The 57529-nt window shown below is 61.7% G+C and carries 51 protein-coding genes, 1 pseudogene and 1 riboswitch (1 of these 53 running past the window's edge); of the genes and pseudogenes, 13 read left to right on the top strand and 39 right to left on the bottom strand.

What is annotated here, in order from left to right; all coding sequences use genetic code 11:
- The 9 genes from hflC to WIN67_RS02810 form a co-directional block, all read right to left on the bottom strand.
- Positions 1 to 489 carry the 5' portion of a protease modulator HflC gene (gene hflC, locus WIN67_RS02850; RefSeq protein ID WP_102862912.1) on the bottom strand. The gene continues 381 nt to the left of window position 1, outside the view, so only the first 489 of its 870 coding nucleotides appear in the window; it begins with the start codon at positions 487 to 489; the stop codon falls past the left edge of the window.
- A complete protein-coding gene (gene hflK / locus WIN67_RS02845) occupies positions 489 to 1667 on the bottom strand; it encodes an FtsH protease activity modulator HflK (protein WP_102862911.1) in 1179 nt (392 codons plus the stop codon). Before hflK ends, hflC begins: the two co-directional genes overlap by 1 nt.
- 96 nt (positions 1668 to 1763) lie before the next feature.
- Positions 1764 to 3065, bottom strand: a complete 1302-nt coding sequence (hflX, locus tag WIN67_RS02840; RefSeq protein WP_102862910.1) for a ribosome rescue GTPase HflX — start codon at positions 3063 to 3065, stop codon at positions 1764 to 1766.
- Between the two features lie 12 nt (positions 3066 to 3077).
- Positions 3078 to 3338 carry an RNA chaperone Hfq gene (gene hfq, locus WIN67_RS02835; RefSeq protein WP_007921378.1) on the bottom strand — a complete coding sequence of 87 codons (261 nt, stop codon included), beginning with the start codon at positions 3336 to 3338 and terminating at the stop codon, positions 3078 to 3080.
- Positions 3339 to 3430: 92 nt separating this feature from the next.
- Positions 3431 to 4402, bottom strand: a complete 972-nt coding sequence (miaA, locus tag WIN67_RS02830) for a tRNA (adenosine(37)-N6)-dimethylallyltransferase MiaA (protein ID WP_306399019.1) — start codon at positions 4400 to 4402, stop codon at positions 3431 to 3433.
- A complete protein-coding gene (mutL, locus tag WIN67_RS02825; RefSeq protein ID WP_102882012.1) occupies positions 4402 to 6312 on the bottom strand; it encodes a DNA mismatch repair endonuclease MutL in 1911 nt (636 codons plus the stop codon). The genes miaA and mutL overlap by 1 nt, the downstream gene beginning before the upstream one ends.
- Positions 6309 to 7736, bottom strand: a complete 1428-nt coding sequence (locus WIN67_RS02820; RefSeq protein WP_205413457.1) for an N-acetylmuramoyl-L-alanine amidase — start codon at positions 7734 to 7736, stop codon at positions 6309 to 6311. The genes mutL and WIN67_RS02820 overlap by 4 nt, the downstream gene beginning before the upstream one ends.
- Before the next feature lie 3 nt (positions 7737 to 7739).
- Positions 7740 to 8210: a tRNA (adenosine(37)-N6)-threonylcarbamoyltransferase complex ATPase subunit type 1 TsaE gene (tsaE, locus tag WIN67_RS02815; protein WP_102862906.1), complete on the bottom strand. Its 471-nt coding sequence runs from the start codon at positions 8208 to 8210 to the stop codon at positions 7740 to 7742.
- Positions 8198 to 9058, bottom strand: coding sequence for an NAD(P)H-hydrate dehydratase (locus tag WIN67_RS02810; RefSeq protein WP_339070603.1), 861 nt, complete (start codon positions 9056 to 9058; stop codon positions 8198 to 8200). Before WIN67_RS02810 ends, tsaE begins: the two co-directional genes overlap by 13 nt.
- A gap of 63 nt (positions 9059 to 9121) precedes the next feature.
- Between WIN67_RS02810 and queG the strand changes: the two genes are divergently transcribed.
- The gene (gene queG / locus WIN67_RS02805) at positions 9122 to 10201 is read left to right on the top strand and encodes a tRNA epoxyqueuosine(34) reductase QueG (protein WP_339070602.1); all 1080 of its coding nucleotides are present in this window, start codon (positions 9122 to 9124) and stop codon (positions 10199 to 10201) included.
- Here the strand turns inward: queG and WIN67_RS02800 are convergent.
- Positions 10183 to 10797: a trimeric intracellular cation channel family protein gene (locus WIN67_RS02800; protein ID WP_169893104.1), complete on the bottom strand. Its 615-nt coding sequence runs from the start codon at positions 10795 to 10797 to the stop codon at positions 10183 to 10185. The two genes, queG and WIN67_RS02800, sit on opposite strands and share 19 nt — an antisense overlap.
- Before the next feature lie 116 nt (positions 10798 to 10913).
- A complete protein-coding gene (gene orn / locus WIN67_RS02795; protein WP_011058931.1) occupies positions 10914 to 11456 on the bottom strand; it encodes an oligoribonuclease in 543 nt (180 codons plus the stop codon).
- A 107-nt stretch (positions 11457 to 11563) separates the two neighbouring features.
- Here orn and rsgA point away from each other — a divergent pair, with 107 nt between their 5' ends.
- Complete coding sequence (gene rsgA, locus WIN67_RS02790) at positions 11564 to 12595, top strand: small ribosomal subunit biogenesis GTPase RsgA (RefSeq protein WP_110595440.1); 1032 nt, start codon at positions 11564 to 11566, stop codon at positions 12593 to 12595.
- 52 nt (positions 12596 to 12647) lie between these two features.
- Here rsgA and motB read toward each other — a convergent pair whose 3' ends face one another.
- Together motB and motA are read right to left on the bottom strand one after the other, a co-directional pair.
- A complete protein-coding gene (motB, locus tag WIN67_RS02785; protein WP_110595439.1) occupies positions 12648 to 13754 on the bottom strand; it encodes a flagellar motor protein MotB in 1107 nt (368 codons plus the stop codon).
- A 3-nt stretch (positions 13755 to 13757) separates the two neighbouring features.
- Positions 13758 to 14609 (bottom strand): flagellar motor stator protein MotA, encoded by an 852-nt coding sequence (gene motA / locus WIN67_RS02780; protein ID WP_102862901.1) that lies wholly within the window; start codon positions 14607 to 14609, stop codon positions 13758 to 13760.
- Positions 14610 to 14775: 166 nt separating this feature from the next.
- Between motA and WIN67_RS02775 the strand changes: the two genes are divergently transcribed.
- From WIN67_RS02775 to asd, 3 genes are read left to right on the top strand one after another with little or no spacing between them, the layout of a single operon-like run.
- Positions 14776 to 16314: an HDOD domain-containing protein gene (locus WIN67_RS02775; protein WP_339070601.1), complete on the top strand. Its 1539-nt coding sequence runs from the start codon at positions 14776 to 14778 to the stop codon at positions 16312 to 16314.
- 43 nt (positions 16315 to 16357) lie between these two features.
- A complete protein-coding gene (gene rhdA, locus WIN67_RS02770) occupies positions 16358 to 17173 on the top strand; it encodes a thiosulfate sulfurtransferase (RefSeq protein WP_102882019.1) in 816 nt (271 codons plus the stop codon).
- Between the two features lie 18 nt (positions 17174 to 17191).
- Entirely contained in the window at positions 17192 to 18052 is an 861-nt protein-coding gene (gene asd / locus WIN67_RS02765; RefSeq protein WP_102862898.1) for an archaetidylserine decarboxylase, read from the top strand.
- A 72-nt stretch (positions 18053 to 18124) separates the two neighbouring features.
- Here the strand turns inward: asd and serB are convergent, their stop codons facing one another.
- Positions 18125 to 19339 carry a phosphoserine phosphatase SerB gene (gene serB / locus WIN67_RS02760; protein WP_102862897.1) on the bottom strand — a complete coding sequence of 405 codons (1215 nt, stop codon included), beginning with the start codon at positions 19337 to 19339 and terminating at the stop codon, positions 18125 to 18127.
- Positions 19340 to 19472: 133 nt separating this feature from the next.
- Between serB and WIN67_RS02755 the strand changes: the two genes are divergently transcribed.
- Positions 19473 to 20999, top strand: coding sequence for an AhpA/YtjB family protein (locus tag WIN67_RS02755; protein ID WP_339070600.1), 1527 nt, complete (start codon positions 19473 to 19475; stop codon positions 20997 to 20999).
- Between the two features lie 224 nt (positions 21000 to 21223).
- Here the strand turns inward: WIN67_RS02755 and WIN67_RS02750 are convergent, their stop codons facing one another.
- The 9 genes from WIN67_RS02750 to WIN67_RS02710 form a co-directional block, all read right to left on the bottom strand.
- On the bottom strand, positions 21224 to 21934 hold the full coding sequence (locus WIN67_RS02750; protein WP_102882020.1) for a PqiC family protein: 711 nt from the start codon (positions 21932 to 21934) through the stop codon (positions 21224 to 21226).
- A 179-nt stretch (positions 21935 to 22113) separates the two neighbouring features.
- The gene (gene parC, locus WIN67_RS02745) at positions 22114 to 24372 is read right to left on the bottom strand and encodes a DNA topoisomerase IV subunit A (RefSeq protein ID WP_102882021.1); all 2259 of its coding nucleotides are present in this window, start codon (positions 24370 to 24372) and stop codon (positions 22114 to 22116) included.
- A gap of 7 nt (positions 24373 to 24379) precedes the next feature.
- The gene (locus WIN67_RS02740) at positions 24380 to 24901 is read right to left on the bottom strand and encodes a retropepsin-like aspartic protease family protein (RefSeq protein ID WP_102862893.1); all 522 of its coding nucleotides are present in this window, start codon (positions 24899 to 24901) and stop codon (positions 24380 to 24382) included.
- Positions 24898 to 25881 carry an esterase-like activity of phytase family protein gene (locus tag WIN67_RS02735; protein WP_339070599.1) on the bottom strand — a complete coding sequence of 328 codons (984 nt, stop codon included), beginning with the start codon at positions 25879 to 25881 and terminating at the stop codon, positions 24898 to 24900. Before WIN67_RS02735 ends, WIN67_RS02740 begins: the two co-directional genes overlap by 4 nt.
- Complete coding sequence (parE, locus tag WIN67_RS02730) at positions 25881 to 27785, bottom strand: DNA topoisomerase IV subunit B (RefSeq protein ID WP_102882023.1); 1905 nt, start codon at positions 27783 to 27785, stop codon at positions 25881 to 25883. Before parE ends, WIN67_RS02735 begins: the two co-directional genes overlap by 1 nt.
- A gap of 42 nt (positions 27786 to 27827) precedes the next feature.
- Positions 27828 to 28436, bottom strand: coding sequence for a YqiA/YcfP family alpha/beta fold hydrolase (locus tag WIN67_RS02725; protein ID WP_102862890.1), 609 nt, complete (start codon positions 28434 to 28436; stop codon positions 27828 to 27830).
- Positions 28437 to 28503: 67 nt separating this feature from the next.
- Positions 28504 to 29319: a 3',5'-cyclic-AMP phosphodiesterase gene (gene cpdA / locus WIN67_RS02720; RefSeq protein WP_339070598.1), complete on the bottom strand. Its 816-nt coding sequence runs from the start codon at positions 29317 to 29319 to the stop codon at positions 28504 to 28506.
- Positions 29320 to 29418: 99 nt separating this feature from the next.
- Entirely contained in the window at positions 29419 to 29871 is a 453-nt protein-coding gene (locus tag WIN67_RS02715) for a DUF1249 domain-containing protein (RefSeq protein ID WP_011058915.1), read from the bottom strand.
- A complete protein-coding gene (locus tag WIN67_RS02710) occupies positions 29862 to 30479 on the bottom strand; it encodes an NUDIX domain-containing protein (protein WP_102862888.1) in 618 nt (205 codons plus the stop codon). The genes WIN67_RS02715 and WIN67_RS02710 overlap by 10 nt, the downstream gene beginning before the upstream one ends.
- A 225-nt stretch (positions 30480 to 30704) precedes the next feature.
- Between WIN67_RS02710 and WIN67_RS02705 the strand changes: the two genes are divergently transcribed.
- On the top strand, positions 30705 to 31448 hold the full coding sequence (locus WIN67_RS02705; protein WP_102882025.1) for an RsiV family protein: 744 nt from the start codon (positions 30705 to 30707) through the stop codon (positions 31446 to 31448).
- A gap of 16 nt (positions 31449 to 31464) precedes the next feature.
- Here the strand turns inward: WIN67_RS02705 and WIN67_RS02700 are convergent.
- Positions 31465 to 31721: pseudogene (locus WIN67_RS02700) on the bottom strand (putative hydroxymethylpyrimidine transporter CytX); the annotation flags it as partial.
- Positions 31722 to 31933: 212 nt separating this feature from the next.
- A complete protein-coding gene (gene thiC / locus WIN67_RS02695) occupies positions 31934 to 33823 on the bottom strand; it encodes a phosphomethylpyrimidine synthase ThiC (RefSeq protein WP_102862886.1) in 1890 nt (629 codons plus the stop codon).
- A gap of 163 nt (positions 33824 to 33986) precedes the next feature.
- Positions 33987 to 34091, bottom strand: a riboswitch (TPP riboswitch).
- Positions 34092 to 34287: 196 nt separating this feature from the next.
- Between thiC and WIN67_RS02690 the strand changes: the two genes are divergently transcribed.
- On the top strand, positions 34288 to 35718 hold the full coding sequence (locus WIN67_RS02690; protein ID WP_110595432.1) for a TolC family outer membrane protein: 1431 nt from the start codon (positions 34288 to 34290) through the stop codon (positions 35716 to 35718).
- A gap of 76 nt (positions 35719 to 35794) precedes the next feature.
- On the opposite strand, the gene waaA is transcribed toward WIN67_RS02690, so the two are convergent.
- On the bottom strand, positions 35795 to 37075 hold the full coding sequence (gene waaA / locus WIN67_RS02685) for a lipid IV(A) 3-deoxy-D-manno-octulosonic acid transferase (RefSeq protein ID WP_170001593.1): 1281 nt from the start codon (positions 37073 to 37075) through the stop codon (positions 35795 to 35797).
- Between the two features lie 22 nt (positions 37076 to 37097).
- Entirely contained in the window at positions 37098 to 37982 is an 885-nt protein-coding gene (locus tag WIN67_RS02680) for a LysR family transcriptional regulator (RefSeq protein WP_162884166.1), read from the bottom strand.
- 111 nt (positions 37983 to 38093) lie between these two features.
- Here WIN67_RS02680 and WIN67_RS02675 point away from each other — a divergent pair, with 111 nt between their 5' ends.
- From WIN67_RS02675 to WIN67_RS02660, 4 genes are all read left to right on the top strand, one after another.
- Positions 38094 to 38426: a DMT family transporter gene (locus WIN67_RS02675; RefSeq protein ID WP_011058907.1), complete on the top strand. Its 333-nt coding sequence runs from the start codon at positions 38094 to 38096 to the stop codon at positions 38424 to 38426.
- Between the two features lie 137 nt (positions 38427 to 38563).
- Positions 38564 to 39739: an NAD(P)/FAD-dependent oxidoreductase gene (locus WIN67_RS02670; protein ID WP_339070597.1), complete on the top strand. Its 1176-nt coding sequence runs from the start codon at positions 38564 to 38566 to the stop codon at positions 39737 to 39739.
- Positions 39736 to 40548, top strand: coding sequence for an aldo/keto reductase (locus tag WIN67_RS02665; RefSeq protein WP_102882029.1), 813 nt, complete (start codon positions 39736 to 39738; stop codon positions 40546 to 40548). The genes WIN67_RS02670 and WIN67_RS02665 overlap by 4 nt, the downstream gene beginning before the upstream one ends.
- 41 nt (positions 40549 to 40589) lie before the next feature.
- A complete protein-coding gene (locus tag WIN67_RS02660) occupies positions 40590 to 41561 on the top strand; it encodes a metal ABC transporter ATPase (RefSeq protein ID WP_102862880.1) in 972 nt (323 codons plus the stop codon).
- A 51-nt stretch (positions 41562 to 41612) separates the two neighbouring features.
- Here the strand turns inward: WIN67_RS02660 and hldE are convergent, their stop codons facing one another.
- From hldE to msbA, 4 genes are all read right to left on the bottom strand, one after another.
- Entirely contained in the window at positions 41613 to 43046 is a 1434-nt protein-coding gene (gene hldE / locus WIN67_RS02655; RefSeq protein ID WP_102863061.1) for a bifunctional D-glycero-beta-D-manno-heptose-7-phosphate kinase/D-glycero-beta-D-manno-heptose 1-phosphate adenylyltransferase HldE, read from the bottom strand.
- 102 nt (positions 43047 to 43148) lie between these two features.
- Positions 43149 to 43760, bottom strand: coding sequence for an adenylyl-sulfate kinase (gene cysC / locus WIN67_RS02650; RefSeq protein WP_110650965.1), 612 nt, complete (start codon positions 43758 to 43760; stop codon positions 43149 to 43151).
- Positions 43753 to 44457 (bottom strand): sulfotransferase family 2 domain-containing protein, encoded by a 705-nt coding sequence (locus tag WIN67_RS02645; protein WP_273923745.1) that lies wholly within the window; start codon positions 44455 to 44457, stop codon positions 43753 to 43755. Before WIN67_RS02645 ends, cysC begins: the two co-directional genes overlap by 8 nt.
- Before the next feature lie 190 nt (positions 44458 to 44647).
- Positions 44648 to 46453, bottom strand: a complete 1806-nt coding sequence (msbA, locus tag WIN67_RS02640; protein WP_102882032.1) for a lipid A export permease/ATP-binding protein MsbA — start codon at positions 46451 to 46453, stop codon at positions 44648 to 44650.
- A 156-nt stretch (positions 46454 to 46609) separates the two neighbouring features.
- Between msbA and WIN67_RS02635 the strand changes: the two genes are divergently transcribed.
- Positions 46610 to 48472, top strand: a complete 1863-nt coding sequence (locus WIN67_RS02635) for an O-antigen ligase family protein (protein WP_339070596.1) — start codon at positions 46610 to 46612, stop codon at positions 48470 to 48472.
- An 81-nt stretch (positions 48473 to 48553) separates the two neighbouring features.
- Here WIN67_RS02635 and WIN67_RS02630 read toward each other — a convergent pair whose 3' ends face one another.
- Genes WIN67_RS02630 through WIN67_RS02595 form a run of 8 tightly spaced genes read right to left on the bottom strand, consistent with a single transcriptional unit; the run spans position 48554 to position 57348 of the window.
- Positions 48554 to 49174 carry a CatB-related O-acetyltransferase gene (locus tag WIN67_RS02630; RefSeq protein WP_102862875.1) on the bottom strand — a complete coding sequence of 207 codons (621 nt, stop codon included), beginning with the start codon at positions 49172 to 49174 and terminating at the stop codon, positions 48554 to 48556.
- 14 nt (positions 49175 to 49188) lie between these two features.
- Entirely contained in the window at positions 49189 to 50073 is an 885-nt protein-coding gene (locus tag WIN67_RS02625; RefSeq protein ID WP_123391324.1) for a glycosyltransferase, read from the bottom strand.
- Complete coding sequence (locus WIN67_RS02620) at positions 50070 to 51224, bottom strand: glycosyltransferase (protein ID WP_339070595.1); 1155 nt, start codon at positions 51222 to 51224, stop codon at positions 50070 to 50072. The genes WIN67_RS02625 and WIN67_RS02620 overlap by 4 nt, the downstream gene beginning before the upstream one ends.
- The gene (locus WIN67_RS02615) at positions 51221 to 52105 is read right to left on the bottom strand and encodes a DUF6625 family protein (RefSeq protein WP_110595425.1); all 885 of its coding nucleotides are present in this window, start codon (positions 52103 to 52105) and stop codon (positions 51221 to 51223) included. The genes WIN67_RS02620 and WIN67_RS02615 overlap by 4 nt, the downstream gene beginning before the upstream one ends.
- 54 nt (positions 52106 to 52159) lie before the next feature.
- Complete coding sequence (locus WIN67_RS02610) at positions 52160 to 53572, bottom strand: PIG-L deacetylase family protein (protein WP_339070594.1); 1413 nt, start codon at positions 53570 to 53572, stop codon at positions 52160 to 52162.
- A gap of 8 nt (positions 53573 to 53580) precedes the next feature.
- Positions 53581 to 54477 (bottom strand): antimicrobial resistance protein Mig-14, encoded by an 897-nt coding sequence (locus WIN67_RS02605; protein ID WP_213664632.1) that lies wholly within the window; start codon positions 54475 to 54477, stop codon positions 53581 to 53583.
- Positions 54477 to 55607: a glycosyltransferase gene (locus tag WIN67_RS02600; protein WP_102862869.1), complete on the bottom strand. Its 1131-nt coding sequence runs from the start codon at positions 55605 to 55607 to the stop codon at positions 54477 to 54479. Before WIN67_RS02600 ends, WIN67_RS02605 begins: the two co-directional genes overlap by 1 nt.
- Complete coding sequence (locus WIN67_RS02595; protein WP_102862868.1) at positions 55591 to 57348, bottom strand: carbamoyltransferase family protein; 1758 nt, start codon at positions 57346 to 57348, stop codon at positions 55591 to 55593. The genes WIN67_RS02600 and WIN67_RS02595 overlap by 17 nt, the downstream gene beginning before the upstream one ends.
- Positions 57349 to 57529: the final 181 nt, after the last annotated feature.

Genomic DNA, 57529 nt, shown 5'->3' with positions numbered 1-57529 from the left:
CACTTCGATACCCAGCTCCTTTTCCGCCATCCTGTTCAGCGAAGCCGTGATATCCGCCATCAGCGCATCACGCTCACCGGAAACCACTTCATGCAGGGTGCGCTTACCAAACTGGTCACGCAGGCCCGATTCCAGACGACGGGAAAGACGCTCGTCGGCAATTTGCTTGAGACCGGAAGTCGCGGTGTAGAAGCGCTCGGCATCCTTCACTCGCCACTTGGCGTAGGCATCCACCATGACGGCTTTCTTTTCCAGGGTCAGGAAGCGCTGTGTCGGTGCATCCAGGGTCATCAGGCGCGCATCAAACTTACGAACCTGGTTCACATAGGGCACTTTCACATGCAGGCCAGGCTGGACATCAGCCTGGACCACGCGACCGAACTGCAGCAACACCGCGCGCTCGGTCTGAGCGACGATGTAGAAGCTGTTCCAGGCAACCACCGCCACGACAACGCCCACAATCAGGGCGATCAGCGATTTATTGCTCATCAGCGACTCTCCCTAGAACGCGTCTGCTGCTGTTGCTGCATGTGCTCCGCAGCGGCGCGCGCATTCGCTTCATTGCTGGTCGCAGACGCTGATCCCGTTGCCGGAACACCGCCGCTACGACCACTGTCGATCATCTTGTCCAGCGGCAGGTAGAGCAGGTTGTTCTGCCCGCCTTTGCTGCCGGTTACCAGAACTTTGCTGGTATTGCTGAAGACTTCCTGCATGGTGTCCAGGTACAGACGCTGACGAGTCACTTCAGGAGCCTTGCGGTACTCGGCAACCAGCTTGGTAAAGCGATCAGCCTCACCCTTGGCCCGCGATACCACTTCGTCGCGATAACCATTGGCATCTTCGAGGATGCGCTGAGCCTGACCACGAGCCTCCGGCACAACACCGTTGGCGTAGGTTTCAGCCTGGTTGCGCGAACGCTGTTCGTCTTCACGAGCTCGGATCACGTCATCGAAGGCTTCCTGCACTTCACGCGGTGCAGCTGCGCTCTGTACGTTCACCTGAGTCACGGTGATACCGGTGCGGTAGTTGTCGAGGAAGCGTTGCAACCGCTCCTTGATTTCACTGGCCATCAATTCACGACCTTCAGTCAACACCTGATCCATGGCGGTAGAACCCACCACATGGCGCAGGGCGCTGTCGGTTGCATGCTGCAGACTGATTTCCGGCTGATCAACGTTCAACACGAAGTCCTGCAGATTGCTGATCTTGTACTGCACGGTCAGCGGCACTTCGACGATGTTCTCGTCCTCGGTGAGCATCTGCCCCTGCTTGGTGTAGGCACGCTCACGCGTGACGTTTTCCATGTACTTGCGATCGATCGGCGGGAAGTAGATGTTCAGACCCGGGCCGACGGTTTCGTAGTATTTGCCGAAGCGCAGCACCACGGCCTGCTCCTGCTCATCGACTACATAAACCGCGCTGTACAGCCACACGGCCGCCAGCACGACAAGACCAATACCCAGCAAGCCGAAGCCACCGCCCTTGCCGGAGCTACCGCCGTCATCACCACGTTTCTTACCACCACCGAACAACCCATTCAGGCTTTCCTGCAGCTTACGGAAGGCCTCGTCGAGATCTGGTGGCCCCTTGCGATCGCCATTATTGCGGCGTTTACCACCCCAAGGGTCCTGATTATTCGAGTTGCCACCCGGCTCATTCCAAGCCATAGCGCTCTCCATCTGATAAAGCAAAGACGCACCCACGGCGCGCCGACCAATGCTACAGAATGCCTGCTACAGCGGCACAACCGCATGCCCAGGCTTTTATTGCAAAGTGTGTTGCTCGATGAATTCCGACGGTTGCAGACCTTCGCGACTGACCAGCCGATTCAACTCGGCCCGCGGCAGGCGAACGGCCAGCAAACTGACCCCTTCGTCGTCGTGATCTTCTTTCTGCACAGCGTTCAACTGGAAAAACTGTGCTCGCAGTCGAGCAAAACGCTGAGGCAAGCGCAAGGTGCCTACGAACAAATCTTCACCCAGCAGCTCCGCAATGGCCTGCTTGAGCAGATCAAGTCCCTGGCCATCACGGGCCGACAACCAGACACGCTGCGGCTTGCCATCGGGATCGCGCTGAATCTGCGGCTCCACACCCTCGAGCAAATCGAGTTTGTTATAGACCTCCAGGATCGGCAAGTCTTGAGCCCCGATCTCACCCAGAACCACCATCACCTGCTCGATCTGGGCCATGCGCTCGGGCTCGTGAGCATCGATCACATGAAGCAGCAAGTCGGAGTTGCTGGACTCTTCGAGGGTAGCCCGAAACGCCTCCACCAGCTTGTGCGGCAGGTGGCGAATGAAACCGACGGTATCAGCCAGCACAATCGGCCCCAGATCATCCAGCTCCAAGCGGCGCAAAGTCGGATCGAGGGTAGCGAACAGCTGGTCGGCGGCGAATACATCGGACGCGGTGACAGCATTGAACAACGTGGACTTGCCAGCGTTGGTGTAGCCCACCAGCGAAACTGAAGGAATGTCGGCACGCTTACGGCCTCGACGAGCCTGCTCGCGCTGGCTGCGAACCTTTTCCAGACGCGCCTTGATCTGCCGCAGACGCACTCGCAGCAGGCGCCGGTCGGTTTCCAACTGAGTCTCACCAGGACCACGCAGACCAATACCGCCTTTCTGCCGTTCAAGGTGAGTCCAGCCACGAACCAATCGCGTGCTCATGTGCTCAAGCTGTGCCAGTTCTACCTGGAGCTTGCCCTCATGAGTGCGTGCGCGCTGAGCGAAGATATCGAGAATCAGACCCGTGCGATCAATCACGCGACACTCGAATACACGTTCGAGGTTACGTTCCTGACTGGGCGTGAGGATGTGATTGAAAATCACCAGGTCTACCTGTTCGGCTTTGACCAGATCGCGCAATTCCTCGACCTTGCCGCTGCCAACCAGGTATTTGGCGGTTGGCCGATGACGCGGCACGCTAACAAACGCGACGGTCTCGGCGCCGGCCGATAATGCCAGCTCCTGAAACTCCTGCGGATCTTCGCGCGCCTCAGGGTCCTGACCATCCAAGTGAACGAGAATGGCCCGTTCACCACCACCGTGGCGCTCAAAGAACAAAGGAGACTCCTATCAGGCGTTACCTGGCTCAGCGTCACCCTGTTCGGATTCGGATGCGCTAGGCAGACGAATTGGGCGAACTGGAACCACTGTAGAGATAGCGTGTTTGTAAACCATTTGGCTGACGGTGTTTTTCAGCAGGATAACGAACTGGTCGAAGGACTCGATCGTGCCTTGCAGTTTGATCCCGTTAACCAGATAGATGGAAACCCCAACTTTCTCTTTACGCAATGTATTCAAGTAAGGGTCTTGTAGCGAATGCCCTTTTGACATGTGCCGCACTCCTTTAAGGATCAATAATAAAAATCGGAAAACAGATAGCTCAAACCGTCACACCCCCAAGGATAGACGGCAATTGCAAGGACTCAGCTCAATATGGAGATCGTCCCTAGGTATTTCAAGGCGCGTGGCAGATTGTCGCAATCCAGGCTGTCCAACCATTGCAGGTCAGCCCAACTGCGTAACCAGGTGAACTGCCGTTTCGCCAATTGGCGCGTGGCAATGATGCCCCGCTCCTGCATTTCGGCTGACGTCAGCTTGCCATCCAGATGATCCCAGACTTGGCGGTAACCCACTGCACGTATAGACGGCAACCCGGCATGCAGGTCACTTCTTGAGCGCAGAGCTACGACCTCGTCAATGAATCCCTGTTCCAACATTTGTGTGAATCTTTGTGCAATACGCTGGTGCAGCACCTGACGATTCGCCGGAGCGATGGCCAGATTGGCGACAGTATAGGGCAATTGACCGCGTCCCGATGCGCCTGCCTCAGCACTTTGCGCCAATTGACGCTGACGATGAGCGGTCATTGTCAGACCGCTGACCCGATAGACTTCCAGCGCTCGGGTCAGGCGTTGAGGATCATTGGGATGGATCCTCGCCGCAGACTCGGGGTCCACAACCGCCAGTTGATCATGCAGCGCCTGCCAACCAAGGCGTTGAGCCTCGTCTTCGAGTTCGGCGCGGACCTGCGGGTCTGCTGGCGGCATATCCGCCAGGCCTTCAAGCAGCGCCTTGTAATACAGCATGGTGCCGCCCACCAGCAGCGGGATTTTACCCCGGGCGGTGATATCGGCCATGGCCGCCAGGGCATCGGTGCGAAAATCTGCCGCCGAGTAGCTTTCGGCGGGGTCGAGAATATCGATCAGGCGATGGGGAAACTGCGCCAACAACTCCTTGGAGGGTTTGGCGGTGCCGATATCCATGCCGCGATACACCAGCGCCGAATCGACACTGATCAACTCGCAAGGCAGCACCTTGGTCAGCTCGATGGCCAGATCGGTCTTGCCCGCAGCGGTCGGGCCCATCAGGAAAATCGCTGGAGGAAGCTGAGTCATCAACGGCCGCGCAAAAAGAGTTTGTCCAGATCGTCCAGACCCAATTGGGTCCAGGTCGGTCGACCGTGGTTGCACTGGCCGCTGCGCTCGGTGTTTTCCATATCCCGCAACAGGCCATTCATTTCCGCCAGGGCCAGGCGCCGGTTGGCGCGAATCGCGCCGTGGCAGGCCATGGTGCCGAGCAGTTCATTGAGATGAGCCTGAATTCGGTCGCTGGTGCCGTATTCCATCAAATCAGCAAGCACATCATGCACCAGGCGATTGGCTTCAGCCTGCTTCAACAGCGCCGGAATCTGCCGGATCGCCAGAGACTCAGGTCCCAGGCGCTGCAACTCGAAGCCCAGACGCTGGAACCAGGCGACATGCTCTTCCGCGCAATCGGCTTCACGCTGGCTGACGGCAATCGATTCCGGCACCAGCAACGGCTGGCCACTCAAGCCTTCGCTGGCCATGGCCACCTTCAAACGCTCGTACATGATCCGCTCATGAGCAGCGTGCATATCCACCAGCACCAGGCCCAGAGCGTTTTCCGCAAGGATATAGATGCCCTTGAGCTGTGCCAGGGCATAGCCCAACGGCGGAATATCCTCCTGCCCCTCCGGCAGGGCTGTGGCCGCAGCCCCAGGCAAGGGCGCAAAGAACTCGCGATAGACTCCCTGGGACTCCGCAGCCGGCAGCACTGGCTGGGGCCGTGGTGTGTACTGATACTGATAGCCACTACCAGCACCAGAGCCCGGCGCATTGAAGCTCGGCTGGGACTGCGGCTGCTCCAGGGCCAGGTTCGCAGCCAGACGCATTTCACCCTGGGGTCCGAACTCACCGGCTTCGATACCGCTTGGCCGCACAATACCTGCTACCGCCGCCGGCGCTGCCAACTGGTCCTCGGGGCGCACATCGCCCAAAGCCCTGTGCAAGGTGCCATAAAGGAAGTCATGCACCATGCGTCCATCACGGAAGCGCACTTCATGCTTGGTCGGGTGCACATTGACGTCGACCACCGAGGGATCGACCTCGAAAAACAGCACAAAAGTCGGATGCCGGCCGTTGAACAGCACATCGCGATAGGCCTGACGCACCGCGTGGGCCACCAGCTTGTCCCGTACCGCACGACCGTTGACGTAGAAATACTGCAAGTCCGCCTGGCTGCGGGAGAAGGTTGGCAAGCCCACCCAGCCCCAAAGATGGAGACCGTTGCGCTCGACCTCAATGGGCAGCGCCTGCTCCAAAAAGCCCGAGCCACAGACCGCCGCCACGCGACGGGCGCGAGCTGCATCATCCTTGGCTTCATGCAGGCTGAGGATGCTCTTGCCGTTGTGGCGCAAATGGAAGGCCACGTCGAAACGCGCCAGAGCCAAACGCTTGATCACCTCCTGCAGGTGATCGAACTCGGTTTTCTCCGCCTTGAGAAACTTGCGTCGGGCTGGAGTATTGAAGAACAAGTCACGCACTTCCACCGAGGTGCCTACCGGGTGGGCCGCCGGCTGCACTCGCGGCGCCATGTCGCGGCCTTCGGTTTCGACCTGCCAGGCCTGATCGGCATCACGGGTACGGGACGTCAGGGTCAAGCGCGCCACGGAACTGATGGAGGCCAGGGCTTCACCGCGAAACCCCAGGCTCATCACCCGCTCGAGGTCTTCCAGGTCGCGGATCTTGCTGGTGGCGTGCCGCGCCAGCGCCAGAGGCAGATCGTCGGAGGAAATGCCACTGCCATCATCACGGACCCGCAGCAGCTTGACTCCAGCCTGCTCGACATCCACATCAATGCGCTTGGCGCCAGAGTCCAGGCTGTTTTCCAGCAGCTCCTTGATCACCGAAGCCGGGCGCTCAACCACCTCACCCGCGGCAATCTGGTTAGCCAGGCGCGGACTGAGCAGCTCGATGCGCGCGCCGCTGATTACCGAGTCACTCATTCCTTGGCCGCCAATTCAGTGCCGGGGATGGTCAGGACCTGCCCCACTTTCAATTCATCGCTTTTCAGATTGTTGGCACTGCGTAAGGCGGGCGCCGATACCTGGTAGCGCACCGCGATCATCGCCAGGGTTTCCCCCGGGTTGACCCGGTGATCGCGAGGCCCCTGGGCAATTTTCCCGGAATCTCGCAGCCAGGCGATATAGGTGCCCGGTGGCGGGTTCTGCTGGAAGAACTGCCGCACGCCGCTGCTGATGGAGCGAGCCAAGGCCTGCTGATGGCTGACAGTAGCCAGCTTCGAGGCTTCATTGGAGTTGGAGATAAAGCCGGTCTCCACCAGGATCGATGGAATATCCGGGGACTTGAGCACCATGAACCCAGCCTGTTCCACACGCTGCTTGTGCAGCGGTGTGACCCGGCCGATGTTGTTCAGGACTTTCTGCCCTACATTGAGGCTGGAGGTCAGGGATGCGGTCATCGACAGATCCAGCAGCACCCCGGCCAGCATCCGGTCCTTGTCATCCAGGCTGACGTTGCCGGCACCACCGATCAGGTCGGAGCGGTTTTCACTGTCCGCCAGCCAGCGGGCAGTTTCCGATGTGGCGCCGCGCTCGGACAGGGCGAATACCGAGGCGCCAAAGGCTGCGGTCGAAGGCGCGGCATCGGCGTGGATCGAAACGAACAGGTCAGCGCCCTTCTTCCGAGCGATCTCGGTACGACCGCGCAACGGAATGAAGTAGTCGCCAGTACGGGTCAGCTCGGCGCGGAACCCCTTGATGCCATTAATCTGGCGCTGCAGTTCACGGGCGATGGCCAGCACCACGTCTTTCTCATGCTGGCCACGGGAGCCGGAGGCACCCGGGTCTTCACCGCCGTGACCGGCGTCGATCACCACGATGATGTCGCGCTTGCCCGCCGGGGCCGGCGGCAGCTTGATCGCGGGCTCCGCAGGCGTGACTGGCACGGCGGGAACGGTGGCCACAGCAGGAGGCGGAGCAGCAGGCGGCGCGGCATCAGCCGGGTTGTCGAACAGGTCCACTACCAGGCGATTGCCATACTGGGCGTTGGGCGCCAGGGTAAAACTCTTGGGGGTGACGGCCTTTTTCAGGTCGATAACCACTCGCAGGTCACTGGGGGTACGCTGCGCCGAGCGCATGGCGGTGATCGGCGTATTGGCCGTGGCGACATTCAGCGGACCGCCGAGGGTCGCGCCATTGATATCGATCACCAGACGATCCGGGGCCGTCAGGGTAAAGACGCTGTGCTGAACCGGACCGGACAGGTCGAAGACCAGTCGCGTGTTATCCGGTGCCCGCCACAGGCGGACGCTGCGAACCTGTGTAGCGGCCACAGCATCGACGGCCAATGCCGTAAGCAACAGTCCTACGACAGCAACCAACGCGCGAATGCGCATACCTAACCCCATCAATTATTTGAATTCCAACGCCAAAGCGGCACACCAGGACTCGCCTCGCGAGCCTTGAGACAACAGATGCACAGAACGCCCATTGTTATGCGGGGTAATGGTAATGGTCAGGTCGGGCTTTGGCAAAAAGCCTGCACCACGCTGGGGCCACTCCAACAGACACAGTGCATCGCCTTCGAAGTAGTCGCGAATCCCCAGAAACTCCAGCTCCTCCGGGTCCACAAGACGATACAAGTCGAAGTGAAAAGCCCGCACCGGACCTATCTCGTAGGGCTCCACCAGGGTGAAGGTCGGACTTTTTACCGCCCCGTCATGCCCCAGGCCACGGATGATCCCCCGGGACAGGGTGGTTTTGCCCGCCCCCAGATCGCCCTCAAGAAAAATCACCCCCACACCCTGAGTGACGCGAGCAATGCGTGCACCAAATTCCACCATGGCCTGCTCGTCGGCCAGATAAAGGGTTAACTCAGACACGGTGATTGCTCCTCCAACAACTGACGAATGGCTGGAATCAGATCACTGGCCGCCAGCCCTCGGCCCAATTTGCCTTGCTGCTCGCCAGCGCGGGCGTGTAACCAGACCGCCAGGCAAGCCGCATCGAATGTCGACAGTCCCTGCGCCAGCAACGCACCGATCAATCCTGCGAGCACGTCCCCCTGCCCCGCCGTGGCCATCGCCGGATGCCCAGCATCACAGCGGGCCACTTGCCCCTCGGGGCTGGCGATCAGGCTGCCAGCACCCTTGAGCACGGCAACCGCCGAGTATTTTGCGCTCAAGGCTCGGGCCGCCGCCGGACGATCACCCTGAACCTCGGCGATGGAGATCCCCAGCAGACGAGCCGCCTCCCCGGGATGGGGGGTGATCACGCTGGCCGCCGGCAGTTGTAGACCGCCCAAGGCCAGGAGATTCAAGGCATCGGCATCCCATACCTGAGGCAAAGGCGCGTTGGCCGCTGCCGACAACAGGCTGCGCCCCCAGGCGCCCTGCCCCAGTCCGGGACCGACCACCAATACCGTGGCCCGCGCCAACAGCCCCATCAGTTGGTTGGCCGAATGAGTGCCCTGGGTCATGACTTCCGGCAGCCGCGCAGCGGCCGCCGCTACGTGCTCATTGCGAGTTGCCAGGGACACCAGCCCCGCACCACTGCGCAAGGCACTTTCCGCACTCAATAACGCGGCGCCAGCAAAGCCGCGGTCGCCACCGATCAGCAACAAATGACCGAATTGCCCCTTATGAGCGTCCAGAGGACGAGCCTCCAATCGCGGCAAATGAGCGTCAGTCAGCAACTGAACGTCGAGTAAAGGGTGTTTTGTCTGCGGCATGCGTCTTCGGGCTCCGATGTCTGGCAGAATTATACGCACCTCAGCTCCGGTTTCTCTCGCCTCATGCCCGCTATTACCCAGGATCTCCCCGCTCTCGCCCAATCGATCAAGGACTGGGGCCGCGAACTGGGCTTTCAACAAGTCGGTATCAGCGGCCTGGACCTGGCCGAGCATGAGCAGCATCTGGAACGCTGGCTCGCCGCCGGCTACCACGGCGAAATGGAATACATGGGCGCCCATGGCAGCAAACGCTCCCATCCCGATCAGTTGGTGCCCGGCACGCTGCGAGTGGTATCGCTGCGCATGGACTACCTGCCCGGCGACACCCAGATGGCCCAGCGCCTGGCCGAACCGTCCAAGGCTTATGTCTCGCGCTACGCCTTGGGCCGCGACTATCACAAGCTCATCCGCAAACGTGTGCAGCAGTTGGCCGAACGCATCCAGCAAGCCATCGGCCCCTTTGGCTACCGCGCGTTCGTCGACAGCGCACCGGTGCTTGAAAAAGCCATCGCCGAGCAGGCCGGGCTCGGCTGGATCGGCAAGAACACCCTGGTGCTCAACCGCAAGGCCGGCAGCTACTTCTTCCTCAGCGAGCTGTTCGTCGACCTGCCGCTGCCCGTGGACGAGCCCCACGCCACTGAACATTGCGGACGCTGCACCGCCTGCCTGGACATCTGCCCGACCAATGCCTTCGTCGGCCCCTATGTACTGGATGCCCGGCGCTGCATTTCCTACCTGACCATCGAGCTGAAAAACGCCATTCCCGAAGACCTGCGCCCACTGATCGGCAATCGGGTATTCGGCTGCGATGACTGCCAGATCGTCTGCCCCTGGAACCGCTTCGCCCGCCCCTCGGGAGAAGGCGACTTCAACCCCCGGCACAACCTGGACAATGCCGAACTGGCAGAACTGTTCATGTGGGACGAGGACAAGTTCCTCAGCAGCACCGAAGGTTCGCCCCTGCGCCGTGCCGGCTATGAGCGCTGGCTGCGCAACCTGGCGGTGGGCCTGGGCAACGCGCCCTCAAGCATTCCGGTGCTGGAAGCGCTCAAGGCCCGCCAGGACTATCCCTCGGAACTGGTCCGCGAACACGTGCAATGGGCCCTGGCGCAGCACGCCAACCGTCAATGCTCGTCGTTGTAGACGAACTTGGGCATTTCCCAGTGAAAACGGATCGCCAGCAGGCGCAATAGAAAGCCACCGAACAGCGTGACCAGGATCGACTGCTCGCTGGGCAGCTGCAAATAGATGCACAGCATGTAGCACCAGGCCGCGGCGAAGGACACGCTGGCGTACAGTTCACGGCGGAAGATCAGGGGAATGTCGTTGCAGAAGATATCCCGGAGGATGCCGCCAAAGACCCCGGTGATCACCCCGCTGACCGACGCCACCAGCATGCCGTGGCCCATTTCCAGGGCGGTCATGCAGCCGATCAGGGTAAAGGCCACCAGGCCCACGGCGTCGAGCACCAGAAACAGCGAACGCAGGTGACGCATCAGGGGCGCGATAAAGATCGTCACCAACGCCGCCACCGAGGTCAGTACCAGGTATTCCGGGTGCTTGACCCAGGTCAGCGGGTAATGCCCCAACAGCACATCACGCACCGAACCACCGCCGAGCGCAGTGACACAGGCGATCAGCACCACGCCAAACCAGTCCATGCCACGCCGGCCTGCAGACAAGGCGCCGGTCATGGCTTCGGCGGTAATGGCGATCAGATAAAGCATCAACAGCATGATGGCGGTCCTTACAGGAAGGCGCGCAGTCTACTCAGTTGAGGCGAGCACCAAAAGAGGGCGGGTACGGGCGCCGCTTGCAGCATGCGCCCGTTCGCCGGCAAGCCGGCTCCTGCAGGTCAGAATTTGATGAAGTGCTTGCGGTAGTGCTGCAGCTCGGCGATGGACTCGCGGATGTCGTCCAGGGCCAGATGGGTGCTGCCTTTCTTGAAGCTGTCGCGCACGTCAGGAGCCCAGCGGGCGGCCAGCTCCTTGAGGGTCGAAACGTCCAGGTTGCGGTAATGGAAGTAGCTTTCCAGAGCCTTCATGTGACGATAGAGGAAGCGCCGATCCTGGCAGATGCTGTTGCCACAGATGGGCGACTTGCCCTTGGGTACCCACTGCTCCAGAAAGGCAATGGTCTGGGCTTCGGCTTCGGCCATGCTGATGCGGCTTTCGCGAACCCGCTGGGTCAGGCCGGAACCACCGTGCTGGCGAGTGTTCCACTCGTCCATGCCGGCAAGGATCTCGTCGCTCTGGTGGATAGCGATGACCGGCCCTTCAGCCAAGGTGTTCAGATTGCTGTCAGTGACAATGGTCGCCATCTCGATGATGACGTCGGTGTCGGGGTTCAGACCGGTCATTTCCAGATCGATCCAAATCAGGTTCTGTGGGTTTTGCATGGGGGGCTCCTCGGCGTAGTTGCGCAGTTTAGCCTAGAGGGCCTGCCCGGCGTGCTAAACTCGCCGCCGTTTTACCTATCCGCCGTAATTATCAACACGGAACACCAATGGCCAAACGCCAGCTCAATCGTCGCCAAAACTGGCGCATCGAAAAGATTCAGGGTGAGCGCGCTGCCCGCGCCGCCAAACGCGAGTCCTCCGCCGTAGAGGCGCTGGAGGGTGGCGACCTCGGCCCGGAACAGACCGGCCTGGTCATTGCTCACTTCGGCGTGCAGGTCGAGGTCGAAGCCCGGGAAGGTGAGCTGGCCGGCCAGGTGTTCCGCTGCTACCTGCGAGCCAACCTGCCAGCGCTGGTGACTGGTGATCAGGTGGTCTGGCGCGCCGGCAATCAGGGCATCGGGGTGATCGTCGCGCAATTGCCGCGCAGCACCGAGCTGTGCCGACCGGACAGCCGTGGCCAGCTCAAGCCGGTGGCCGCCAACGTCGACATGATCGTGATCGTGTTTGCCCCCATGCCCGAGCCCCACGCCAATCTTATCGACCGCTACCTGGTTGCCGCCGAGCACGCCGGGATTCGGCCGCTGCTGCTGCTGAACAAGGCCGACCTGATCGACGAGCAGAACGCTCCGGCACTCAACGCCTTGCTGGCGGTCTATCGCCAACTGGGCTATCCGCTGCTGGAAGTCTCGGCCCACCACGGCGACGGCATGGAGCAACTGCAAGGCTTGCTGGACGGACGCATCAGCGTATTCGTGGGGCAATCGGGGGTGGGCAAGTCATCCTTGGTGAATAGCCTGCTGCCGGAAGTCGAAACCCGAGTCGGCCCGCTGTCGGAATACTCCGGACAGGGCACCCACACCACCACGACCGCGCGACTGTTCCACTTCCCGGGCGGCGGCGAGCTGATCGACTCCCCCGGCATCCGCGAATTTGGCCTGGGGCATGTCAGCCGCGCCGATGTAGAAGCTGGCTTCATCGAGTTCAACGACTTGCTGGGTACCTGCCGCTTCCGCGACTGCAAGCACGATCGCGAGCCGGGTTGTGCATTGCTCAAGGCTTTGGAAGACGGGCGCATCCAGCAGCAACGGATGAACAGCTACCGCTCGATCCTCGCCAGCCTGCCAGACAGCGGCTACTGAGCCGAGCACCGTAGAAACAACAAGGCCGCGATCTTCGCGGCCTTGTTGTTTGTCACCTGACGGTTCCCGGCGCAGCCGCTGGGGCCACAGGCGCAGAAGCCGGAGCAACCGGCTTGGGAGCCGGCGCCTGGCCGGCCGATCCCTGCTCATCCATCTTCAGTACGCCATCCTCGAAGATGTTCATGCGCTGGCGCACTTCATGAGCGGGCAACGGCTCGCTACCCGGCGGCAAGGCATTCGGGTCCGCTGCCGCACCCGGCACTTCACCTGGCGCCCCAGTACCCTGGTTGGGCGCAGGAGCGTCTGGATCCGTCTGCTCGCCTTCGATAGCGCGCTGGGCCTTCTTGGTCAGCACCACAATATCGATCCGCCGGTTGACCGGGTTGACCGGATTCTTGCGGTCGAACAGCGCAGAGGAGGCAAAGCCCACCACCCGCGCCACTTGCGGATCGGGATAACCGCCAGCCACCAGAGCCCGACGCGCAGCGTTGGCACGGTTGGCGGACAGTTCCCAGTTGCCGAATTCACCACTGCCGGCATAGGGCGTGGCATCGGTATGACCGCTGATGCTGATCTTGTTCGGCACCGCCTTGATGGTGTCGGCCATGGCCAGCAGGATGTCTTCGAAATACGGCTTCAGACGTGCGCTGCCAGAGTCGAACATCGGCCGGTTCTCGGCATCCATGATCTGGATCCGCAAGCCGTCCGGAGTGATTTCGAAGAGGATCTGGTCCTTGAACTTCTGCAGTTGGGGATTCTCTTCAACCTTGTTCTGCAACTCTTGTAGCAGCAGTTCGAGACGCTCGCGTTCCACCTGCTCGGCCATGCCCTCCACCTGATCGGCATCCACCGTGACCTTGTCCGGTTGCGGCTGGGACTTGATCTCGGGGTTTAGGGTGTTATCCGGCGCCAGTTCGGGAGAGCCACCCAGATCAATGATGTAGGGTGTGCCGCTTTCCGAGAAGCCGATCGGGTCCTTGAAGTAACCGGCGATGGCGATCTTCTGTTCCGGGGTTGCGGTGGACAAGAGCCACAGCACCAGGAAGAACGCCATCATCGCCGTGGCGAAGTCGGCGAAGGCGATTTTCCAAGCGCCCCCGTGATGCCCGCCAGCGAAGCGCTTGACGCGCTTGATGATAATCGGCTGATTATTTTCCATGACTTAGCGACCGCGAACCGCTTGTTCCAGCTCGGCGAAGCTAGGACGGTGCGCTGGGTACAGAACCTTGCGCCCGAACTCCACCGCCAGCGAAGGCGGCATGCCGGAAGCCGAAGCGACCAGGGACGCCTTGATGGCTTCGTAGACGTTCAGCTCTTCCTTCGCATCGTGCGCCAGGGAAGTGGCCAACGGACCAAAGAAACCATAGGCCGCGAGGATACCGAAGAAGGTCCCGACCAAGGCTGCACCTACGTGCAGGCCAATGGACGCCTGGTCGCCATCCCCCAGGGACGCCATGGTCACCACGATCCCCAATACCGCCGCCACGATACCGAAACCGGGCATGCCATCGGCGATCCCGGTGACTGCATGGGAGGGATGCTCAAGGTCTTCCTTGAGACTGAACAGTTCCATGTCGAACAACCCTTCCAGCTCGTGAGGAGCCATGTTGCCGGAGGACATGATGCGCAGGTAGTCACAGACAAAAGCGGTCATGCGCTCATCTTTGAGCACCGCAGGATACTTGGCGAAAATCGGACTGGCCGCAGCGTCCTCGATGTCACCCTCGATGGCCATCATGCCTTCGCGACGACTTTTGTTGAGGATCTCGTAGATCAGCCCCAGCACTTCTAGATAGAAGGTGTGAGTAAAGCGCGAACCGAACATACCCAACGACTTTTTGATGACATGCATCGTCATATAGCCTGGGTTGGCCTGGAGGAATGCGCCAAAGGCAGCACCACCAATGATCAAAACCTCGAAAGGCTGGATCAGTGCCGCGATTTTGCCGTGTGAAAGCACGTATCCGCCGAGCACGCTCGCGAATACGACGATGATGCCGATAATTTTAGCCATAGGTAGGAGAGTACTTACTGAGTCGGGTTCAAGGTCATATTCGGAAGTTCTTAAAACTCTTCTTCTACTTATCGGCAAAACTGCGCCAGACTATAGCCAGTTAAGGCGAAAAGCCAGTTTGGCCCGCTCTGGGCGTGTTCACAGCAGACGATGATTGCGCCCGACCATGTCTAATGAAACCAACGTCCCACATTCCCCGCCCACCTCTCTCGACGCCTGGGTAAAGCTCCTCAATGGCGTGCGCTTGCCCGTGCCGCAAGCCAGTCATGATCGAGTGTGCAAAGCCATCGCCAACAATCGCAGTTCGCTGCGGGACATTGCCGAACTGATGCAAAACAGCCCGGCGCTGGCCCTGAGCGTGATCCGCGAAGCCAACCGGCACTCCCACGGCAGCATGAGCGAACCGGCAGAAAACCTGGAGGTCGCGGTCAACCGCCTGGGACTCAAGCGCACCGAAGAACTGCTCGAACAACTGCCCACCCTGCCAGAGGAACAGATTCCGCAGGCTCTGCGTCAGTTGCAACTGATCAGCCAGCACGCCACCCAGCAAGCCAACGGTTTTTTCGCCGGCCGCCTGGCGCGACTGTGGCAGGACATTCACTGGGGCAGCCTGCTGTTTCTCTCGCCACTGTGGGCCATGGCCCTGGTCTACCCCAAGCTCGTGGAAGAGTGGGAACTGCGAGTCATCTATAAGCACGAGTCGGCTCGTCAGGTAGAAATGCAACTGTTCGGCGTTCGGCTGATGGAATTGTGCCAGGCCCTGGTCCATGCCTGGCACCTGCCAATCTGGGTGCGGCAGGGTTATCGCCTGCTGACCCAAGAGCAGCGTCAATTGGCCAAAGTCATGCTGATCGCCCGCGACAGCGAACATCCGCTGCGCCAGCAACAGCGCCTGGATGCCAATCCGGACCTGCAGCGCTGGCTGAACCAGCCAGCCAACTGCGTCCTGCTGGCCAACGGCCTGGCCCTGGCGGCGCAGCACTCCTGGAACAACGCTCATGGCCGACGCTGGCAAAACCTCACCGGCCTGTATCTACAAATGCCGGTCGCCCAGGTCCAGCAACAGCTACACCAGCAGGCCGCAACCAGCGCTCGCAATGACAGCCAACCCGATCTCTGGCACCCGGCCCAGGCCCTGATCTGGCCCTGGGATGTCCGGCGCCTGCACAACGGTGAACAGCCGGTACCGGCTCCGACAGCCGAGGAGTTGGCCAAATGGCGCAAGCTCTGCAGCGAACTTCTACTGGAACCCAGCCCCTTCACCAATGCCGTGCACCTCACCAGCTTTGCCCGAGATGCCCTGGTGGCCTGCGGCATGCGTCGAGTGCTGTTACTGATGGTTGACCGCAGCCAGAGCCACCTGCGGGTACAGCAACTCTACGGTTTGCCCAAGGAAACAGCAGGGCTGACACTGCAGGCCAAACAGAGCACGGTCCTGCAACGTCTGCTGGAAAAATCTGCCCAGGTGCGCCTGACGCCGACCAACAATGGGCAGTTCTCCGCCCACCTGCCAACCTCCTTGCGCCAGTTGTTTCGGGGCGAGCACCTGCTGATGCGCTCCCTGTCGTGCAACGGCCGGGTACTGATGCTGGCCGTGGCCGATCAGGGCGGCGTTCCGTTCTCGGAAATCAGCGTCCAGGCATTCGGCAAGACCGCTCAGTGCATCGAAAAAGCCTTGCATAGCTTTACCAACCGCAGCCAATGACGCTTGCGCTACAATCCTTCCCTTTGTGCCCTGGGGACCTGACATGTCTGACTTCTCTGGCTTGCCGCTGGTCATCGAACCGAGCGACTTGCTCGCCCGCCTCGACGCCCGCGAACTGATCCTGGTCGACCTGACCAGCGCTGCCCGCTATGCAACCGGGCATATTCCCGGGGCGCGCTTCGTCGACCCCAAGCGCACCCAGCTCGGCCAGCCCCCCGCCCCCGGACTGCTGCCGCCACAGAACGCCCTTGAAGCGCTCTTCGGCGAGCTCGGGCACAACCCGGACGCGGTCTACGTGGTCTATGACGACGAAGGCGGAGGCTGGGCCGGCCGCTTCATTTGGCTGCTGGACGTGATCGGCCACAGTCACTACCACTATCTGGACGGCGGCCTCACGGCCTGGCTGGCACAAAGCCTGCCAGTGACCACCGAAGCCCCAGCCCCGGCAGGCGGCCCAGTGCCCCTGATCCTGCATGACGAACCCACCGCCACCCGCGAATACCTGCAAAGCCGTCTCGGTGCAGCCGACCTGGCCATCTGGGACGCTCGCGGCCCGCTGGAATACTCCGGGGAGAAAGTCCTGGCCGCCAAGGGCGGACACATTCCCGGCGCGGTGAACTTCGAGTGGACCGCCGGCATGGACCAGGCGCGCCATCTGCGCATCCGCCGCGACATGCCGCAGATCCTCGCGGACCTGGGCATCAGCAAAGACAAAGAAGTGATCACCCACTGCCAGACCCACCACCGCTCGGGCTTCACCTATCTGGTGGCCAAGGCGCTGGGCTACCCACGGGTCAAGGGCTACGCCGGCTCCTGGGGCGAATGGGGCAATCATCCCGATACGCCCGTAGAGATTTAAGGTTTTTAAGGACACCCAATGAAAAAGCGTTTGTTCATCCTCAGTCAGTACCTGCTGCCTCATCACCTGCTGTCGCGCCTGGCCGGCTGCATTGCCGAGTGCCGTGTGCGCTGGTTCAAGAATGCGTTCACCAGCTGGTTCGCCAAGCAGTACCAAGTGAACATGTCCGAAGCCCAGGTGGAGGACGTGACGGCCTACGAACATTTCAATGCCTTCTTCACCCGCGCCCTGAAAGAGGGCGCACGCCCGCTGGACCCAACCCCAGGCGCAATCCTCAGCCCCGCCGACGGTGCCATCAGCCAACTGGGGCCGATCGAACACGGCCGGGTATTCCAGGCCAAGGGCCACAGCTACAGCGTGCTGGAACTGCTGGGTGGCGATCCGGCCCTGGCCGCGCCTTTCATGGGCGGCGACTTCGCCACCGTCTACCTGTCGCCCAAGGACTATCACCGAGTGCACATGCCCCTGGCCGGCACCCTACGGGAAATGGTCTACGTGCCCGGGCGGATCTTCTCGGTCAACCAGACCACCGCCGAGAACGTCCCGGAACTGTTCGCCCGCAACGAACGCGTGGTGTGCATTTTCGACACCGAGCGTGGCCCGATGGCGCTGGTCCTGGTCGGCGCAATGATCGTCGCTTCGATTGAAACCGTCTGGGCCGGCCTGGTAACGCCACCCAAACGCGAGCTCAAGACCGTGCGCTACGACGAAGCAGCCCGCGCGCCCATCCATCTGGAAAAAGGCGCAGAGATGGGTCGCTTCAAACTGGGCTCCACGGCCATCGTGCTGTTTGGCCCGGATCAGGTGCAGTGGGCTGAAGAACTGGCCGCCGGCTCGCCAGTGCGGATGGGCCAGGGTATGGGTCTGCCCAAGGCTTGAGACCTGAATGCCGGACACAAAAAACGCCGCTGATCAGCGGCGTTTTTTATGGGCGGGGATTTTTCCCGGGACTCAGAGCTGCCCGTCGCGATCGCGGAAACCCAGCAGATACAGCACGCCGTCCAGACCCAGGGTCGAGATCGCCTGCTTGGCCGATTGCTTGACCAGCGGTTTGGCACGGAACGCCACGCCCAAGCCGGCAATTCCCAGCATCGGCAAATCGTTGGCGCCGTCACCCACAGCGATGGTCTGCTCCAGGCGCAGGCCTTCCTTGTGGGCCAGCTCGCGCAGCAGATCGGCCTTGCGTTGAGCGTCGACAATCGGCTCGATGGCGACGCCGGTGACCTTGCCGTCCACCACCTCCAGTTCGTTGGCGAACACGTAATCGATACCCAGCTTGGCCTGCAACTGCTTGGCAAAGTAGGTGAAGCCGCCGGAGAGAATCGCGGTCTTGTAGCCCAGGCGCTTGAGCTCGGCAAACAGGGTTTCGGCGCCCTCGGTCAGACGCAGGGACGCGCCGATGGAATCCAGCACGCTGACGTCCAGCCCCTTGAGCAACGCCAGGCGCTCCTTGAAGCTGGCACGAAAATCCAGCTCGCCGGCCATGGCCCGCTCGGTGATTTCTGCCACCCGCTCACCCACGCCTGCCGCCTTGGCCAGCTCGTCGATGACCTCGGCTTCGATCAGCGTCGAGTCCATGTCAAACACCGCCAGGCGGCGGTTGCGGCGAAACAGCGAATCTTCCTGGAAGGCGATGTCGACGTTCAGCTCCTGGGCCACGCTGAGGAATTCGGCTCGCAGGGCTTGCGGATCGGCGGCTTCGCCACGCACCGAAAACTCGATGCAGCCTTTGCCCTGATCGGCTGGCATATCCAGGGGCATGCGCCCGGACAGGCGATCGATGTGATCGATGTTCAGACCGTACTTGGCGGTGATCGAACTCACTCGCTGCAACTGCTCGGCGGTGACCTTGCGCGTCAGCAGGGTGACGATGTGGCGTTGCTTGCCCTGCCCGTCGACCCACTGCTGGTAGTCCTCCTCGGACACCGGTGTGAAACGCACCTGCTGATCGAGCTTGTAGGCGGTGAACAGAATGTCCTTGAGCACCGACGAACTCTGCTCGTTGCTGGGAATTTCAACCAGGATGCCGAACGACAAGGTGTCGTGGATCACCGCCTGACCGATGTCGAGAATGTTCACACCACCCTGGGCCAGAACACCCGTAATGGCCGCAGTCAGACCGGGACGATCTTCGCCGGTGATGTTTATCAGGACAATTTCGCGCAAGGCGCACCCCCGAGGTGGAAAAAAAGCGCATTCTACCCACTTTCGGTGACCATCGGGCACAGCCAGCGCTTTGCCGGTCTAGGGCCTGTCGCTATACTGCGCGTCAACTTCACGGACAAAAGAGCCGAGCTCAGTGAACCGGCCCACGCCAGTTAAAACCGATAACTTCTTCCTGCTGATCTTCCGTGCACTGCGCCACCGCCGTGTGCCGATTGCATTGCGCATTGCCAGCCATAACGTGATCCTGGTCGCCCTGGCCCTGGTGATCTATGCCGGCGTGATGGGCCTGCAGTTCAAGCAAGCCATGCACGAACAAGCCGACGCCCTGGGTCAGAGCCTGACCACCCAGACCGCCACTTCGGCCACCGAGCTGCTGGTGTCCAATGACATCCTCAGCCTCAACGTCCTGCTCAACAACCTGACCAAGAACCCGCTGGTGGCCCATGCGGCGATCTACAGCGTCGACAACCGCATCCTCGCCGAAGCCGGGCAACGCCCCAAGAGCAGCCTGCTGGGTGAAACCGAGGGTGTCTACCAGACCAAGATCACCTTCCAGGACGTGACCGCCGGCAACCTGCGGATCAGCCTGGACATGGCGCAGTTCCAGCAGCCGATGACCATCAGCCTGCAGAGCATGGGCATTCTCAGCGCCATCCTGCTGGCCCTGGCCCTGGCCCTGAGCCTGCGTCTGGGTCGCCACATCTCCACCCCGCTGCTGCAACTGCGGGTCTGGCTGCGGGACCTGGATGAACACACCCCGGCGACCCAGCGCCAGGACGAAATTGGTGATCTGGCGCGCCAACTGCATGCTCGCCTGGTACCGGAAAAGCCCGAGCCAGAGCCGCAGCCAGAGCTCGAAGAGCAGGATGACGAGGAACACGAAGCCGCATTCGAAGTGCGTAACCTGCGTGACCCGAGCTTTGATGAAAGCACCCCGCTCGCCGGTCTGAAGCCTGCGCCACGGCATCTGGTCAGCGCCGAGGAGGACGAACTGGACGAAGAAGATCCGTTCGCCGACCTGCGTGATCACTCCTCGACTCCCGTCCCCAAACCTGCGCTGCAACCCCAGGTCCCGGCACAGCCTCAGCACAGCGCAGTACTCGCAGTTCAGTTGGGAGCCCAGGAGCAACTGCGCCGCCTGCCCCGCGCGCGGCTGATGGAACTGCTGGAGCGCTATCGCGATTGCCTCGACCAGGCGGCCTCGCTGTACCAGAGCGAACTGCACACCCTGAACGATGGCAGCACGCTGATGCTGTTCCATAGCGAAGACAGCGGCGACGACTACCTCACCAACGCCATTTGCTGCGGCGAGCTGTTGCGTGCTCTGGGCCATGCCCTGCAGATCGAAGTGGCGGACAGCGGCATCACCCTGCAACTGCAATTGGGCCTGACGCTGGGCGAAGGACTGTTCGGCCTGAGCCAGATCGACCTGCTGCTGACCGAAACCGCCCAGGACGCCCTGGCGCTATCCCAGCACAGCCGCAATCTGCTGCTGGTGGAGCGCCAGATCAATGACGACGCGCTGATCCGTCAGCGTGCGCGTATCCGCCCTATCGCCAGCCCGGAAGGAGCTTGCTGTGTCGAACGGCTGATGGAGCCCTATCCGTCAATGCTGGAACGGCAATTGGCGCGCATGCATGAGACACGGGCCAAGCTGTGAGGCTGGCACCGTGCAAGAAACAGCCCGCCAAGTGCGGGCTTTTTTGTGGCCTTCGTGTAGCCACTGACGCAGCCAGCAACAAGCCCCGAAGGAGCTTTAGCGCGAGGCATGACTGCGGCCTGCTCGCAGACTGCTGGGATGGTGCTGGCCATATGGAACACCTGCCACAGCCAGTAACGAAAAGACCCGCGGATTAGGCGGGCCTTGTCTTGCAGCGGCTCAACTCAGAATCTGAACACTTCCATATCTGTCCGGATTGGCGTGGCCATTGGGATCTTCGGCTGCTTCTCATGCTCGGCAGGCTTGGGCGCTGGTGCCGGCGGCGCCTTGCGTGGCACTTCTGCCACCGCCGGCTGATTGGCCAAGGGTTTGAGGGCGACCGACAATTGCTCGGCCAGACGCTGCAACAACACGCCCTGGGCCTGGACCTGAGACGCCGTGGTACCCGCATGCTGCTCCTGCAGGTGAACAATGCGGTTGTCCCGCACCTGACCACGACGATCGATCAGGCGCCACTGAGCATCCAGTACCGCCGGTTGCGACTTGCCGGAATCCAGGCGAGTGATCGACAGCAGTACCTGAACATCCGGAGTGAAGCCGCTGGTGGCCGGCGCCAGTACCACGCGCTGGCTGTCCAGATGGCCGGCCACCTGGCGCAGCAGCAACTGGTCGATGTCCGAAGACAAGCTACCGGCCCAACGACCATCGGTGGAGGCTTGCAGGCTGCCATCGTCCTGGCGTTGCAGGAGGGTTTCCCGTTGCAGGTAGTCAGCGATCAACACCGGCCCCAACAATACCGACATGCCGGCACTGGCCGGCTGAGCTGGACTTCCGCTGTCCAGCTGATACAGCGACACCGGCTGGTGTACGCTGCAACCCGCCAGGCCAAAAACGCCCGCGAGCAAGAAAACAAGAGGAAGGCGCAGAGCAGTCATCATCCCATCCAAGTGGCGGCCACAAGGCTGGCCACAGTGTAAATACTCAAAAAAATTGAATAACGCCCGGCCACGCCAGCGTTTGAAACGCGCATATCATCCGTGAATATGCGCCATGACTCCAGTGTTCTAGCGTTGATCTGGCGCTTAAGTCCAAGATCGAACGCTCTAGCCCGCCCTTAACTGAGCGGCTCTACCAACAACGCATCGACCCGCTGGAAACCGCGAGGCAGTTTGTTGCCACGACGCCCGCGCTCGCCCTTGTAGTGTTCAAGGTCATCGGCCTTCAACGACAAGGTGCGCTTGCCCGCCTGCAACACCAGGGTCGCGCCATCGGGCAGCACCGCGATGTCGGTGACGTACTCTTCGCGGCTGGCCACGCGCTCACCGGGAATGCCGATGATCTTGTTGCCCTTGCCTTTGCCCAACTGCGGCAGGTCGCTGATCTTGAACACCAGCAGACGCCCCTCGGTGGTCACCGAGGCCAGCCAGTTCTGCTCGCGGTCGGCCACCGGCCGCGGCGCCAGGACCTTGGCGTTGTTCGGCAGGCTCAACAGCGCCTTGCCCGCCTTGTTCTTGGCCTGCAGATCTTCGCCCTTGACCACGAAGCCATAGCCCGCGTCGGAAGCGATCACATACAAGGCATCGTCATCGGGCAACAGTACGCACTCGAACGTCGCACCCGGTGGCGGCGTCAGACGACCGGTCAACGGCTCGCCCTGACCACGGGCCGATGGCAGCGTGTGGGCCGCCACCGAGTAACTGCGGCCGGTGGAGTCGATGAACACCGCGAACTGGTTGGAACGCCCCGCAGCAGCAGTCTTGTAACCGTCACCGGCCTTGTAGGACAAACCAGTGGCGTCAATATCATGCCCCTTGGCGCAGCGAACCCAGCCTTTTTCCGACAGAACGATGGTCACCGGCTCGGTGGGCATCAGTTCGTTTTCCGACAGTGCCTTGGCTTCCGCACGGGCAACGATCGGGGAGCGACGGTCGTCGCCGTAGGTTTCCGCGTCTTGCAGCAATTCGGTGCGCACCAGCTTCTTCAGCTTGGTCTCGCTGTTGAGCAGGGCTTGCAGCTTGGCCTGCTCCTTGAGCAATTCATCCTGCTCGGCCCGCAGTTTCATCTCTTCCAGACGCGCCAACTGCCGCAGGCGGGTATCGAGGATATAGTCGGCCTGGATTTCGCTGAGGGCAAAACGCTCGATCAGCTTGGCCCGCGGATGCTCCTCGGTACGGATGATGTGAATCACCTCATCCAGGTTGAGGTAAGCGATCAGCAAACCGTCCAACAGGTGCAGGCGACGCTCGACCTTGTCCAGGCGGAACTGCAGGCGCCGGCGCACAGTGCTAACCCGGAACTCCAGCCATTCCACCAGCAACGCCCGCAGGTTCTTCAACTGCGGCTTGCCGTCCAGACCGATGATGTTGATGTTGACCCGGTAGGTCGACTCCAGCTCGGTGGTGGCGAACAGATGCTGCATCAACTCATCGGGATCGACCCGGTTGGAGCGCGGGATGATCACGATGCGGCAGGGGTTCTCGTGGTCCGACTCGTCCCGCAGGTCGGCCACCATCGGCAGTTTCTTGGCCTGCATCTGCGCGGCAATCTGCTCCAGCACCTTGGCCCCGGAGACCTGGTGCGGCAGCGCGGTGACGATAATGTCGCCATCCTCGATCCGATACACGGCGCGCATGCGCACCGAGCCACGGCCGGTTTCATAGATCTTCAGCAGGTCGGCGCGCGGGGTGATGATTTCCGCTTCGGTGGGGTAATCCGGCCCCTGGATATGCTCGCAGAGCTGCTCCACCGTGGCCTTGGGTTCGTCCAGCAGACGCACGCAGGCCGAAGCCACTTCCCGCAGGTTGTGCGGCGGCACGTCGGTGGCCATACCCACGGCGATACCGGTGGTGCCGTTGAGCAGGATATTCGGCAGACGCGCCGGCAATACCAGAGGTTCCTGCAAGGTGCCGTCGAAGTTCGGCCCCCAGTCCGCAGTGCCCTGGCCCAGCTCGCTGAGCAGCACTTCGGAATAGCGCGAAAGACGCGCCTCGGTATAACGCATGGCCGCGAAGGACTTGGGATCGTCCGGCGCACCCCAGTTGCCCTGGCCGTCCACCAGCGTGTAGCGATAGCTGAAGGGCTGTGCCATCAGCACCATGGCTTCGTAGCAGGCGGAATCCCCGTGAGGGTGGAACTTACCGAGCACATCACCCACGGTACGCGCGGATTTCTTGTGCTTGGAATCGGCATCCAGCCCCAGCTCACTCATGGCGTAGACGATACGCCGCTGTACCGGTTTCAGGCCGTCGCCGATATGCGGCAAAGCACGGTCCATGATCACGTACATGGAGTAGTTGAGGTAGGCACTTTCGGTGAAGTCAGCCAGTGACCGGCGTTCTACGCCATCCAGGCTGAGATCAAGGGAGTCGCTCATGCGGGCCTCATTGGTTCGTTGTCTGGCGCAGCAGCATAGTGCCGCCGCGCTGAGTAAATTCAAGTTTCTTCAAAGCGCTCATGCCCAGCAAAATCTGGTCGCCGTCGAGCCCCGGGGCCACCAGGGCCCTGACGTCCTGGAGAACGATATCCCCCAATTGCAAACGCTCGATGCGGGTCCGATAACCCTCGCTGCGCCCGTTGGCCGTGCTCAGGGTGACCGGCACCCCACGTTCCAGGCCCAGGCGCTCGGCCAGCCCGGAAGGAATCGACACCTCGGTGGCGCCGGTATCGAGCATGAATTGCACCGGCTGCCCGTTGATATGGCCGCTGGCGACGAAATGCCCCTGGCCGTTGCCGACCAGTTTCACTTCGATATAACCCTCATGTTGTTGCGAACTGACGACCGTGTTCGGGTTCTCCTGACGGGCCTCCCAGTCGGCGAAGAACCGCGTGGCCAGGAACAGCGCAGCGGCCCAGGCCATGATCAGCATCACGCGCCCGGCACTCTTGCCCGGTTGCTGGCTCATGACTTGTTACTCCAGCCACCTTCAGGCGCAGCAAAACGCCAGACGATGGGACGGGCCTCGCCATCGGCGCGGGCTCCATTGTTGTTGTCCACACCGATCCAGGCCCCCTTGGCATCCACCACCAAGGCTTCCGCCAGCCCATAGGGCTGTGGATAACGTCGATGCTCCACCAGCGCCTCGGCGGCATAGGACCAGCACTGCTCGACCTTGGCGGTCTGCGCATCCCGGCGACAGATCTGATAGGCGTTACGCTCCAGGGTGAACAACTTGCCGTCGAACAGCGACACGTCGGCAAAATCCCGGGACACCGCCTTGGCATTGGGCACCTGCTCCGGCTGCATTTCCGAGCCAGCCTCACTGAGCAGCACGCAACCACCATCACAGTCCCAGGTGGTCTGCCCACGCTTGATCAGCAACAGCCCGCGCCGCTCACGCTCCGCCGCCAACCAGATCCGATCGCCGGCAGGGTTCACCGCCAGGCCTTCGAACAAGGCGTTGAAATGCAGGAGCATGCCACTGGCCCGCGCTTCACGGACCATGATCGGGGAGATCTTCAACCAGGCCGGCGCGCCTTGCGCCGGCACTTGTAGCACCGCGGCATGAGCCTCGCTGATCACATACTTGTTGCTGGCGGCGTCGCAGGAGATGCCTTCGAAATCCAGGTCGCCACCACGCACGAAGGACGCCGCCCAGGTCCGTGACTTCAAGCCCCAGGGCAAGCCGGTATCGGGTACTGCAGGTACCTCCAGCTTGACGGCATCGGCCTGCCAGGCACTGTCGCGGGTATCGAGCTTGTAGATCTGATCGTCATCGCGGTCGGAAACCGTCCACAAATCCTGGCCACAGAGTGCCAGCCCGGACAGATTGCCACCGCGCATGCCTTCCACAGGATGCTCGGACAACAAGGTCAGTTCGGGCACTGGCGCGGCCACCACCGAGGTTGCCAATAGCGCTAGGGCCAGGGCAAAACCTCTGTGCATCAGGCCAGCACCTCGGCCAGGTTGCCCTTGGACTCCAGCCAGGACTTGCGATCACCGGCGCGCTTCTTCGCCAGCAGCATGTCCATGATTTCTGCGGTGGCCTCGACGTCGTCCAGGGTCAACTGCACCAGGCGCCGAGTGTTCGGGTCCATGGTGGTTTCACGCAGTTGCGGCGGGTTCATCTCACCCAGCCCCTTGAATCGGGTGACCTGGGGCTTGCCGCGCTTCTTCTCGGCCACCAGGCGATCGAGAATGCCGTCGCGCTCAGCATCATCGAGGGCGTAGAAGATGTCCTTGCCCAGGTCGATGCGGTACAGCGGCGGCATGGCCACATAGACGTGACCGGCATTCACCAACGGGCGGAAATGCTGGACGAACAAGGCACAGAGCAAGGTGGCGATGTGCAAACCGTCGGAGTCGGCATCGGCGAGGATGCAGATCTTGCCGTAGCGCAGTTGGCTCATGTCCTCGGCGCCTGGATCAACCCCGATGGCCACAGCGATGTTGTGCACTTCCTGGCTGGCCAGGACTTCGCTGCCGTCCACTTCCCAGGTGTTGAGGATCTTGCCGCGCAACGGCAGGATCGCCTGAAATTCCTTGTCCCGCGCCTGCTTGGCCGAACCGCCAGCAGAGTCACCTTCCACCAGGAACAGTTCGGAACGCATCGGGTCCTGGCCGGCGCAGTCCGCCAGCTTGCCGGGCAGCGCCGGGCCCTGGGTAATGCGCTTGCGCTCAACCTTCTTGCTGGCCTTCAAGCGGCGACCGGCGTTGCTGATTGCCAACTCCGCCAGTTGCATGCCCAGCTCGGGATTGGCATTGAGCCACAGGCTGAAGGCGTCCTTGACCACACCGGAAACGAAAGCCGCCGCCTCACGGGACGACAAACGCTCTTTGGTCTGGCCGGAGAACTGGGCGTCTTGCATCTTCATCGACAGGACGAAGGCGATCCGTTCCCAGACGTCTTCCGGAGCCAGCTTCAGGCCACGGGGCAGCAGGTTGCGGAATTCGCAGAACTCGCGCATGGCATCCAGCAGGCCCTGGCGCAGGCCGTTGACGTGGGTGCCGCCCTGGGCCGTGGGGATCAGGTTGACGTAGCTCTCCTGAACACTGTCGCCACCTTCCGGTAGCCACAGCAGGGCCCAGTCCACCGCTTCCTTGTTACCGGCCAGGCTGCCGCAAAACGGCTCGCTGGGCAGGCGTTCGAATTCGCTGACCGCATCCACCAGATAGGAGCGCAAGCCATCTTCGTAATGCCACTCGACCTTCTCACCGCTGGACTTGTCCTCGAAGCTCACCAACAGCCCCGGGCACAGTACCGCCTTGGCCTTGAGCACATGCTTGAGGCGGCTGACGGAGAATTTCGGCGAATCGAAGTATTTCGGGTCCGGGGCAAAGTACACACTGGTACCGGTGTTGCGCTTGCCCACGGTGCCGACCACTTCCAGTTCGGTGGCCTTGTAGCCGTCGGCGAAGGTCATCTGGTATTCGTTGCCGTCGCGCTTGACCCGCACCCGCACCTGGTTCGACAGGGCGTTGACCACGGAAATACCCACCCCGTGCAAACCGCCGGAGAACTGGTAGTTCTTGTTGGAAAACTTGCCGCCGGCATGAAGCTTGGTGAGGATCAGCTCGATCCCGGACACGCCCTCTTCCGGATGGATATCCACGGGCATGCCGCGGCCGTCGTCGCAGACTTCCAGGGAATGGTCGGCGTGCAGGATGACCTGTATCGACTTCGCATGGCCGGCCAGGGCTTCGTCGACACTGTTGTCGATGACTTCCTGGGCCAAATGGTTGGGCCGCGTGGTGTCGGTGTACATGCCCGGGCGTTTGCGCACCGGGTCGAGTCCCGAGAGGACTTCGATGGCGTCTGCGTTATAAGAGCTAGCGCTGGGAGTGGCCATGGGTTCTCGTCGTTAGTCGTTCAATGAATATGGGGCGAGGCTTCACAGTGCCGTGAAGTCGATCGCCTGGTACTGATCGGCAGTGATGCCGGCAAAATTCAACATCGCCGGCAATTGTCCGGCAAAACCTTGGAAACTATGATCGCCGCCGGCCTGAATGCGCAAGGCGCAGGCACGGTAATAACGCTCGGCGCTGCGATAGTCCAGCGTCTCGTCGCCAGTCTGCAACCACACCTGATAACGCTGTGGGTCCTGAGGCGGCGCTACTTCCAGCGCTGCCAGGGCCGCCACATGGTCATGGGTCAACTCCCAGGTTTCATCGGTATACAGGTTTTTCTGCGTGCCCAGATAACCGTCGAACATCCGGTGCGGGCTGACAGCAGGGTTGATCAGCAGGGCTTTGAGCCCGTAGCGCTCGGCAAGGTGAGTCGCATAGTAGCCGCCGAGCGAGCTGCCGACCAGCAATGGTCGACCGAGCTCGGCAATCGCCTGCTCCAGCTGGCCAATGGCCTGTCGCGGATGATGATGCAGGGCCGGTACCCGCAATTGTTCAGCCAGCCCCAGCTGCTCCATGACACGCCGCAACTGAGAGGCCTTGGTCGACGCGGGAGCACTGTTGAAGCCGTGGATATAAAGGATCGAACCGGACATGCGAACTCCCTGTGCACCTGGGCAAAAGCCGCAGTTTACAGGGATGACGACAGGTTACGAAGCCGCTTCAGTAGCCGTTGCTACCGTAGTCGATGGTGAATTCGTAGCCCAGGACCCGTTCCACGCCGGTTTCCAACCGTCCATCGGGCCACAACCGCAGCCAGCGATAGCCAGGCACCTGCTCCTCGACCTTGAAGTCGTCGCTGCCGGGCTCGAACTGGATGCAGGTCGAGGGTGAGGCCAATAGCCGCACGGCGCCGCGCTGGCGGTCGATTTCCTGATGCACATGCCCCCAGAGCAAGGCACGGACCTGAGGGAAAGCATCGAGCACGGCGAACAGTGCCTCGGCGTTGCGCAGGCCAATGGGCTCCATCCAGGTACAGTCAATGGATACCGGGTGATGGTGCAGGCAGATCAGGTGATGACGCTCAGGCGCCTCGCTCAGGGAGTGAGCCAGCAATTGCAGTTGGTCGTCCTGCAGGTAACCCGGCACCGAGCCGGGCACCGCCGAGTCCAGCAAGGTGATGCGCCAGTTGCCGATATCCATTACCGGCTCCAGCAAGTCACTGTCCTGCGTCGCCAGTTGCATGACCTGCGGCTCGTCATGGTTGCCGGGCAGCCAGCGGCCCGGTGCCGGAATCTGTCGGGTCAACTGACGAAAGCGCTGATAGGACTCCAGGGAGCCGTCCTGGGACAGATCACCGGTGGCCAGCATCAGGTCGATCCGCGGCTGCTGCGCCAGCACCTGCTCGATGACTCGCTGCAGACTGTCGGCGGTGTTCATGCCCAGCAAGGTGCCATCAGCGTTGGCAAACAGATGGCTGTCAGATAGTTGCACCAGCAGTACGGAATCGTCGGCAGTCAGTGCGGATACGCTTGGCACGGCGTTCTCCCGGAGCAAGGGCACAAAGCATGATGAAGGCGGCAATTATGCTGGGGGAAATGCAAAAGAGGAAACCTGGGAAACGGACCCAGTTCACATCTAGCGCACGGCTTCGAACTCGTGGCCACAGGCCAGGCAGTGACTCAGCCACTCCCCAAGAAAGACATTCAACTGAGCCTTTTCATCCGGCTGATGCATGAAGGCATTGGGATAGGGATAGATGCTGCGAAAACGCCGGGCATGCTCGGCACTGATGACCTCCGCCATCCGCGCATCGTGATAGACCTGCACTTCCAGTTGCGGCACGGGCAGCCACGGCAAGCTGTGCTCCTGACGCACCTGCAAGGTGGTGGTGTAGGGGCAGGCCAGCACCACTTCCAGGGCCAGTACGCCGAGCATCTGGTCGCCCTGGGTCACGGCAATGCGCCGTGCCACAGGCTGATTGCGCATGTCAGGCAACAGGCGCATCAGCCGAGCGTAGTTGGCCTCGCAGGACGCTTGCAGCCCCGCGAGATCAACCCGATAGCGGTCGCGTACCTTGTTTACGACCATAACCCCCTCACTTCAGCGCGATTGAGCGCCAGCCACTGCAAGGCAATGATGCTGGCGGCATTGCAGATCCGCCCGTCACGCATGGCCTGCAACGCATCCTCATAAGCCATCACCGAAACCCGGATGTCTTCCGCCTCTTCTTCCAGCCCATGCAACCCGCCGGCAGCGCTGCTGTCGCAACGGCCCAGGAACAGGTGGACGAACTCGGTGCTGCCCCCCGGCGACGGAAAATACTGGGTCATCGGCCACAGCGCAGAGATGTCCAGGCCAGCTTCCTCCTGTGCCTCACGCCGAGCAACCTGTTCCGGCTGCTCGTCCTTGTCGATCAGCCCGGCCACCAGCTCCACCAGCCAGGGCGTAGCGGTCTTGCCCATGGCGCCAACGCGGAACTGTTCGATCAGCACCACTTCATCGCGTTGCGGATCGTACGGCAGTACGCAGACCGCATCGTGACGGACAAAGACTTCACGATTGATTTCCCGCCCCATGCCACCGGCGAACAGCTCGTGGCGCAATTGCAAGCGATCGAGCCGGTAGAACCCCTGGAAGCAGTTTTCACGCCGGATGATCTCAACGGCACTTGGCGTGGAGTTGGCAAAGTCAGTCATAACAATCCTCGTGTACAGCGTATTCGACCCGAGGATCCCCCTCGACTTCGCGCCATCCTAACGCGCCCGCGGCTGCCGATGCAGCCCCTTTACCCTCAGCGGGATAGACGGCGAGGGGCTAAACCTACTCTAATTGCTTCTATTGAGCTTAGTGGCGAACCGACTGCCTCACAGACAGTCGAAGCCGGTAACTTTTGCCTCCCCCCTGGTTTATGAAGGACGCCCATGTCGCTTGTCAAAATCGCCTCCGTGGCCTGTATCGCCCTGACCCTGGGCGCCTGCCAAAGCCTGTTTCAGCCAAGCTACAACACCCCGCTGGAAACCAAGCGCGAGAAATCCGAACAACTCAAACCCGGCTGCAGTGGCGCCGACTGCCCACTGGTCAACCTTGACACCGTGCACTTTCCCGCCGAGCCGCAACTGGACGCCATCGTCGAAAAACGCTTGCTGCAAATGACCCGCACCAGCCCCGACGCACCACTGCCGGCCAGCCTCAGCGCCTACCGCGAACAGTTTCTGCGCAGCGCAGCAGACCGCCACGGCATGTACCTGCAATCCAAGGTACGCGAGCAGCATGACGGACTGGTGATCATCGAACTGGCCAGCTACCTGGACACCGGCGCCGCCAATGGCACCCCGGGACGGGGCTTCGTCAACTACTCGCGCCAGCAACACAAGGCCCTGAACCTGGCAGACATGCTCCTGCCCGGCCAGGAGGACATGTTCTGGAAGGCTGCGCGGGTTGCCCACAACAACTGGCTGATCAGCACCCACCTGGATCGCGAAGCCGAATTCGTCAAGACCTGGCCGTTCCAGAAAACCCCGAACGTGGCCCTGACCCAGAAAGCCGTGACCCTCAAGTACGACGTCACCACCATCGCGCCCTCGGTTCTGGGTCATATCGAATTGCAGATTCCCTACGACCGCCTCAAGGGCGTGCTCAAGCCCGAGCTGTTTCCCGGGAACTGAACGCCCGCCCCAGCAGCTACTGCAACAGCCCTGCCAGTACCAGTGACGGCAGGGTTGCACCGACACCGGATACAGATTGGCCAGCAGGTGATAGGTGCTCACCCCACCCAACCGGGCCGGCAGCGCCGTCCAGCGCAGGGCTGAGTGCGGGATCTGCCCGCTGCGGCGACCCAGGATGAAGTGATCCACCTGCACCACGCCAAACAACCGCGCAAATGCCGAGCCGATCGACAGCAGGAAGTTCTGGTACTGGGCCAATGGCGCCAAACACGCGCTGGTCGGCCGGCACCGCGAGATCGGGAGATCGGGAGATCGGGAGATCGGGAGATCGGGAGAGTAGGTACTTGCACTGCGCAAGGGATCTATCTCAGAAAGAACAGGAGCAAGCTGCAAGCCTCAAGCGTCAAGCGTCAAGCGTCAAGAAAAAGCACTTCGGCCTTTGCTTTCCGCTTGCAGCTTGCAGCTTGCAGCTTGCAGCTCGTGGCTTAGACCTTCTTGTACAGCTGGCTGCCTTCCTGCTTGAAGCGCGCGGCCTGCTCGGCCAGGCCCTTGGCGACGTCCACGTCCACCGCTTCGATGCGCTGGTTGGCCGCGTATTCGCGCACTTCCTGGGTGATCTTCATCGAGCAGAACTTCGGCCCGCACATGGAACAGAAATGCGCCACCTTGGCCGAATCCTTAGGCAGGGTTTCGTCGTGGTAGGAGCGTGCGGTGTCCGGGTCCAGGCCCAGGTTGAACTGGTCTTCCCAGCGGAACTCGAAACGCGCCTTGGACAGGGCGTTGTCGCGGATCTGCGCGCCAGGGTGACCTTTGGCCAGGTCGGCAGCATGGGCCGCGATCTTGTAGGTGATGATCCCGGTCTTCACGTCATCCTTGTTCGGCAGGCCCAGGTGCTCCTTGGGCGTGACATAGCAAAGCATGGCGCAACCGAACCAGCCGATCATCGCCGCGCCGATACCGGAAGTGATGTGGTCGTAGCCCGGAGCGATGTCGGTGGTCAGCGGGCCCAGGGTGTAGAACGGCGCCTCGTCGCAGCACTCCAGCTGCTTGTCCATGTTCTCCTTGATCAACTGCATCGGCACGTGGCCCGGGCCTTCGATCATGCACTGCACATCGTGCTTCCAGGCGATCTTGGTCAGCTCGCCGAGGGTTTCCAGCTCACCGAACTGGGCTTCGTCGTTGGCGTCGGCAATCGACCCCGGACGCAGGCCATCTCCCAGGGAGAAGCTGACGTCGTAGGCCTTCATGATTTCGCAGATTTCGTCGAAATGGGTGTAGAGGAAGTTCTCTTTATGGTGCGCCAGGCACCACTTGGCCATGATCGAACCGCCCCGGGAGACGATGCCGGTGACGCGCTTGGCGGTCAGCGGTACATAGCGCAGCAACACGCCGGCGTGGATAGTGAAGTAGTCCACGCCCTGCTCGGCCTGCTCGATCAGGGTGTCGCGGAACAGCTCCCAGGTCAGGTCCTCGGCCACGCCGTTGACCTTTTCCAGGGCCTGGTAGATCGGCACGGTACCGATCGGCACCGGCGAGTTGCGGATGATCCACTCGCGGGTTTCATGGATGTGCTTGCCGGTGGACAGGTCCATCACCGTGTCCGAGCCCCAGCGGATGCCCCAGGTCAGTTTCGCCACTTCTTCCTCGATGGAAGAACCCAGGGCGCTGTTGCCGATATTGCCGTTGATCTTCACCAGGAAGTTGCGGCCGATGATCATCGGCTCCAGCTCAACGTGGTTGATGTTGGCCGGGATGATGGCGCGGCCGCGGGCGATTTCCTCGCGGACGAACTCTGGGGTGATTTCTTTCGGGATGCTGGCGCCGAAGCTGTGGCCGGCGTGTTGCTGCTTCAGCAGGCCGGCGGCGCGGGCCTCCTGCAGCTTCATGTTTTCGCGGATGGCGACATATTCCATCTCGGCGGTGATGATGCCTTTGCGCGCGTAGTGCATCTGGCTGACGTTGGCCCCGGCCTTGGCTCGGCGCGGGTTGTTGACGTGGGCAAAACGCAGCTTGGTCAGTTCCGGGTCCGCCAGACGCTGCTGACCGAAGTTGGAGCTCAGGCCCGCCAGGCGCTCGGTGTCGCCACGGTCTTCGATCCACGCCGAACGTACATCACCCAGGCCCTTGCGCACATCGATCACCACGTTCGGATCAGTGTAGGGACCGGAGGTGTCGTACACAGTGACCGGCGCGTTGATCTCGCCGCCGAAATCGGTGGGGGTCACGTCCAGGGTAATTTCGCGCATAGGCACGCGGATGTCCGGGCGGGAACCCTGGACATAGACTTTTTGCGAGCGGGTAAAGGGCTGCACCGATTGTTGGTCGACTTGGGCCGACTCACTGAGGTTGCTAGCGTTTTTTAGTTTTGTCGTCATCACGGGCTCTCCAGACAGCATCCAGGCAGTGGGATTTTGTCGGAGCGAACCTGTAACGGACGGACGCACCCTGTCTAAGCAACTAGTGAGTGCAGTGCTTGGTACTCGAGGGGTGTTCGATTGTCGAACAACATCCCGGACGAAGCACAAGAGGACTCGCCGGGTGACGAGAAATCTTGTTCCCTACGCAGGCGCTAACCTGATCAGGTTCAACGGGATCCGGATTATCCGATCTCAGCCTCATAGCAAGGCACCCCGACAAGAACCGGGCCAGTCTAGACAAAGCCGGGACAGAACGCCAACCCCCGTGCAATAAGCAGGATGAATGGCGTAATTAGCGGATTGTTGCGACCTGCCAGCGGCTCTACACTCCTTGCCCTGTGTCGAACCTTGACGCTCTATGGGTCGCGCCTTAGCCTTGGCGCCTGGATTATCTCCGTAATATCAACTCTAGGGATCGCCGAATGCTGCGCAAACTCTCACTGGCTGTTGCCGTGTCTTGTGCGTCCAATGGAATGGCCTGGGCAGCAGAAGCGCCTTTGACCACCAAGACCGACCTGGTCAGCGTCTATCAGGAAGCGGTGGACAACAATGCCGATCTGGCCGCTGCACGCGCCCAGTACGGCGCCCAGAAGGAAGTGGTGCCCCAGGCTCGCGCCGGGCTTCTGCCCAACCTCTCGGCCGGCGCGGACATGAGCAATACCCGCACCAAGTTCGATGAACCTTCCATGACCTCGACCCGCAGCGGCAACGTCTACCAGGCCACCCTGGCCCAGCCGCTGTTCCGTGCCGATCGCTGGTTCCAGTTGCAAGCCGCCAAGGACATCAACGAGCAAGCCTCCCTGCAACTCTCGGCCACCGAGCAGAACCTGATCCTGCAAAGCGCGGAGAACTACTTCGCGGTGCTGCGCGCCCAGGACAACCTGGCCTCGACCAAGGCCGAGGAAGCCGCGTTCAAACGCCAGCTGGATCAGTCCAACGAGCGCTTCGATGTGGGCCTGTCGGACAAGACCGACGTACTGCAATCCCAGGCCAGTTACGACACCGCCCGGGCCAACCGCATCCTTGCCCAGCGCCAGGTGGACGACGCCTTCGAGGCCCTGATCACCCTGACCAACCGCGAGTACAACGCGATCCAGGGCATCGTCCATACCCTGCCGGTGCTGGCGCCGACCCCCAACGATGCCAAGGCCTGGGTCGACACCGCCGCCAAGCAGAACCTCAACCTGCTGGCCAGCAACTACGCGGTCAGCGCCGCCGAGGAAACCCTCAAGCAGCGCAAGGCCGGGCACGCCCCGACCCTGGACGCCGTGGCGCAGTACAAGAAAGGCGACAACGACGCCCTGGGTTTCAGCAACCCCAATCCGTTGACGCGCTACGGCAGCGATGTCGAACAGCGCTCCATCGGCCTGCAGTTGAACATCCCGATCTACAGCGGCGGGCTGACCAGCTCCCAGGTTCGCGAGTCCTATTCGCGCCTGAGCCAGACCGAACAGCAGCGTGAATCCCTACGCCGCCAGGTGGTGGAGAACACCCGCAACCTGCACCGCGCAGTGAACACCGATGTCGAGCAGGTCCAGGCCCGACGCCAGTCGATCATCTCCAACCAGAGTGCGGTGGAAGCCACGGAAATCGGCTATCAGGTGGGGACGCGCAATATCGTCGACGTGCTCGATGCCCAGCGCCAGCTGTACACCTCGGTGCGCAACTACAACAACAGCCGCTACGACTACATCCTCGACAACCTGCGCCTGAAGCAGGCCGCCGGCACCCTCAACCCCGGTGATCTGCAAGACCTGTCGCGCTACCTCAAGGCCGACTACAACCCGGACCGCGACTTCCTGCCGCCGGACCTGGCCAAGGCCGCACAAGAGCAACTCAAGGCTCGCCCCTGAAGGCCGCAGCCATAAAAAAGGCCACCCCTGCGGGTGGCCTTTTTGCATGCCGGCAAAGCGCTTTCGGAGCTACGACTCAGCGCTCCTTGAGCAAACGGTCGAGCCCATCGAGCAAACGCTGCAAAGCGCCCTGATTGGCCTTGAGCACCTTGAGCCCGGCCTCGGCCATCTTCTGTGCATCCCGGGGCAACTCGAACAGGCGCTGCACCGCCACCGCCAGTCCCTCAGCGTCATCCACCTCCTGCAAGGCACCGGCCTCGCGCAGCATCGCGGCGATTTCCAGGAAGTTGAACAGGTGCGGCCCGCTGATCACCGGTTTGGCCAGGGCCGCCGGCTCCAGCAGGTTGTGCCCGCCATTGGCGACTAGACTGCCGCCGACAAAAGCGCTGTCGGCCAGGGCGTAGAGGAACAGCAACTCGCCCATGGTGTCCCCCAGCAACACCGAGGTGGTGGCGCCCACCGGTTCCCCGGCGGAGCGGCGAACCGTCGCGAATCCCTGTTGCTGGCACAGCTCGAACACCGAGTTGAAGCGCTCCGGGTGCCGTGGCACCAGGATCAGCAAGGCATTCGGATAACTGGCCAGCAGTTGCCGATGGGCATCGAGCACCACGGCGTCTTCACCTTCGTGGGTACTGGCGGCGATCCACACCGGGCGCTCCATGGCCTGCCATTGCTGGCGCAGATCCCGGGCACGCTCCAGCAGTTGCGGGTCAATGCTCAGGTCGAACTTGATCGAGCCTGTGACTTCCACCGTCTCGGGACGTGCACCCAGTTGACGGAAACGCTCGGCTTCGGCTTCGGTCTGCACCGCGAACAGGCTCATTTGCCCCAGCATGGGCGCGGTCAGGCGGGCAAAACGTCCATAGCCCTTGGCCGAACGCTCGGACAGCCGGGCATTGGCCAGGGCCACCGGAATCCCGCGCCGGGCGCACTGGTCAATGTGGTTGGGCCACAGCTCGGTCTCCATGATCACCGCCAGCTTGGGCTGCACCCGATCCAGAAATCGCGCCGCGGCGCAGGGCAGATCGTAAGGCAGGTAGCAATGCTGGATTCGTGGCTCATTGGCGAACAACGCCTGGATACGCTCGGAGCCGGTGGGCGTCATGCAGGTCACGGTGATCGGCAACTGGGGATAACGGGCCAACAGGGCACGAATCATTGGAGCGGCGGCGATGCTCTCGCCCACAGACACCGCATGCACCCAAATGCCGCCAGTCTGCATGGCCGGCAAGCCCAGGGAGAAACGCTCGCCAATGCGCTTGGCATAAGCCGGAGCCTTGCGCGAACGCAGCCACAGGCGAATCGCTACCAATGGCAGCCCCAGGTAAAACAGTGCGGTATAGAGAGTTCTATTCATGGCGGCGGAGTTTATCGGTTTTTTAGCCGATCGCCTTCAGGTGCACGGCAAAACGTTCCGCCAGCCAACGCGCCGCCGGCCCCAGAGGTTCGTCGCGGCGCCAAGCCAACTCCACCACCAGCGCCGGCGGGGTCCATTCGCTGACCAATTCGACCATCTGGTGCTGGTAAGCCGGGTACTGCACCACATGCCGCGGCAGCCAGGCCCAGCCCAGGCCGCGCATCAGCCATTCAGCCATGACATAGAAGCTGTCAGCCCGCCAGACCTGGGGGCTGACCTGCTCGCCACCGGGATAACCGCTGAGTTGGGGAGCGATCAGCAACTGCCGGTGCCGGGCCAGAAGCTGGCGATTGACCCGTTTCTCATGGGCCAGCGGATGCCCCACGGCGCAGACGGTGACCATCTCGACGCTGCCCAGGGCTTGGCGCTCCAGGGTTTCCGGCATCTGCTCATGGTGAAACAGCAGCCCCAAGTCGGCCCGACGCTCCACCAGTTTGCGCGCCACGTCCCCCTGAGCACCGCTGGCCAGTTGCACTTCCAGGCTGGGAAAGCGCTCGGCCAGTGCCTCCAGGCTGTCGAGCACCGGCTGATAGGGCATCGCCTCATCCTGGGCCAGGCGCAACCGCGCCTCCTGGCCCCGCATCAAGGCCAGCGCCCGGCCATTGAGGCGATCACACTGGCGGAGGATTTCCCGGGCCTCCTGCAACAAGGCACTGCCGGCTTCGGTGAGCTTTGGCTGACGGCCGCTGCTGCGCTCGAACAGGCTCACTCCCAGGTCCTCTTCCAGCAGGGCAATGGCACTGCTGATGGCGGACTGAGCCTTGCGTTGCTGGCGGGCTACTGCAGAAAACGAGCGCAGCTCGGCAACACTGACAAACAGCCGCAACTGCTCCAGGTTCCATTGCATGTTCATAGGGCAACCTATCTTCATAACAGATAGGTAATGACTTTACCCCATCTGAGCAGCCTCTAGAATGCCGACCTCAGAAAAGCAGTCCCAGACACGAGGAACCCTCCCATGAACGCTTACTACTACCTGGCCATCGCCATCTGCGCGGAAGTAATTGCCACTGTTTCAATGAAAGCGGTCAAGGGCTTGAGCACACCGCTGCCCCTGGCGCTGATCATCGTCGGCTACGGCGTGGCGTTCTGGATGCTGACCCTGGTAGTGCGCACCGTCCCGGTAGGCGTGGCCTACGCAGTGTGGGCTGGCATGGGCATCGTCATGGTCAGCATCGCCGCCCTGTTTCTCTACGGCCAGAAGTTGGATATCCCGGCCATGCTGGGCATGGCGCTGATCGTCCTCGGCGTGGTGGTGATCCAGCTGTTCTCTAAAACCGCCGGGCACTGACCCTCTGCTCATGCAGGAGCCGGCTTGCCGGCGAGCAGCCCACCCCGTGACAACCTGTCACGGGGTTCGCCTGGCCGCTCCTACAGATTCACGAGCCTGTATACTGCGCCTCTCGTTTTGAACACTGAGGTCGCTGCATGCCATCCGCTATTTCTACCGATGTGCTGATTGTCGGCGCAGGCGTCGCCGGTCTCTGGCTGAACGCCCGCCTGCGGCGTCAGGGCTTTTCCACTGTACTGGTGGAAAGCGCCAGCCTCGGTGGCGGACAGAGCGTGAAATCCCAGGGGATCATCCACGGTGGCGCCAAATACGCCCTGCACGGCGCCCTCACCGGTGCCTCGGAAGCCATCGCCGACATGCCGCGGCGCTGGCGCGAAGCCTTGGCCGGCACCGGCGAGCTGGACCTGTCCGGCGTGCGCCTGCTGTCCGACGCCCATTACCTCTGGTCTCCCGGCACCCTGGCCGGCAACCTCACCAGCTTCTTTGCCAGTAAGGCCGTGCGCGGCCGGGTCGATCAGGTCAAGGGCGAACAACTGCCCCCGGCCCTGCAAGACAAACGCTTCAAAGGCAAGGTCTATCGTCTGGCCGAGCTGGTGGTGGATGTGCCTAGCATCATCCAGCGTCTGGCAGACCTCGGCGGCGATAGCCTGCTGGCCGGACAGAAGATCGAGCCCCTACTGGAGAATGATCATCTGGTGGGCCTGCGGATCGATGAACGCGAGATCCGCGCGCAACGCATCGTCCTCAGCGCCGGTGCCGGCAATGCCGACCTGCTCAAGGCTATCGGCCTGAGTCAGCCGGCCATGCAGCAACGTCCGCTGCACATGGTGCTGGTCAAGGGGCCAACCCTTAAACCCCTGTACGCCCATTGCCTGGGCGGCGGCCCCAAACCCCGGATCACCGTCACCACTCACCCGGCTGCCGACGGCCAATGGGTCTGGTACCTGGGAGGCGATCTCGCCGAAGCCGAAGGCGTGGCCCGGGAACCGGCGGCGCAGATCGCTGCTGCCCAAAAGGAACTGGGACAGTTGCTGCCTTGGGTCGACCTGAGCCAGGCGCAGTGGGCCACCTTGCGAGTGGACCGGGCCGAGCCGGCGCAATCGGGCCTGACCCGGCCGGATAACGCCTTCCTCGCCGAGCAGGATCGCCTGCTGGTGGGTTGGCCGACCAAACTGGCCCTGGCGCCGGACTTCGCCGACCGCGTTCTCGCGGCTCTGGAGCGCGACGGCATTCGTCCAGGCCGCAGTGACCCACTTCCCGCCCTGCCCAAGCCGCCCCTGGCCCAACCGGCCTGGGAGCAACTGCTGCCATGAGCCAGCCGACCCTGCATAACCTGCATCGCCCCATCGGCAGCACCGGCCTGATGGTTTCGCCTCTGGGCCTGGGCACGGTCAAGCTGGGCCGTGATCAAGGGGTGAAGTACCCCAGCGGCTTCCAGATCCCGGATGACCAGGAAGCCCGCATGCTGCTCAAGCTGACCCGCGACCTGGGCATCAACCTGATCGACACCGCCCCCGCCTACGGCCGCAGCGAAGAGCGCCTGGGCCCCCTGCTACGCGGCCAGCGCCAGGAATGGGTGATCGTCAGCAAGGTCGGCGAAGAGTTTGCCGACGGCGTGTCCCGCCACGACTTCAGTGCCGCTCACACCCGACTGTCCGTGGAGCGCAGCCTGCAACGCCTGGAAACCGACTTCATCGACCTGGTGCTGGTGCATTCCGACGGCAACGACTTGGCCATTCTCGACCAGAGCGAGGTCTACCAGACCCTGGCGCAGCTCAAGCAGGAGGGCAAGATCCGTGGCTTCGGCTTCTCCGGCAAGACCGTCGACGGCGGTCTGAAGGCTCTGGAGCAAGGCGATTGCGCCATGGTTACCTACAATCTGAACGAACAGGCCGAGCGGGCGGTCATTGACTATGCCGCCGACCACCACAAGGGCATCCTGGTGAAAAAGGCCCTGGCCAGCGGCCATGTCTGCCTGAGTCCGGGCGTCGACCCGGTGCGGGCCAGCTTCGAACTGCTGTTTGAGCGGCCCGGCGTTGCCAGTGCTATCGTCGGGACCATCAACCCGTTGCACCTGGCCCATAACGTGGCGACCGTGGCACAGGTTTTAGGCAAAAACTGATGCCGCCGACGCGGCCGACCCCGACGCAAGAAGGAGCCGAGATGTCGCGACCGCTCATTAGAAAGAACCCCAGCAACTTCAAGACCCTGCCGCTGTTCGTCGAAGCGACTCCCGAAGGCCTCTGCTACCAGAGCGTCGGGAGGCCGCTGAACTTCGCTCAGACCCTGCAGCGCCGACGCGCGGTGACGGTGGCAGACCACGAAAGGTTTGCCTTGGAACTGGCCAACCTCGGGGTTTCTGTACGCCTGACCCTGCACTGGCAGAACCGTGACTACTGGGTGCTGGTGCGCCAGCGACGCCAGGACCGCGGCGACGTGGTGCTCAAGCTGATCTCCGGCTACGTACCCGCCCATGAACTGAACCTGCCGCTGCACACGGCCATCCAGGAAATCGCCGAGGAATGCCTGCTGGAAACCCCGGAAGGCTGGCTCGGCGGACGCTTCAACGACACTTGGCTACCTGCCCCTTACGCAGGGGCCCTGCATTATCGCGAGGCCCTGCCCTTTCGCCTGACTCCACTGTCCGGAGCCGCGCGACCGGTACGCTGCGCCAACCTGCAATTGCTGGAGCGACCCCGGGCCTACGTGCACCTGCCCACCGCCTCGTTGCAACTGATCTACGACCTGCGCCTGGACGTCCCCAAGGAAGCCAAGTCGCTGAGCCTGTTCCACGTCGACGAGCGCCTGGAAGGCGACCAGTTGGTGGCGCGCCTGGACCGCAAGCGGCCGGATCTGTACCTGATGCCCCTGGACAATGGCCAGCCCTGTGCCGAGCTGTACACCTTGAAGAAGGATCAACTGCACCCGGCCAGCACCCGCGGCCTGTACCTGGCGGAAAGCTTCGCCCAGCAGGAAGGCTGGGTGGTGCGTGAGGAGCGGATTCGCTGGAAGGACTGGCTCAGGCAACGAGGCCTGAGCGAACCGGAAAAGGACTCGAAGCTTTCGCGCCTGACCGGCAAGGCCCGGCAGATCCTGCGCAAGATGGTTCCCGCCAAGGCCAGGCGCCAAGGCTGAGGCAAAAAAAACGGCGCCTGGAGCAGGCGCCGTTTTTTCAGACTGCAACCGTTACTGGGCCTTGTCGGTCTTGCGGATCTTCTCGACGATGGCGGTGGTCGAGCTGTTCTCCACCAATCCCAGCACCTTCACCGTGCCGCCATACGCCGTGACGATATCGGCGCCCACCACCTGATCGATGCCGTAGTCGCCACCCTTGACCAGCACGTCCGGGCGGACCTGGGACAGCAGGTTTTCCGGAGTGCCTTCAGAAAAGCTGATCACCCAGTCCACGGCACCCAGCCCCGCCAGCACCGCCATGCGCCGGTCGACACTGTTGATCGGACGTCCAGGCCCCTTGAGGCGGCTTACCGAAGCATCGTCGTTGATCGCCACGATCAATCGATCCCCTTGAGCCCGGGCCTGTTCAAGGTAGGTCACATGCCCCGCGTGAAGGATGTCGAAGCAGCCATTGGTGAACACGATCTTCTCGTTGTGCGCCCGGGCATCATCGATGGCCAGCAACAGCTGATCGAGGCTCAGAACACCGCGCTCGGAACCTTCCTCGCGCTGGATCGCCCGACGCAGCTCCGGTGCACTGATGGCCGCCGTACCCAGCTTGCCAACCACAATGCCCGCGGCCAGATTGGCCAGGCCCACCGCGTGGGGCAGCTCTTCACCGGCGGCAATCGCTGCCGCCAGGGTCGAAATCACGGTATCACCGGCCCCAGTGACGTCGAACACTTCACGGGCACGGGCCGGCAGATGCAGGGCCGGATGATCCGGACGCAACAGGGTCATGCCGTGCTCGCCACGGGTCACCAGCAGCGCCCCCAGCTCCAGATCGTGCATGAGCTTGGCGCCCTTGCTCACCAGTTCGTGCTCGTCGGCGCAGCCGCCGACTATGGTTTCGAACTCGCTGAGGTTCGGCGTGATCAGGCTGGCACCACGGTAGATGGAGAAATCCTTGCCCTTGGGGTCCGCCAGCACCGGAATGCCACGGGCCCGCGCGGCCGCGATCAGCACCTGATGGTTGCGCAGAGCGCCTTTGCCATAGTCGGACAGCACCAGCACCTTGATGCCGTCGAGCAAAGCGTCAACCTCGGCGGCCAGGGCCAGGGCGTCGGTGGCAAAGGGTTCTTCAAAGTCGATGCGCAGCAGCTGTTGGTGACGGCTCATGACCCGCAGCTTGACGATGGTCGGCTGGTGGGCAATGCGCTGGAACAGTGCACGTACGCCCGCACCTTGCAGGCTGTTGGCCAGGCTGTCGGCAGCCTCATCGTCACCGGTCACCCCGACCAGGGAGGCGGGCGCACCGAGGGCGGCGATGTTCAGGGCAACGTTGGCGGCACCACCCGGGCGGTCCTCGATCTGCTCGACCTTGACCACCGGCACCGGCGCCTCAGGGGAAATCCGTGAGGTACCACCATGCCAGTAACGGTCGAGCATGACATCGCCCACCACCAAGACAGGGGCTTGATCGAATCGCGGCATGGACAACTTCATGGAGCATCCCACATACAAAATGAACAGGGGCGCGATATTAACACAGGGTTGGCGCCGCCTAGTTCTATGCCTTGAGTGAGGCCGGTGAAGATTTTCTACGATTCATTTGCACGGCAGCAGTTGCAGCAGCTGGCGGATCGCCTCCGGCAACTCCACGCAGGACGTATCGATCTCGCAATCGGCTTGCAGCGGCGCTTCGTAAGGACTGTCGAGCCCGGTGAAATCCTTGATACGGCCCTCCAGGGCCGCCTGATACAGGCCCTTGGGGTCACGCCGGGCACAGGCCTGGAACGGCGTGCTGATGTACACCTCGATAAACTGTCCAGCCCCGAACAGCGCCCGGGCAGCATCACGATCGGCGCGAAACGGTGAAATCGCCGACACGATCACCAACAGCCCAGCCTCCACCATCAGCCGCGCCACCTCGGCCATGCGGCGGATATTTTCCTTGCGTGCCTCGGCCCCCATTCCCAGGTCACGGCACAGCCCACTGCGCACATTGTCGCCATCAAGGACGAAGGTATGCATGCCCAACTCGTTGAGGCGCAGTTCCAGCAGGTTGGCCAGGGTCGACTTGCCGGCCCCCGACAGGCCCGTCAGCCATAGACAACAGGGCTTCTGCTGCTTGAGGGCGGCCCGGGCCTCGATGGACAGCGACAGGCTGTAGGGGCGGATCTGCAGTTGCTCCAAAGGCGCACAAGCGAGCTTATTCATAACCCAGCATCTCGTAGTCGCGTTGATAGACACGGCGCACCAGGCGACGGGTGCGTACCGAGCAGAATTCCCTGACAGGGGTAGTGCGGCGTTGAGCAGTGCCGTTGACATGGGGCAGTTGGGCATCGACCCCCAACTGCTGGCACAACAGCTGGAAGTCACGTTGCAGGTGCTCCTGATAGCCGATGAAGTCCAGGGCCAGGCGCCCCAGGGAGTCGGTGAGGAAGTCGCTCTGGGGCGCGAAATGCATCTGCCTGTGGATATTCTCCGAGTGCAGCCAGCGACCGACGAAGTCGTCGAAGTCCCGGTAGTGCGTCACCAGGCTCTGGGCCGCCTGATCCCGTCGCCCCAGGCGGTTGCCCCGCAAAAAGGCATAGGCCGAATAGGCGCGTTCCAGGGGATCGCGGACGAAGGCGAACTTGAAGCTGCTGGAAAACGCCCGGGGGAACTGTTGCTCATACCAGTACAACGGCAGATGCCCCGGCATCCACCCGTCGAACAGGGCCGAACAGACGCTGCTGCCGGCACACTTGGGAACATGGATAAACAGACAGGAATGACGGGCAAAAGCATCGGGGAACCGCACATTGGCGGACATGGACTTGTTCACCACCTGACGATCCACCACCGACAGGCGACCCAACAGGAAATGACGCTGGGTCTTGGGTAATAACTTCCACACAAAACGTTGCAGCATTGCGGTACCCACGCGAGAAGGATGGCCCTCTCGATCCATTCGAAGACTCAGGCGGGAACCATAACAAGCGTGAAACGCAGAATTATTTAGCCTTGGTCAAGACTGTAAGACGGGCCATACAAATGATGCCAAGGTGCCTTGCACACCCTGGAGGCTCCGGGGAACGAGCGGGCTCGCTCCCCGGAAAGACTCAGGCGATCCCGGTGGGTGCAGGCTCTTCCAGACCCATGGCATGCAACCGCGAGTAGTAGCCATTCTGGGCCAGCAACTGGGCGTGAGTGCCGCGCTCGACAATCCGTCCCTGATCCATGACCAGGATCATGTCCGCCTTCTCGATAGTGGACAGACGGTGCGCAATCACCAGGGTGGTACGTCCCTTCATGACCTTGTCCAGGGCAGCCTGGATATGCCGCTCGGACTCGGTGTCCAGGGCCGAGGTGGCCTCGTCGAGAATCAGCAGCGGAGCGTTCTTCAGCAAGGCCCTGGCAATCGCCAGGCGCTGACGCTGGCCACCCGAAAGCAGCACGCCGTTCTCTCCCACCTGAGTGTCGAGGCCTTCTGGCAACTGAGCGATGAAGTCCATGGCGTAGGCGTCGGCCGCGGCCTTTTCGATGTCCGCCCGCGGTGCCCCGGCCAGGTCGCCATAGGCAATGTTGTTGGCCACGGTGTCGCTGAACAGGGTGACGTGCTGGGTAACCTGGGCGATATGCCGACGCAGGTTCAGCAGGCGGTAATCTTCGACCTCGGTGCCGTCCAGAAGGATCTGGCCCTTGTCATGGTGATAGAAGCGCGGGATCAGGTTGGCCAGGGTCGACTTGCCGCTGCCGGAACGCCCCACCAGGGCGACCATTTTTCCGGGCTCGACGCTGAAGCTGATGTCATCCAGCACCTGACGCTCGGTACCTGGATAGGTGAAGCTCAGGTTACGCACTTCCAGGTGTCCGCTGATGCTGGCGTGTTCCACCGTGCCACGATCGACCTCGGGCTCGACGTCCAACTGTTCGAAGATGCTTTCCGCGCCGGCCACGCCTTTCTGGATGGTGGAACTGACTTCCGACAGCTGACGAATGGGCTTGGGCAGCAACCCGGCCATGGTGATGTAGGCCACCATTTCCCCCGCCGACGCATCGCCACGCAGATACAGGACCAGGAACATCAGCACCGCCATGGCGCTGTAGATCACCAGTTGCAGCAGCGGCGTGTAGATCGCGCCGGTGCGGGTCATGCGCAGTTGCTTGTCGGTATTGCCCTGGCTGGCTGCCAGAAAGCGCTGCTGCTCATAGGTCTCGCCGCCAAAGCTGCGTACCACGCGATAGCCCTGGATGGTTTCCGAGGCAACGTGAGTCACGTCGCCCATGGCCACCTGGATCTTCTTGCTTTGCTTGCGGAATTTCTTGCTGGCGGTACGCACCATGATCGCAATCAGCGGCAGGATGGCAATCATCACCAGGGTCAGGCGCCAGTTCATCCACAACAACGAGGCAAACAGGAAGATCACCGTCATGCCTTCGCGGATCACCACTTTGATCGCATCGGTCGCGGCCCCCGTAACCATGGTCACGTTGAACGTGATGCGCGAGATCAGGTGTCCCGAGTTGTGCTTGTCGAAGTAGCGGTTGGGCAGGGTCAACAGGTTGTTGAACAACTGCACTCGCAGGTCATGCACCAAACCCAGGGAAACCTTGGCCAGGAAGTAATTGCCCAGGTAGGAACCCAGGCCCTGCCAGGCAGCGATCAGCACGATCAACAGTGGCACCGCCTGCAGCAGCCGCATGTCTCGCAGGTAGGGCACAGTGGGAAACAGCGCAGCCTCGGGATTGGACAGGCCATCGACGAAATACTTGAGGATGTAGCCGAGCATGGGCTGGGTCGAAGCGAAGATCAGGAACCCGACGATGCTGATGAGAAACAGACCAATATAGGGCCGCACATAGCCAAGCAGACGGAAGTAGATTTTCAAGCTCGAAGGGCTTGCGCTGGGACTGGAGTCGGTCATATCACGGGAATGTCGTCAAAAAGGAGGCTGACTTTAGCACAGCTTGTTCGAGGTACCGGCACTCCCAAGGGACCGAGATTGTTCAGCTGACCAACGACACCACCCGGTATTAATCGCTATGATTGCCGGCTTAACTTCCGGGATGAACGTCTAAGCATGCAACCCAACGCTCTTCGCAACACGTCGAATCGAGTATTCGATTTCATTTGCCTGTGGATTCTGCCGCTAGGGTATCTATTGCTGCTCTGCGCGCTGTTTTTCCTCCCCGGCCGCAGTCAGTTGCACAAGCTGTACTACGGCCTGTTCAGCATCCCGACGTTGATTGCCTTGTGCACACGCCCCAGCGAACTGAAAGGACTGCTGCGCGAACCTATCTTCATCGCCATGCTGCTGTTCTGTAGCTGGGCCATCGTCAGCCTGGCCTGGAGCCCGCCGGTCGACAGCGTGCTGGGAGAGATCAAGACCCCTTTGCATACGCTGATGCTGTTCGCCGGCTGTACCCTGCTGGTGCGCTATCGCAATGACATAGTGCAGCCACTGATCTTCTGCGCGGCGATCGTTGCCCTGCTCGCCTCGATCTTCAACCTGTACGTCTTCGTTCGCTACCACACCCCCGATCTGCGCATGGTGGGTGTCGGAGCCTTTGACAATCCGCTGCTGAGCTCCCACGTCTTCGGGTTCTTCTGCGTCTACTGGCTGAGCCTGAGCATGACCTGTCGCCGCTACCAGATGCTCTGGCTGAGCATTCCGGCAATGGCCATCATGTTTGCCGCACTGATTGCCACCGGCTCCAGGACGCCCTTGGTGGGGCTGACCCTGGCCGCTCTCTGGCTGAGCTTCATCAGCTGGAACCGCCGCTCGTTGATGCTGCTTGCGGGCATGGCAGTAGGCGGCGCGGCGGTCCTGCTCCTGTTCTCGCAGATGCTTCTGGAGCGTGGCAGCTCTTCGCGCTTCGACCTCTGGCGCCTGGCGCTGGAGCAGATCGTCAATCATCCCTGGATCGGTCATGGCTATAACGCCAGCCTGTCCCTGGACCCGGGTATCGGCTTCCTCCTGGAAGAGCCACACAACTTCGCCCTGGGGGTTCTCTACTATGTGGGCATCTTCGGCCTGCTGCCGTGGCTGTTCATGCAGGCCTGGGCCCTGCTCAAGAGCTGGCAGCTTCGCGCCACACCCTTGCTGATCCTGGCTTCCAGCTGGTTGGTCTTTGGCATTGGCGCCGGCCTGACAGAAGGCGGCGGGATTCTTTCGCGTCCAAAGGAGCACTGGTTCCTGCTGTGGATCCCCCTGGCCATGATCGCCGCCCTGTGCATTCACCAGCGCGCCAAACGTTCGCCGCCTGTGCAGGTAGCCTCGCTGAGCCCGGCCGCAGCCGAACAACTGCTCGCCAATGCCCAGGTCATCGAAGCCGATGGCCTGGGGCCCAAGGTCCTGCGTCTGGAGGATGGCAGTTTCTTCAAGCTGTTCCGCCCTCGTCGCTGGTACACCTCGGGAGGGTTCAACCCCTACTCCGAGCGCTTTGCCGCAAACAGCGAGCAACTGCGTGATCTGGGCATTACCACCCCGGTCATCCTGGGCCTGTACCGACTTGCCGACGGCAGCAACGCCGTGCGCTACCAGCCACTGCCTGGGCAGACCCTACGCCAGCACCTGCAATTGGCAGGCTCGGCAGAAGAGCGCGCGCAGTTGATCAAGGACTTCGGTACGTTCATGGCTCGACTGCATGAACAAGGGGTGTACTTTCGCTCGCTTCACCTGGCCAATGTGCTGGTCCTGGAGAACGGCGAATTCGGCCTGATCGATCTTGCCGATCTACGGGTTTACCCCTCCTCGCTGAGAACTTCACTGCGCCAGCGCAATCTGCGGCACATGCAGCGCTATAGCGAAGACAGTAACTGGCTGTTCCAGGAGCACCTGAATGCACTACAGGCGGGGTATGCGCTGCCTACCTCGATGTCCCGTGCAACCGGCCTGCTGAAGCAACTGCCTGCGAGCGACGAGCGCCAAGGCGCTCACTGAAACCCTGCACCCACATCTGCACCCTGACAGTCGCACAAGGCTGTCAGGGAATCAGGTCATAGGGGATTGAGCCGCTGAACGTCAGGCCTGACGCTGCCGGGCATAGGCCAGGAAGCCTTCGATATCATCACTGCACAGCTTGTCGGCAAGCCCGTGCAACTCGGCTTCCGGCCAGTCCCACCAGGCACTCTGCAACAACTGCTGGCGCTGTTCTTCGGGGAAGCGCCACCGCAGGAAGCGCGCCGGATTGCCACCGACCACCGCATAGGGCTCCACATCCTTGGTGACCAGAGCCCCCGCCGCGACAATCGCGCCATGGCCAATGGTCACACCGGACAACAGTGTGCTGTTGGAGCACAGCCATACATCACTGCCCACCCGCACATCGCCATTGGTGCCGGCGTAACCGCTGATATGCGCGGCCTGGGGTAGCATTGCGGGAAAGGGGTAGGTGCTGACCCAATCCGCACGGTGGTGACCACCAAGAAAAATCTGCACGCCTTCGGCGATCGAGCAGTAAGCACCGATGCTCAGGGTCGAACCTTCCTGCCAGTCATGCACCTCAGGCAAGCCATAACTGCCGCGGCCAATGCTGTACCCCGGATAACGCTGCTGGAAGCGCACCACGCCGCGTTCGATTTTCGGCAGTTTGCGGATCGCACGCTTGGCGCGCTTTTCAAGAAAGCGTTGAATCCAGCCCATGCTCCGGCGCCCCTTCAGTCTTTTTCCAGCGGCGAAAAATACAAGCGGCCCAGCCCACGCCAGGTTTTCTTGTTCCAGGCCTTGAACGGAATCTGTGCCAACAATTCGCGAGCCAGTTTCCGATCGCGATTGGACACCTTGAGGAACATCGAACTGAGGAACTTGTAGCGAACCTCCTCGTACAGCGGATGCTCACTGAACAGAGCGTAGGTGCGCAGGATGTTGTCGATCATGAAGCGGTGGTTCTTGTAGGAGTTGGTGGCGTGCTTGCGATAACGCGCCATCACTACGTTCAAGCCGTCGATAAAGTAGCCCGCATGGGTGATCTTCAGCTCGATCAGCAAGTCCTCAAGGCGGATATTCGGGTCGAAACCACCGACCTTCTCCAGTGCCTCACGGCGAATCATCAACGTCGGCGCAGGCGGGTAAGGCTTGCGCTCAAGGAACATGTCATCGAAATCCAGACGCCGGAACGGTACATCACGGCGCTGGCGATTTTCGGGAAACAGGTTGCCATCGCTGTCGATCAACTCAATATTGCCGGCGCAGATCCCGACCTCCGGCTTGCCGTCCAGGTATGCCACCTGAGTCGCGATACGCTCGGGCAGCATAATGTCGTCGGAGCCGAAGGGCACGATCAGGCTGCCCTTGGCCCGAGCGATGGCGCCATTGAGGGTATTGGTCAGCCCCTGATTCTGCTGAACGCGGAAGTCGAAACCATGCAAGGCCTGCAGCCGCCGGATACGCTCGACGCTGTCATCGCTGGAACCGTCATCCACCACCAGCAGTTCGATGTTCGAATAGGTCTGGTTGAGCACGCTGAGAATGCTCTGCTCGATATAGGGTGCGTGGTTGTAGGAGGCGATGATTACCGTCACCACAGGTTGCTGGTCTGTCATTGCTGCCTCTTGCCCGCCTGACTCAATCCCGAGTCGATCAATTGCCGGTATTCCTCGCGGAACACCTCGATATCATGTTCTTTCTGCAGATAGCGGTACGCTTGCTGGCCCTTATCGGCCAACGCCTCATCGGAGAGCCCCAGGTAATTGTCCAATGCCGCCGTCAGCGCCGGCACATTGGCCGGCTCAACCGCCAGGCCACCGGCCCCTTCAATCAGCGGCAGCATGGCCGGTACATTGGAAGCGATCACCGGTAACTGCCCGCTCATGCCTTCCAGCAACGCCAGGCCCAAGCCTTCGGCCAATGACGGCATGGTCCAGATATCGAAGGCACGCACATACTGCAGTGCGTTCTCCTTGAAGCCCAGCAGGTGGGCCCGACCCTGCAGGCCCAGACGCTCGATCTCGGCGCGCAGATTGGCCTCTTCGCGCCCGGCGCCAATGATCGCCAACTGAGTCTGCGGGTACTTGTCCTTGAGCTGAGCAAATGCCTGCAGCAGGTAAGTGTGGCCCTTGACCGGCACCAGGCGCCCCAACGCACCGATCAGGCGCACGGAAGGGTCCAGCCCCAACAACTCACGAGAGCGCTCGCGGGAGTGCTGCAAGGCTTCGGCCTGTTCGATATCGATGGCGTTGGTGATCGCCCAGGTGTTCTGGTCGGTGAAACCGCACTGGCAATCCAGCAAGTACTGCTTGACCGCGGGCGATACACCGACAAAACGCCAGTGCCGGTCGATCAGGCGCTGGGTCTGGCGCCGCCGGTAAAGCCGGTCGTACTCACCGAAACCATGGGAGATGCCAATGCAAAGTGGGACCTTCAACCAACGGTTGAGGGTCAGCATCATGTTCACCGGCTTGAAGCGATTGCAGATCACCACATCGAACTTTTCCTTGCGGCAGAACTGATACAACCGCCACATGGCCCGCAGACGCATGCCTTTCAGGGCCTTGTCGGAAAACTCGAAATACACCGAATGATCGGCCCGGCTGACCGGATCAGCCAGCCCGGGTCGCCCGCGCAGGAAGGCCGCCGTCATCTCGTACTGGTCAGTCGGCAAGGCCTTGACGATCTGCTCCGCCAGGTCGGCGAAGTCGTGGGATTTGACGTTGTAGTCCGGCTGCAATTGCAGGACCTTGAAGCGCTGACTCATAACTCTCCCCGGTGGAAACCTGTGGCATCGATGACCCAGGAAGACTCGCCGGCCAGGGCCTGGACCACCTTGGCATCCTGCTCAGGCAAATCCGACCACTCATTGCGCTTCCAACACACAAAGTGGAAATACGGAAAACTGCGGTCGCCGTCGCGGTCATTGGTCAGATGCCCATCCTTCCAGTACCAGCGCGTTGGAAAATCACGACTGCCGTCATGCCAGTCGATCACTCCGCCCGGCGTGCTGAACGCCTCAGTGAACTCACTGCGACGACGCCATGGATTGAACTTGCCCACCAGTTTGAACAGCGGCTTCGGGAAGTTCTTGCGCCAGAGAAAAATCCGACTGAACGCCCCTTCATCCAGTGCATGATGCTGCTGGTCGGTAAAGCGCGTCTGCCAATCCTTGATCTGCCTGAACAATTCAAGCTGGCGGGCGCTGTTGCGTATCAGGCACAAGTGCCCAGCGACGCGACGCTCGTGGGTGGAGAACAGGTCATACTTCGCCAGACGATCTGCGGTGAAGTAGGCCCGCAGGTCACCGTAGACCAGATCGATATCGCCGAAAGCCCAAAAGTCGTAGCCCAGCAGCCGATCAATATGGATATAACCCATTGCAGGCCTGATATCACAGAGCTTGTAAGCCGCATTGGGCGCAAAATCGATGTTCAGGCGCTGGGACACCAAGGCGCAATAATCAGCAAAGCTGATGCTTTCAAACTGGACGTTCGGCGGCAGATTATCCGGAATCCCACAATCGCTGAAAAACAACCAGTCAATATCCGGATTGCGTCGGCAGCTTTCGAGAAAAAACGGCAGCCAGAATGGCCAACGCCCGAAATAGGGCATGAGAAACAGGATTCGCGGGCGTGGATTGATCACAAAAGACTCGCTGTCAGGTTAGGGGCACAACAGATTCCTGTGTTTATGCCGGTTTTATCGCTGCCGCAACAGCCAGAACAGTTCGTGCCGCCGCACTGCCTTGCGAAAGAACTCATTCTCTCCCAGGGCCGAAGGCACTCTACTAGCCAGAAGCAATTGTATCGACCTGCGCAGGCGCCGCTTGAACGGCATTCTCGGCTGCAGGTCATGCATCATGCCCAAGGCCATGGCCTTGTCATATTGCTCAACCTGGGACAGTGGCAAACACCAGGGACGCAACACTGTCGTCGAATCGAACACCGGCGGCAAAGCAATGCCCGCACCCGAATCACCCATTGGCCAGCGGTCGTTGTCATGCAGGTGATTGGCATAGCCAAGCACGGTGGTCGGCTGCCAATCCAACCCCTCCAGCGCCTGCATCACCGCTGCCTGGGCACAGATATGGTCAGGATGAGGGTCCAGTGACGGATGGGGCAGCACCAGCACTTCGGGCCGCGCCTTGAGCAGCAGCTCGCGCAGATCAGCCAACAGGTTGTCCCAGGTCGGCAGCCCATCCCGATCGGCTGGTAGCGGGAACGGATTGAACTGGCGGAACAGGCGGATATCGCTCAACTGCGCCTCACGCGAGGCCACCGGCTGTTGCGGCGCGGCCTGCATGGCAGGCAGTTGCAGACAGAAGTACCCCAGCTGTACGCAGTGCGCTTCAGGCACTCCAGCCCAACGCGGCACCGCGATACTGTCCCAGGCTCGCAAACGGCCCTTGATTCGCGCTGCCTCGGCAGCGTTCATACCCATGGCCTGATAATGCTCGGCCTCGATTTCACCCGCTGTCAGGGTCACGATCCAGGCTTCGTCGGCCTGGCTGTACAAGCCAAAGGCTGCCAGTTCAGCATCGTCGGCATGGGGAGCAATCACCATCACTCGCTGGCGTCGGTAGTCGGGGTCGCGCCAGGCCATCAACTGAGGCTGGACCTGAATCCGACAGAATCGCCCACGCAGTTGCAGCTCGCCGCCGACCAGGGGACCTGCCAGGCCGCTAAGGTTGAGATAACGCAGGCCATCGACGCCTCGCTCGAACGCCTGGCGATCGAGCGTCGGGCCGCCCAGCACTTCAATGGCCGGATCGAGAAAACGTCCGATCCAGGAACTCTTGACCTGCACCCCAAGAATCAGTGTCTCGTCCGCCGCCAGTTCCTGTACCGAGTCCAGCAGCAGGCGCCCCGCCTCCAGGCGCACTGCGAGCTGCCGAGCATCGCTGCCAAAGTCATAGCAGTAATCGTCCTTGGGCGAGTAGAACAGGTGATCGGCAAACCAGGCCTCATGGGCCAACCAGCCGAGAACGGCCAGCAGCAGCGGCAACCACCAGGCCACCAGCACGCCAATCAGCAGCAACAGCACCAAGCCCACCAACAGGGCGATTCGTTTATTGCGCCGGTGGCGCTTGAGCAGTTGCTGTTTGCGACTCATGGACGGCCTCACACCTGAAAAACCGGCACCGGATTGCACCAACGGTCCTTGTACTCACGGTCGGCGCGGCCGAAGGAGAAACGCAGCGGTTTATCCAGGGCCCGAGCCTGTTCCCAGGCACTCTGGGTGTTGAGGAAGCTCAGCACGCTCCCTGGACTGAACTCACGCGTCTGTGGGTCAACACCACCGTTGACATACTCCACGCTGATCCACTGCGGCGCTTCGACCCGGTAGATCAACTGCACGGCAATCGGCGCATCATTGAGGAAAATCACCGAGCCGATCAGCAGCTCGCGCAAGCGTTCCAACACCTCGGCCATGCGCTCGGCGCCAGTGGCCGCAAAGCCCCAGCGGCGCTGGAACAGGTCACAGTAGATGGCCGCCAGTTCAGCACTGGTGAAATCACTGACCGCACGCACCACCCCGCCCGCTTCTTCCAACAGACGCAGTTCGCGGCGCTGGTTGTAGCGAAACTTCTTCGACAGCTCTTCGGGGGTACGGGCCATGGCCAATTGTTCGACCTGAGGCTTGAGGGTGCTGAAGCGCCCTTCGTTAAGCGCAGACAGGTAGCGCCCACGATGACGCAGTGGCACCTGAGCATTGGCCGCTGCCGGAAGGATCAACTCGGCATTGCCGATATCAAACAGGCCCTTCTTGCCGGCTCGCTTGAGCACGTCCTTGGACAGCGCCAGGTCCCGCCCCCAGGTGGCAATGGCCGCCTGCAGATGGCCGTCCTGTTCCCAGGCCAGATAACGCACGGGAATCTGCGCCAGGTCCGCCAGTTGCTCCACCACCAACGGATGGGTCGCCACGCTGCCACCAAAGCGCTGCCAGGCATCGGCATAGGTCGACGCGTCAATGACTGACCAGCCACGTTCGCGCCAGCCTTGAAATCGATTGAGCATCAGCCCCTCGCGGTCAGATCGGTGACTTGCGGCAAACGCCAGAATACGTCCCGTACAGCACGGTCGGAGAAACGCTCGCGCAGGCGATCAAGCATCAACTCGGCACAGACCCGGCGCTGATGGTCATCCATCGCGGCCAGGTGCTGCAGCCCTTGAGCCATGTGCTCGGCGTCTCCCAGGGGGAACAGAATGCCCACACCCTCTACCACTTCCTTTGCACCGCCGCAGGCGGTGGCCAGCAAGGGCACACCGGCCGCCATGGCTTCCAGCAGGACCATGCCAAAGGGTTCGTGATCGGAGCTCAAGGCAAATACGTCGAACGCACGGAAATAGCGCCGAGCGTCCGGCACCTGCCCGAGGAACAGCACACGATCAGCCACTCCCAGTTCACGGGCCAGGGATTTCAGATCCTTCTCCAGGCGTCCGGTCCCCAGGATGGCCAGCTGACTCTGCTGCGGCAATTGCGGCACGGCGGCGGCAAAGCCCCGCAGCAAAGTGGCCTGATCCTTGTCCGGGTGCAGGCGTCCGACGTTGCCGACAATCCAGGCATCCGCGGACAGGCCCAGCTCGCTGCGGGCCTGGGCTGCGTCCAGCTGGCTGGCCTGCAAGGCTTCCAGGTCGATGCGGTTGTACAGGGTCTGGATGCGCGCCGCAGGCCATTTGGGCAGGCAGGCACGCATGTCGTCACGCACCGCATCAGAGACCCCCAACAGGCTCAGGCGCTTGCGAAACAGTCCAGCGAAGATCTGCCGGCTACGGCGCTTGTAGTCGGAAAAGGCGTGATGGACACCCACTACCGGCAAGCGGGTGCCCAACAAAGCGATGTAGATCGGCTTGAAGCGGTGAGCGATGCAAAAGCTGAAATTGCGCGAGGCGGCAATCTTGCGCAGGTCACGAATGGCACCCAGCTTGAGGCCACGAATGGCCTTGGAGCTGTATTCCATGAACAGCACTTCATCAGACGCACAGCCGGCAGCCACTTCGGCATCGGCGGCCCCGGTGAGAAACACCGTGGTCACCCGATAGCCGCTGCCCGCGAACAAGTTGGCGTATTGCCGGGCGCAGTCCAGGAACGGCCCGTCATAGCCGTGGCAAAACTGCAGCACATGGCGTTCAGCCGAGCGTGTCATAAGGGTCCACGCCGTCTTTGACCACCAGAATGTCTTCCATGATCAGGTACTGCAGATCGGAACCGTAGAACATGTTCAGGGCATCGGTCGGCGAGCAGATCATCGGTTCGCCACGGCGGTTCAACGAGGTGTTCAGCGACACGCCGTTACCGGTCAGGACTTCCAACGCCTTCATCATGTCGTAGTAGCGCGGGTTGTATTCGCGCTTGAGCACCTGGGCCCGGGACGTGCCGTCTTCGTGAACCACTTCCGGCACCCGGGTCTTCCACTCTTCAGCCACTTCGAAGGTGAAGGTCATGAATGGCGCCGGGTGGTCGACCTTGATCATCTGCGGACCGACGGTGTCGAGCATCGACGGGCAGAAAGGCCTCCAGCGCTCGCGGAACTTGATCTGCTCGTTGATCCGATCGGCAACGCCCACGGCGCTCGGGCAACCGATGATCGAGCGACCGCCCAGGGCACGTGGACCAAACTCCATGCGGCCCTGGAACCAGGCCACCGGGTTGCCATCGACCATGATCTTGGCGATGCGTTCCGGGGTGTTGTCGATCTGCCGCCAAGCCGGTTTGTTCGGGTGACGGGCACAGGCTGCGATCACGTCTTCGTTGCTGTAGGACGGGCCGAGATAGACGTGTTCCATCTTCTCTACCGGCACCCCACGGGCATGGGAAACGTACGCAGCAGCGCCCACGGCGGTGCCGGCGTCGCCGGAAGCCGGCTGCACGAACAGCTCTTTGACTTCAGGACGGGCAATGATCTTCTGGTTCAGCTTGACGTTCAGCGCGCAGCCGCCGGCGAAAGCCAGCTTGCCGGTTTCCTTGAGGACGTCGCCCAGGTAGTGGTCGATCATCTGCAGGGCCAGTTTTTCGAACAGCGCCTGCATGCTCGCGGCGTAGTGGATGTAAGGCTCGTCGGCGATGTCGCCTTCGCGCTTGGGACCCAGCCACTCGATGAGTTTTGGCGAGAAGTAGAAACCCTTGCCCTTCTCTTTGTAGCGACGCAGGCCAATGACGTTGGCGTAGTCGGTGTTGATCACCAGTTCGCCGTTTTCAAAGCTGGCCAGGCGCGAGAAATCGTACTTGCTGGCGTCGCCATAAGGCGCCATGCCCATGACCTTGAACTCGCCGTCGAGCATTTCGAAGCCGAGGAACTCGGTGATCGCGCCATAGAGGCCGCCCAGGGAGTCCGGATCGAAGAATTCCTTGATCTTGTGGATCTTGCCGTTTTCGCCGTAGCCGAAGAAGGTAGTGGCGTATTCGCCCTTGCCGTCGATCCCGAGGATCGCGGTCTTCTCCTTGAAGCCCGAACAGTGGTAGGCACTGGAGGCGTGGGCCAGGTGGTGCTCCACCGGCTCGATCTTGACCTTTTTCGGGTCAAAACCCAGTTGCTCCAGGCACCAGACGATCTTCTTGCGATAGCGCTTGTAGCGACGGTTGCCCATCAGGATCGCGTCCAGGGCGCGGTCCGGGGCGTACCAGTAGCGCTTGGCGTAATGCCAGCGAGCCTTGCCGAACAGGCTGATCGGGGCAAACGGAATCGCTACCACGTCAACGTCGGAAGGCTTGATCCCGGCCTGTTCCAGGCAGAACTTCGCCGACTCGTAGGGCATGCGGTTCTTTGCATGCTTGTCGCGCACGAAACGCTCTTCTTCAGCGGCGGCAATCAGTTTGCCGTCGATGTACAGGGCTGCTGAAGGATCATGGCTAAGGGCGCCGGACAGGCCAAGAATCGTCAATGCCACAGGGGTCTAGCCTCGTTTAGTCTGCATGCGGGCGCAGTGCGCCTTGAAAATAAAGTGTGCTCGCAAAGGGGCGAGAAACAACGAAAGGGCGGGATTATAACGTAAAAGCAGTGGCAAGCCTCTAGCGGCAAGCGCCAAGCCCGGGCGCCGCATACGCCACGGCCCGCAGCCGCTGCCTGCA

Source organism: Pseudomonas idahonensis (genome assembly GCF_037903935.1).
Taxonomy (GTDB): domain Bacteria; phylum Pseudomonadota; class Gammaproteobacteria; order Pseudomonadales; family Pseudomonadaceae; genus Aquipseudomonas; species Aquipseudomonas danubii.
Note: the sequence above shows the minus strand (reverse complement) of the source record. Positions and strands in the feature narration are given on the sequence as shown.

Bases quoted from the DNA above. Each gene is read 5' to 3' on its own strand.
- hflK (WP_102862911.1), bottom strand. From the start codon at position 1,667: ATGGCTTGGAATGAGCCGGGTGGCAACTCGAATAATCAGGACCCTTGG.
- hfq (WP_007921378.1), bottom strand. From the start codon at position 3,338: ATGTCAAAAGGGCATTCGCTACAAGACCCTTACTTGAATACATTGCGT.
- miaA (WP_306399019.1), bottom strand. From the start codon at position 4,402: ATGACTCAGCTTCCTCCAGCGATTTTCCTGATGGGCCCGACCGCTGCG.
- mutL (WP_102882012.1), bottom strand. From the start codon at position 6,312: ATGAGTGACTCGGTAATCAGCGGCGCGCGCATCGAGCTGCTCAGTCCG.
- WIN67_RS02820 (WP_205413457.1), bottom strand. From the start codon at position 7,736: ATGGGGTTAGGTATGCGCATTCGCGCGTTGGTTGCTGTCGTAGGACTG.
- WIN67_RS02810 (WP_339070603.1), bottom strand. From the start codon at position 9,058: ATGCCGCAGACAAAACACCCTTTACTCGACGTTCAGTTGCTGACTGAC.
- queG (WP_339070602.1), top strand. From the start codon at position 9,122: ATGCCCGCTATTACCCAGGATCTCCCCGCTCTCGCCCAATCGATCAAG.
- orn (WP_011058931.1), bottom strand. From the start codon at position 11,456: ATGCAAAACCCACAGAACCTGATTTGGATCGATCTGGAAATGACCGGT.
- rsgA (WP_110595440.1), top strand. From the start codon at position 11,564: ATGGCCAAACGCCAGCTCAATCGTCGCCAAAACTGGCGCATCGAAAAG.
- motB (WP_110595439.1), bottom strand. From the start codon at position 13,754: ATGGAAAATAATCAGCCGATTATCATCAAGCGCGTCAAGCGCTTCGCT.
- motA (WP_102862901.1), bottom strand. From the start codon at position 14,609: ATGGCTAAAATTATCGGCATCATCGTCGTATTCGCGAGCGTGCTCGGC.
- WIN67_RS02775 (WP_339070601.1), top strand. From the start codon at position 14,776: ATGTCTAATGAAACCAACGTCCCACATTCCCCGCCCACCTCTCTCGAC.
- rhdA (WP_102882019.1), top strand. From the start codon at position 16,358: ATGTCTGACTTCTCTGGCTTGCCGCTGGTCATCGAACCGAGCGACTTG.
- asd (WP_102862898.1), top strand. From the start codon at position 17,192: ATGAAAAAGCGTTTGTTCATCCTCAGTCAGTACCTGCTGCCTCATCAC.
- WIN67_RS02750 (WP_102882020.1), bottom strand. From the start codon at position 21,934: ATGACTGCTCTGCGCCTTCCTCTTGTTTTCTTGCTCGCGGGCGTTTTT.
- parC (WP_102882021.1), bottom strand. From the start codon at position 24,372: ATGAGCGACTCCCTTGATCTCAGCCTGGATGGCGTAGAACGCCGGTCA.
- WIN67_RS02740 (WP_102862893.1), bottom strand. From the start codon at position 24,901: ATGAGCCAGCAACCGGGCAAGAGTGCCGGGCGCGTGATGCTGATCATG.
- WIN67_RS02735 (WP_339070599.1), bottom strand. From the start codon at position 25,881: ATGCACAGAGGTTTTGCCCTGGCCCTAGCGCTATTGGCAACCTCGGTG.
- parE (WP_102882023.1), bottom strand. From the start codon at position 27,785: ATGGCCACTCCCAGCGCTAGCTCTTATAACGCAGACGCCATCGAAGTC.
- WIN67_RS02725 (WP_102862890.1), bottom strand. From the start codon at position 28,436: ATGTCCGGTTCGATCCTTTATATCCACGGCTTCAACAGTGCTCCCGCG.
- WIN67_RS02715 (WP_011058915.1), bottom strand. From the start codon at position 29,871: ATGGTCGTAAACAAGGTACGCGACCGCTATCGGGTTGATCTCGCGGGG.
- WIN67_RS02710 (WP_102862888.1), bottom strand. From the start codon at position 30,479: ATGACTGACTTTGCCAACTCCACGCCAAGTGCCGTTGAGATCATCCGG.
- WIN67_RS02705 (WP_102882025.1), top strand. From the start codon at position 30,705: ATGTCGCTTGTCAAAATCGCCTCCGTGGCCTGTATCGCCCTGACCCTG.
- thiC (WP_102862886.1), bottom strand. From the start codon at position 33,823: ATGACGACAAAACTAAAAAACGCTAGCAACCTCAGTGAGTCGGCCCAA.
- WIN67_RS02690 (WP_110595432.1), top strand. From the start codon at position 34,288: ATGCTGCGCAAACTCTCACTGGCTGTTGCCGTGTCTTGTGCGTCCAAT.
- waaA (WP_170001593.1), bottom strand. From the start codon at position 37,075: ATGAATAGAACTCTCTATACCGCACTGTTTTACCTGGGGCTGCCATTG.
- WIN67_RS02680 (WP_162884166.1), bottom strand. From the start codon at position 37,982: ATGCAATGGAACCTGGAGCAGTTGCGGCTGTTTGTCAGTGTTGCCGAG.
- WIN67_RS02675 (WP_011058907.1), top strand. From the start codon at position 38,094: ATGAACGCTTACTACTACCTGGCCATCGCCATCTGCGCGGAAGTAATT.
- WIN67_RS02670 (WP_339070597.1), top strand. From the start codon at position 38,564: ATGCCATCCGCTATTTCTACCGATGTGCTGATTGTCGGCGCAGGCGTC.
- WIN67_RS02665 (WP_102882029.1), top strand. From the start codon at position 39,736: ATGAGCCAGCCGACCCTGCATAACCTGCATCGCCCCATCGGCAGCACC.
- WIN67_RS02660 (WP_102862880.1), top strand. From the start codon at position 40,590: ATGTCGCGACCGCTCATTAGAAAGAACCCCAGCAACTTCAAGACCCTG.
- hldE (WP_102863061.1), bottom strand. From the start codon at position 43,046: ATGAAGTTGTCCATGCCGCGATTCGATCAAGCCCCTGTCTTGGTGGTG.
- cysC (WP_110650965.1), bottom strand. From the start codon at position 43,760: ATGAATAAGCTCGCTTGTGCGCCTTTGGAGCAACTGCAGATCCGCCCC.
- WIN67_RS02645 (WP_273923745.1), bottom strand. From the start codon at position 44,457: ATGCTGCAACGTTTTGTGTGGAAGTTATTACCCAAGACCCAGCGTCAT.
- msbA (WP_102882032.1), bottom strand. From the start codon at position 46,453: ATGACCGACTCCAGTCCCAGCGCAAGCCCTTCGAGCTTGAAAATCTAC.
- WIN67_RS02635 (WP_339070596.1), top strand. From the start codon at position 46,610: ATGCAACCCAACGCTCTTCGCAACACGTCGAATCGAGTATTCGATTTC.
- WIN67_RS02630 (WP_102862875.1), bottom strand. From the start codon at position 49,174: ATGGGCTGGATTCAACGCTTTCTTGAAAAGCGCGCCAAGCGTGCGATC.
- WIN67_RS02625 (WP_123391324.1), bottom strand. From the start codon at position 50,073: ATGACAGACCAGCAACCTGTGGTGACGGTAATCATCGCCTCCTACAAC.
- WIN67_RS02620 (WP_339070595.1), bottom strand. From the start codon at position 51,224: ATGAGTCAGCGCTTCAAGGTCCTGCAATTGCAGCCGGACTACAACGTC.
- WIN67_RS02610 (WP_339070594.1), bottom strand. From the start codon at position 53,572: ATGAGTCGCAAACAGCAACTGCTCAAGCGCCACCGGCGCAATAAACGA.
- WIN67_RS02605 (WP_213664632.1), bottom strand. From the start codon at position 54,477: ATGCTCAATCGATTTCAAGGCTGGCGCGAACGTGGCTGGTCAGTCATT.
- WIN67_RS02600 (WP_102862869.1), bottom strand. From the start codon at position 55,607: ATGACACGCTCGGCTGAACGCCATGTGCTGCAGTTTTGCCACGGCTAT.